The following is a 57,671-nucleotide window of genomic DNA, read 5'->3' as shown; positions in this document are numbered from 1 at the left end:
ATATCGGCGGCGTCCGTCTGCGCCATGCGCTCGAACGCCATGTTGTCGATCAGCGTCTGCGTTTGCAGCAAAGCACGCCAACTGCGGTTCAGCGCGGCTTCCTCGTCGGAGAAAGTGCTCATCCTGCCGATGCTGTTGCCGTTTTGCTGCATGAAATAGAAGGCGATGGCGCCGGTTCCCATGGGCATCAAGCCCAACAGCAACAGCATCAACATCAGCCAGGTGGCTATTTTCATATTTTTCAGCATAAGTCGTCTCCGTTGACAGTCACACCGGCGAGGGAAAATTCCCCGCCTGGTAGGGGCTATATCGGTACGAAACGACAACGGTTTAGGGCAAAAGCAAAATAATGCAATAATTCATTCAGTGAACTAATAACAAGCTAAATAAACATTCTTTTTATTGATTTTTAAGATAAAAAAAACCCCGGTCGTTTGACCGGGGTTCTCAGCACACAAGCGTGTGGGGGATGATTACATCATGCCGCCCATGCCGCCCATGCCACCCATGCCGCCTGCTGCGCCCAGATCCGGTGCGTCAGCCTTCGGCAGGTCGGTGACCATGCATTCGGTGGTGATCATCAGGCCAGCCACGGAAGCCGCGTACTGCAGAGCAGAACGGGTCACTTTGGTTGGATCCAGGATACCCATCGCGATCATGTCGCCGTATTCTTCAGAGTAAGCGTTGTAGCCGTAGCTGCCTTCGCCCGCTTTCACCTGGTTGGCGATAACGGAAGCTTCTTCACCGGCGTTGACCACGATCTGACGCAGAGGGGCTTCCATTGCGCGCAGCGCAACTTTGATACCCACGTTCTGGTCTTCGTTGTCGCCTTTCAGCGCGGCGATTTTGCCTGCAACGCGGATCAGCGCTACGCCACCGCCGGCCACCACGCCTTCTTCCACTGCAGCGCGGGTCGCGTGCAGGGCGTCTTCAACGCGGGCTTTCTTCTCTTTCATTTCAACTTCAGTGGCTGCGCCAACCTTGATAACGGCAACGCCGCCGGCCAGTTTCGCTACGCGCTCCTGCAGTTTTTCACGATCGTAGTCAGAGGTCGCTTCTTCGATCTGCTGACGAATTTGAGCAACGCGGCCCTGGATGGTCGCTTCGTCGCCCACGCCATCGATGATGATGGTGGTGTCTTTGTTGATCACAACGCGTTTTGCCTGGCCCAGGTCTTCCAGGGTGGCTTTTTCCAGCTCCAGACCGATCTCTTCAGAGATAACGGTACCGGCAGTCAGGGTCGCGATGTCCTGCAGCATGGCTTTACGGCGGTCGCCGAAGCCAGGCGCCTTAACGGCAGCCACTTTCACGATGCCGCGCATGGTGTTGACCACCAGGGTCGCCAGCGCTTCGCCTTCTACGTCTTCAGCGATGATCAGCAGCGGTTTGCCTGCTTTGGCAACGGCTTCCAGCACCGGCAGCATTTCGCGGATGTTGGAGATCTTTTTGTCAGCCAGCAGGATGAACGGGCTTTCCAGCTCAACAGAACCGGTTTCCGGCTTGTTGATGAAGTATGGGGACAGGTAACCGCGGTCGAACTGCATACCTTCAACCACGTCCAGCTCGTCTTGCAGGCCGGTGCCTTCTTCAACGGTGATAACGCCTTCTTTGCCCACTTTCTCCATCGCTTCCGCGATCAGTTTACCCACGGTTTCGTCGGAGTTGGCGGAGATGGTGCCTACCTGAGCGATAGCTTTGGAATCGGAGCAAGGTACGGACAGTTTTTTCAGTTCTTCAACCGCAGCGACAACCGCTTTGTCGATGCCGCGCTTCAGGTCCATCGGGTTCATGCCTGCAGCAACCGCTTTCAGGCCTTCGGTGATGATGGATTGCGCCAGCACGGTTGCCGTGGTGGTGCCGTCGCCCGCCGCGTCGTTCGCTTTGGAGGCCACTTCTTTCACCATCTGTGCACCCATGTTCTCGAACTTGTCTTCCAGTTCGATTTCACGCGCAACGGAAACGCCGTCTTTGGTGATGGTCGGTGCGCCGAAAGATTTATCCAGCACTACGTTGCGGCCTTTCGGGCCCAGAGTCACTTTTACTGCATCAGCGAGAACATTCACGCCGCGGAGCATTTTCACGCGAGCGTCATTGCCGAATTTTACGTCTTTAGCTGCCATTGGTATTTCCCTTCAACTCGTTCAGTTCAGAAGATAAAGCGCAATTACGCTTCAACAATTGCCAGAATGTCGCTTTCGGACATGATCAACACTTCTTCATTGTCGATCTTCTCTGCTTTCACGCCGTAGCCGTCGTTGAAAATCACGATATCGCCAACTTTCACATCCAGCGGTTGGATGTTGCCGCTTTCCAGCACACGCCCTTTACCCACTGCAACCACTTCACCGCGAGTGGATTTACCCGCCGCAGAGCCAGTCAGGACGATGCCGCCAGCAGATTTTGATTCAACTTCTTTGCGCTTGACGATAACGCGGTCATGCAATGGACGAATACTCATTGAACGCTCTCCTGTAAGAAGGTCTCTATCAGATTTAGGGTTGTACACCGGATGGTTGTTATTACCGGCCTCGTGGGATTTGAGATGGGGGCGTTCCAGCCCCCTTCAAGGGGGCTAGCGAAAAAAATTTCGCATTTTTGGTCGCGCGGGTGCTACAGAGATGAAAAACGCGGCCTGAGCCGCGTTTGCTTAACGATCGTGAGGCTTGCGCTCCTCGTCCGGGCGGTGTTCCAGCACCGGGCGTTCGTCGTCCTTGCGCTGGAATTCGCCGTCGAAGGTGTTGCCGTTGGCGGCGTCGCCGCCCGTCCAACCGCCGGGGCGATAAACCGACAGGTGCGGCATCAGCTTCAGCGTCAACGATTTTTGCACCGGCGGCAGCAGCAGCAACAGGCCGAGGAAGTCGGTAAAGAAGCCCGGAATCAGCAGCAGGAAGCCCGCCAGCACCAGCGAAACGCTTTTCACCATTTCCGCCGCCGGGCTTTCGCCGGCCGCCAGTTTTTGCTGCATCTGCACGAAGGTTTTCATGCCCTGATTGCGCACCAGCGAGATGCCGACGCAGGAGCTGAACACCACCAGCAGCAGGGTGACAGCCACGCCGAGCACGGCGGCGACTTTGATAAAGATGGATATTTCTATGTATGCCAGCAGAAATATCAGCAGTAGCGGTAACCAGCGCACCTGGTTCTCCTATCGGTAGGTAAAGCGCGGCCGCCACGGGGCGACGGCGCGAAAAAAGAGGCCGTAAACGGCCGACACCATTACAATGAGGGCATCACCCCACCATTTCAACCGAGAGCCGGTTTTTATTGCTAAAGTTCACAAACGTGAAAGAAGTCACAGAACCGGAAAAGGGCATATTCTTAAACACCATAAGGTGATCTGGATTCAGTCATTTCTTACCAACCAGCATATGATCTGGGCAGCAACGGGCGATTTGGTTAATCGTTTCACGCCCCAAGCCTTCGGCAATATTAATTTAGGCTGTGCCCTTACTAGCCTTGACCTGACAAATTATTAATTCGGCAGCAACACATAGAGAAGGTTCTCATGTCAAACAACATTCGTATCGAAGAAGACCTGTTAGGAACACGTGAAGTCCCCGCAGACGCTTACTACGGAGTTCACACTCTGCGTGCGATTGAAAACTTCTACATCAGCAACAGCAAAATCAGCGATGTCCCCGAGTTCGTTCGCGGCATGGTGATGGTGAAAAAGGCCGCGGCGATGGCCAACAAAGAACTCAAAACCATCCCGCGCAAAATCGCCGACGTGATCATCCAGGCCTGCGACGAGGTGCTGGATAAAGGCAAATGCATGGATCAGTTCCCGGTGGACGTGTTCCAGGGCGGCGCAGGCACCTCGCTGAACATGAACACCAACGAAGTGCTGGCGAACATCGGCCTGGAGCTGATGGGCCATCAAAAAGGCGAATACCAGTACCTGAACCCGAACGATCACCTCAATAAGTGCCAGTCCACCAACGACGCCTACCCGACCGGGTTCCGCATCGCGGTGTACGCCTCCAACCAGAAACTGATCGACGCCATCAACCAGCTGCGTGAAGGCTTCGACCGCAAGGCGAAAGAGTTCGAAACCATCCTGAAAATGGGCCGCACCCAGCTGCAAGACGCAGTGCCGATGACCCTCGGCCAGGAGTTCCACGCCTTCAGCGTGCTGCTGAACGAAGAGACCCGCAACCTGCACCGCACCGCGGAGCTGCTGCTGGAAGTGAACCTGGGCGCCACCGCCATCGGCACCGCACTCAACACCCCGGAAGGCTATCAGCCGCTGGCGGTGCAAAAACTGGCGGAAGTCAGCGGCCTGCCGGTAGTGCCGGCGGAAGACCTGATCGAGGCCACCTCCGACTGCGGCGCCTACGTGATGGTGCACAGCGCGCTCAAACGCCTGGCGGTGAAACTGTCCAAAATCTGCAACGACCTGCGCCTGCTCTCCTCCGGCCCGCGCGCCGGCCTGAACGAAATCAACCTGCCTGAGCTGCAGGCGGGATCGTCCATCATGCCGGCCAAAGTGAACCCGGTCGTGCCGGAAGTGGTCAATCAGGTGTGTTTCAAGGTGATTGGCAACGACACTTGCGTTACCATGGCGGCCGAAGCGGGCCAGCTGCAGTTGAACGTGATGGAGCCGGTGATCGGCCAGGCGATGTTCGAGTCGATCCACATCCTGACCAACGCCTGCTACAACCTGCTGGAAAAATGCATTAACGGCATCACCGCGAATAAAGAAGTCTGCGAACACTACGTCTTCAACTCGATCGGTATCGTCACCTATCTGAACCCGTTCATCGGCCACCATAACGGTGACATCGTCGGGAAGATCTGCGCCGAAACCGGCAAGAGCGTGCGTGAAGTGGTGCTGGAACGCGGCCTGCTGACCGAAGCCGAGCTGGATGACATCTTCTCCGTGGAGAACCTGATGCACCCGGCCTATAAAGCCAAACGCTATACGGATGAAAATGAACAATAACAGACCTACCCGGTAGCCCTGAAAGGCACGCTAAATCCTCTGGATAGCGTGCCTTTTTACTTTCCGGCGCCCACAAAATTTTAACGTTTGATTTTCAATTTCTCTCATTTTAAGGAGTAAACACTATGCTAGCCTTGGAATTGGTTATCGTTCTGCTGGCCATCTTTTTAGGGGCCAGGTTGGGCGGTATCGGTATCGGGTTCGCGGGGGGATTGGGCGTTCTGGTCCTGGCGCTGATCGGCGTCAAGCCGGGCAGCATTCCCTTCGACGTGATTTCCATCATCATGGCGGTGATCGCGGCGATCTCCGCGATGCAGGTCGCCGGGGGGATGGACTATTTGGTGCAGCAGACCGAAAAGCTGCTGCGCAAGAACCCCAAGCACATCACCATTCTCGCCCCTATCGTCACCTACTTCCTGACCATCTTCGCCGGCACCGGCAACATCTCGCTCTCGGCGCTGCCGGTGATCGCCGAAGTGGCGAAAGAACAGGGCATCAAGCCTTGCCGGCCGCTGTCCACCGCCGTGGTGTCCGCCCAGATCGCCATCACCGCCTCGCCGATCTCCGCCGCGGTGGTGTACATGTCTTCGGTGATGGAAGGCCACGGCGTCAGCTACCTGCACCTGCTGATGGTGGTGATCCCGTCCACCTTCTGCGCCGTGCTGGTGATGTCGCTGCTGGTGACCTGGCTGTTCGACTCCAAGCTGTCTAACGATCCGGTGTACCTGAAACGCCTGGAAGAAGGCCTGATCACCCTGCGCGGCAACAACGCTCTGGCGATCAAACCGCGCGCCAAAGCCTCGGTGCTGCTGTTCCTGCTGGGCGTGCTGTGCGTTGTCGCCTATGCCATCATCAACAGCCCGGGCCTGGGCCTGGTGGCCAAGCCGCTGATGAACACCACCAACGCCATCCTGATCATCATGCTGAGCGTCGCCACGCTGACCACCCTGCTGTGCCGCGTCGACACCGACATGGTGCTGAACTCCAGCACCTTCAAGGCCGGCATGAGCGCCTGTATTTGTATCCTCGGCGTCGCCTGGCTGGGCGATACCTTCGTGCAGGCCAACATCGACTGGATCAAAGAGACGGCCGGCAGCGTCATTCAGGCGCACCCGTGGCTGCTGGCGGTGATCTTCTTCTTCTGCTCGGCGCTGCTGTACTCGCAGGCCGCTACCGCCAAGGCGCTGATGCCGATGGCGCTGGCGCTGAACGTATCGCCGCTGACCGCCGTCGCCTCCTTCGCCGCCGTCTCCGGCCTGTTCATCCTGCCGACCTACCCAACGCTGGTCGCCGCGGTGCAGATGGACGATACCGGCACCACGCGCATCGGCCGCTTCGTGTTCAACCATCCGTTCTTCATTCCCGGCACCATGGGCGTGATCTTCGCCGTGGTATTCGGCTTCCTGCTCGGCAGCATCATGCTGTAACGCTCCGACCGGGGCTGCGGCCCCGGTTTTCCTTCTGGCGATAAACTCGCCTTCTAGCCAATCCGCCTTCAGGGTATAGTGCCCATTCGAACCGATGAGAGGGCTGAAGATGTCTGATTGCGAAGCTGTCGTCATACTCTGTACCGCACCCGATGAAGCCAGCGCCCAGGAACTGGCGGCGCGGGTCCTGGGCGATAAGCTGGCGGCCTGCGCCACGCTGCTGCCCGGCGCTACCTCGCTGTATTACTGGGAAGGGAAACTGGAACAGGAATACGAAGTGCAGATGCTGTTCAAAAGCGATCGCCGCCGTCAGCAGGCCCTGCTCGACACCCTGAAACAACATCACCCTTACCAGACGCCCGAGCTGCTGGTGCTGCCGGTGATGGCCGGAGATAAAGACTACCTGTTATGGATCAACGCTTCCTTAAACTGATTTTGCTGCTGTGCAGCCTGTTCTTCCTGCCGCAGGCGGCGCAGGCTTCGCTGTTCGCGCCGAAGGGCGGCAGCCAGTTCGTGCCTGTCGATCAGGCCTTTGCCTTCGATTTCAAACAGCAAGGCAGCCAGGTAACGCTGAACTGGCAGATCCGCCCCGGCTACTACCTGTATCGCCAGCAGATCAAACTGGTGCCACAGCAGGCGACGCTCGGCGCCTTTACCCTGCCCGAAGGGTTGAGCCACAAGGACGAGTTCTTCGGCGAAGTGGCGATTTTCAAACAGCAGCTGAATCTGCAGGTGCCGCTGCAACAGGCGGCGGCCAACGCCAGCCTCAGCGTCACCTATCAGGGTTGCGCCGAGGCCGGCTTCTGCTATCCGCCGGAAACCCGGATCATCCCGCTGGATGCCGTCAGCGCCGGCGCGGCCGCCCCGCTCCCGGCTGCCGCCACAGCGCCAACCGAACAGCCCGCTGCGCCGGCCAGCCTGCCGTTCTCGCCGCTGTGGGCACTGCTGATCGGCATCGGTATCGCCTTCACGCCGTGCGTGCTGCCGATGTACCCGCTGATCTCCGGCATCATTCTCGGCCGCGACCGGCCGCAAAGCAGCGGCCGCATTCTGGCGCTGGCGGTGGTTTACGTGCAGGGCATGGCGCTCACCTACACCCTGCTCGGGTTGGTGGTGGCCGCCGCCGGGCTGCAGTTCCAGGCGGCGCTGCAACATCCTTATGTCTTGATCGGCCTGTCGGTGCTGTTCATCGCCCTGGCGCTGTCGATGTTCGGCCTCTATTCCCTGCAGCTGCCCTCGGCGCTGCAAACCCGGCTGGCGAGCTGGAGCAACACCCAACGCGGCGGCTCGCTGGCCGGCGTGTTCCTGATGGGCGCCCTGGCCGGGCTGATTTGCTCGCCCTGCACCACCGCGCCGCTCAGCGCCATCCTGCTGTATATCGCCCAGAGCGGTAACCTGTGGGCCGGCGGCGGTACGCTGTACCTGTACGCACTGGGGATGGGCATTCCGCTGGTGATCGTCACCCTGTTCGGCAACCGCCTGCTGCCGCGCAGCGGCCCGTGGATGCAGTACGTGAAAGAGGCCTTCGGCTTCGTCATTCTGGCGCTGCCGGTGTTCCTGCTGGAGCGGGTGATCGGCGATCTGTGGGGCCTGCGCCTGTGGAGCCTGCTCGGCCTGGCGTTCTTCGGTTGGGCCTTCGCCCTGAGCCTGAGAAGCGCGCGCGGCTGGGCACGCGCCCTGCAGCTGCTTCTGCTGGCGGCGGCGGTGATCGCCGCGCGGCCGCTGCAGGACTGGGCCTTCGGCGCCGATCAGGCGCAGCAGGCGGCTCAACCGCACCTGACTTTTACCCGCATCAACAACGTCGAACAGCTCGATCTCGCGCTGCAACAGGCGCGGGGCAAGCCGGTGATGCTGGACCTGTACGCCGACTGGTGCGTGGCCTGTAAAGAGTTCGAGAAATACACCTTCAGCGATGCGGCGGTGCAAGCGAGCCTGGCCAACGCGGTGCTGCTGCAGGCGGACGTCACCGCCAACGGTGCGGAACAGGCGGCGCTGCTGAAGCATCTGCAGGTGCTGGGGTTGCCGACGATCCTGTTCTTCGATCCGGCCGGCCAGGAGCTGACGGCCCAGCGGGTCACCGGTTTTATGAAGGCGGAAGCCTTCAACGCGCATTTGCAGAAAGTGATGCGATAAATGACACTGAAGATCGGAAGCGAATGGGAGGAAGCACAAGTGCAACGTGAACACGTCCTTGATACCGCGCTGGGCCTGTTGGAACAACAGGGCCTGGCGACCGCCACATTAGAGATGCTGGCGGAAAAACTCGACGTTCAGCCCGGCGATCTCAAACGGTTCTGGCCGGATCGCGAAGCGCTGCTGTACGACTGCCTGCGCTACCACGGCCAACAGATTGACACCTGGCGCCGCCAGCTGCTGCTGGATGAAAACCTGAGCCCGCAGCAAAAGCTGCTGGCGCGCTATGACGTGCTGGCGGAATACGTGCAGCAAGACCGCTACCCCGGCTGCCTGTTTATCGCCGCCTGCAGCTTCTTCCCGGAAACGGATCACCCGATCCACCAGCTGGCGGAGCAGCAAAAGCTGACCTCGCTGGAGCTGACCCGCGAACTGCTGCGCGACATGGACGCCGACGACGCCGACATGGTGGCGCAGCAAATGGAATTGATTCAGGAAGGCTGCCTGAGCAAACTGCTGGTAAAACGCCAGCTCCAGGACGTATCGGTCGCCAAACGACTGGCAGAAGACATCTTGCAGGTGGCACAGTGCCGCCGCAACGGGGCGCTGAGCTGAGCGAGCCGCGCTTACGGCGCCGCCAGCCCAAGGCGATAGCCGGAACAGGCACATTTTTTGCGCCCTTTGCCTGAAAAGCCAGCAACCGGAGGCATTTTAACGCCTTTCACGCATAAAGCCGTTGACGGCCATCGGCCAATACGGTTTAATGCTGCCCGTTGCCCGGATAGCTCAGTCGGTAGAGCAGGGGATTGAAAATCCCCGTGTCCTTGGTTCGATTCCGAGTCCGGGCACCATATTTAGAGAACCCAGCCTATGGCTGGGTTTTTGCTTTTCAGGGACAGGACTCTCCATCGAACTACGTTCGATTATTCGGCCAAAGGCCTCACCCTGCGGGCCAGCGCTAAAGCGCCGTTCAACGCGGCGCCAGCGCCGGTTGTCCGAGTCCGGTCGCCCTATTTAGAGAACCCAGCCTATGGCTGGGTTTTTGCTTTTCAGGGACAGGACTCTCCATCGAACTACGTTCGATTATTCGGCCAAAGGCCTCACCCTGCGGGCCAGCGCTAAAGCGCTGTTCAACGCGGCGCAGGCGCCGGTTGTCCGAGTCCGGTCGCCCTATTTAGAGAACCCAGCCTATGGCTGGGTTTTTGCTTTTCAGGAACAGGACTCTCCATCGAACTGCGTTCGATTATTCGGCCAGAAGGCCTCACCCTACGGGCCAGCGCTAAAGCGCTGTTCAACCCGGCGCCAGCGCCGGTTGTCCGAGTCCGGTCGCCCTATTTAGAAGAACCCGCCTATGGCGGGTTTTTGCTTTTCAGGGCAAGGACTCGTCATCACGCGACTCCTGATGATTGCAATTAGCCCCACAGCCACCGTCGCATCGTTCTATCGACCATCTCTCCTTGTAGCGTTAAACGCCTTTTTCTCATACGTTTCGCATGCATAAAAAATGAAAACACACTCAGGCAAAACAGTAATATCGCCAGAAAAAATAAACTCACTGCACCTTCCTTTGGTAACGCTTATTGACGCGCTTTATTTCTAAAAAACCACCTAACCAGATACCGGATCGGTATTATTCCCTAGGGTTATCTTTAGAATTGAATCCATAGCCCTCTCCGACCAGGATCACAAAAAAAGCAGGGAGGCATCCCTGCTTGTTAATATGAGCAATGACTACTGGCAAATAGCGGCATACTTTTTCATAAAGGGTGAAGAACAAATGGACTTCAACGTCTCGCTTTTGTCTTTTTCTTTCGGTTTGGCGGCGCCGTTGCTTTCTCCTGCACACTGCCCCGCATTTTGGCCATTGCCGTTAATACATACGCCGACATTGCTGTTGCCGGCGCCGCTCCCTTCGTTCCCCGACACACCTTGGTTACCGTTGAAACCGGCGTGCGCGTAAGTCACCAGCATCGAGCAGGCGAGAATCAATGAAACAACTGTTTTCCCCATGAGCAGCTCCTGGAATATTATTAATGAATTAATAACAAAAAAACATTCACAAAATGAATTTTATTGTTTATGTGAACTTAAAAAAGATATAGCAAAAATAATAAACGGAACATCCCTCATCGCGGTTAGGAATATTCTCCCTCATGTGAGAGCAACCAATAGATAAACTCATGATTTCTACTTAGCATCAGTTTCTTCATAACCGAGCGTTTATGGCTGTGCACAGTCTTAACACTGATCCCCAATAATCTGGCTGTTTGAGATTGGTCAAACCCAAACCTCAGATATTTCAATATCTGTTGTTCACGACGAGTCAGTGCCTGACGCTCAAACAATCCTGTATCTTGCGAATTTGATAGCGTTTCGGTAAGCAACTCAAATAATTTTTCTGGGCTATCGGTACGGTACAGAACACGAGGTAGCTTATTACCGGCAGCAGTCTGCCGTTCTTTTATAGTGACCACAGGCACCGCCGCAGCGCAATAATAATTTCTGCGCCAACGTCGATCGCGGCGCCGTGATGAAGCGATAACCACATCAGGCTGTACCTCCGCCTCTGGCGTCATAACACGGATAGCTTTGCTATGGGCCCGGGCATACTCAATAATGCTATGCCGTAACCCGGCGGCAAAATAGTGGTTTTCATCATCAACGATGATGTTTAAATACTCCATCCAATCTCCTTTTAAGTAAAATTCAGGATGAACGCCGGGGAATAAATGAAAGCTAATAACATTAAAACCAAACGAAGAACTGGAACTTCACTATTATCTTTTTTGATGAGTGCGAGCCATACAAATCAGAAAACACAAACAAAATCGATTAGTTAACCTAAAACATACATCATCATACGTTTGAAAAATAAAAAAAGAGCAAAAGAAAAAACTAAGGCACCGATACAATAATGCTCTTCGAACCGCGAAATTCTCCAATACTGCCATCATAACCATTCAGCGTAGATGTCAATATCACTCTCGTTCCAGCCGGGGTTGCGTTAACCGCCACCCCACGCCCCAAATCAGCGCCGTTGACTTTCAGATCACTGCGAAATTGTCTGTTCGCATTAAAAAAAATACTACCTGAACGATCGGAAGACATGATCTGTACTTTGTAATCGAATGTACAAGCCACTGTTAACTCCACCTGCGTTGTATTTCCATTAACCAATTCAGCCGTAATTTTTCCGTGATCAAGCTCCAACTTTGGCGCATAAATATCACAAATACCCGGGGTTACCTCCGGTACATAACACTGTTGTGTACCACCAGGAAATGGCGCGTGACCGGAAGATTGCCCACCATTTACTTCGTATCTATAGGAGAAGAAAATACAGTGTTTAGAGCTTGGTGATAACTGCCTGCTTCTATATTCCTTATTTAGATACCCCTTATCAATAAAATGCTGCGCTAACTCCCCCACTGTCTTGCTGGTTCTGATCTCGGGAAAGTAGATAACGACATCAAATGGCGAAGAGTCATATGAAAAATGAATACTGCAACTGTAATTACTCAATCTACAACCATACATCGGATTAGGGGTATTATCCTGCGTGTCCCAGCGGGTTAACTTGGCATAATAGTACCCATAATATACGCTCACTGGATCAATTCTGACCGCCATATCCCATCCAGCCACTGCTTTGGCTGTAAAAAAAGCGAGTGATATAAAAGACGTTATCTTTATCAAAAAAGCCACCTCGAATAATTTATGTTAACAATAATAAGCGCTGACTAATCGAGTAAACGCAGCCTCTCTGACCATGGTGCAGTTGGCTCCGCTGTCATTCACCCCCTCTACAAATTATTCATATTCAAGGCCAAACGTCGCCACAGCATTAAAATCGCCGTGAACTAAACCTTTATTAGCTATAGCAGCAGGTTCTGCGCGCACATAAGCCCGCAGGTTAATAACTGTCGTACCGGCAGATAGCCATATCCGGGCACTAGCATTATTTATCGGCAATGCTTCGCCTGCCGTCGTTTCCAACCCGATCGCGATGCCGGAGGATTTGCTACCCGGCGCTAGCGCCAATAAGCCAGGTAGCGGCATACTTTCATGACCATTGAAGGTCGCGATTACGGTCTTCCCGAGGCTAAGATCGCATTCGGCCAGATTGATTTCAAACGGCATGCCCGGCGTACGCTGGTTGGTATAGAGGTATTTGTCGACAACGCTGCCGAAGTTCAGCTCGATACTCTCCTGGCCGGGCGGGATCACACAGGGTTCCGCCACCAGCGCGCCGCTAAAGCGCAGGTTGTCTACCGCACCGGCCAAAGTTGACAGGCAACACAACCCGAGCGCCAATCCTAAACGTCGTTTCATCACTACTCCCTTACTGATAGTTCACCTGCAGCGTCGCCGTCGCCACAAAGGCGCCTTCCTTCAATTGCGCCCCCGGTTTAGCTACCGGCACCGCCTCCAGCCGCGGGGGATTGGCAGGATTGATTTTCAGGCTGCCGTTGAGCGTAAACGGCGTATCGTTCTGATAGATGCGAATCCCAAGGTTGGCATTGTCGGTTTGTACCGCCGCCTTATCAAAGGCGGTGGCGTTGCCCTTCAGCGTCAGCCACATCTCCCACGGCAGCGCCCCCGGTGAGTCGCAGCTGATTCGGTAATCCACCGCCTGGCGGTAGTTAACGCCATCAACCTTGTTGATACCCACGCGCTGGCCGAAATCCACCGCAACCGTGCCGCCGTCACTGATGGTGCAAGGCGGCGGTGCGCGCAACGTGCCGCGAAAACGTAAATCGGCTTCGACCGCCGCCCAAGACTGCGCGCTGAATACTGCAACACCGCACAACGCAATTACGGCAGAGACAATCTTCAACATCTTCGCCCCTTTCATTGGTAATCCGCGCGCAACGTGGCGGAAGCCGAAAACTCACCGGTCGGCAACTCCACGCCGGCCTGCCTGACCGGTACCGCTTCAAGCACCGGCAAAGTGGTGGAATAAGTAAAGCTTTGCCAGCTGTTCAGCGGAATACGCGTTCCATTACGCAGCAGCGCAATCCCCAATCCATTGACGTTGGTTTGCAACAGCTGGCTGTTGAAGCTTGCTCCATTGCCCGCAATTTGCAGCTTCATCGCGTTTTTTCCCTGTCCGGAGCAACTCAGTGAGTAGGCTATCGGCATGCGGTAATTGCCACCGTCAATGCGCGTGGTCAGTACCTCATCGCCGAAATTCACTTCGATCGGTTTGTTGCCGTCAAACACGCAAGGCAACGGTGCCAGCACGGTGACACTTACCGTGATATTGGTCGCTGACCGTGCCGGCAATATCAGGCAACCTGCCAATGTCAGCGCCAAGAGCCGTTGTATCCCGATTCCTTTATTCACGCCGCTCCCCATCCCCTTTGTCGCTTTTCAGGTTCCTGCACATCCCGCGCAGTCAGTCATAGCTCAGGCTAAAATCCACCATGGCACGATAAGCACCGGCTCTGAGCGACGCGGCGGTGCGCTCCGTCACTACCGTATAGCTCAGCACGTCATTACCCGACGTCAGCCACAGCGGCGTACCGCGGCTGCCCAGGCGCACATCGTTGCCGCGTCCATCGAGCATCCGCAGCCCCAGGCCGCTCACGCCCTGCGCCTTCACCAGCTGCGGGTTATCGGCGTCAGCCGGGGCGTGGAAAGCCACCCGCACCGCCGGTTGGTCATGCGCCCAGCTTAGCGCGCCAGTACGTTCATCCCGGCTGACCGCCGGACTACGCAGGCAATCACGCAGCCGCAGTTCAAATGCCACCGGCACGCCGCGATCGCCCACCTGCGCCAGCCGCCCGGTCGACACGTCCCCCAGGCGAATATCCTGGCGCGCGCTGTCCATCTCCAGCCGGCAGGCGCTTTCGGTCAGCGCCCCTTCGATGTACAGCACGCCGTTGGCACCATCCACTTCCCAGTTGTCTACCGCCTGCGCCGCCGGCAACAGCCATAGCAGGGCCGCCAGGCTGAGCGGCGCCATCAGCACCAGCCCCGCCAACAGGGCGTAGTAACGCAGTTCGCCCAACAGATATTCCCACTCGCGCAGTTTGGCGTTGGTGTTTGCCATTGTTTTGCTCCTTACCCGCCCAGCCGGTTACGACGCCTTCTTCTCCGGCACCACCGTGCAACTGTTGCCGCTGCAGCTGAAGGTCAGTTGCGGCCGGCCGCCGTAGTCGTTGATGTAGGTCAGCACCGGGCTGCCGCCGACGCTCCCCGCGCTGACCGTCAACGGCAGGCTGCCCTTCGGCGGCACCATAAACGGTTCAAAGTTCTGCGGGCTCACCGCGTCTTTACGGCTGGCGGCATCCACAATGGTGACGTAGTACGGCGTTGGGTTGTTCACCACATACTTATCGCCCTGTTTGGTCAGCGTCAGTTGCTCCTGCCACGGCGCCGCGTTGCGCTCGGGGGCGATCGCCGCCGGGCGGTAGAACAGCTTGATGCGCGTCTGCAGGGCGATCTGCAGCGAGTTCGGCTTGTTGCTCTTCGGCGGGATCTCGCGCAGATTGAAGTAGTACAGCGATTCCCGGTCCTGCGGCAGCAGCTTCGCGGCAGGCAGCGCCTGGATCTTCACCTGGCTCGGCTTGCCCGGCTCGATGCGTTGCACCGGCGGCAATACCGTCAGCGGGCTCTGGATCTTGTTGCCCTGCTCGTCCTCCAGCCAGCCTTGCGCCAGGTATGGCAGCTGCTTGTTCTGGTTGCTGACGCTCAGGCTCACCGACTGCACGCTGCCGTCGAAAATCACGCGGGTGCGATCCAGCGCGATAGCGGCATTCGCTACCGGGCTCAACGCGCTGGCCAGCAGAGAGGTGGTGGCCAACAGACTGAAAACGTGACGTGTGTTCATCATAAATACTCCTCAATTCAGTGTTCGTTGCCGCCGTCGCCCGCGCTCAGCGCATGGCACGGCAGCAGTAAATTCGTACTCAGCATCTCTTGCGGCAATGGCGTCGGCATCTGTATCCGGCACTGCGCCGTGCCGCTCCAGTGCACAGTCATAGTCTCCCCGGCGTTGATGCCGCTCAGGTAGACGCTGCCGCCGTCGTTGACGATGCCGGTCTCTTGTTTACGCGCATTCAGCACCGTGGCGCCGAACGGCGGTTCGCCGCCGTCCGCCAGTTTGATCACCGCCATCGCCTTCTCCCCGGCGATCACCGCAAACTTGCGGTAGCCGATGGCGCCTTCGGTCAACGTCGCCTGCACCACCGATTTGGTGGCCTCGGCGTTATCGCCCAGCGCGTTCAGATCGATGCTCGCCTTGTTGCGGTAGTAGCTGTTGACGTCCGCCACCACCGCCTTGCCCCAGCGGTTGGTTGCCACGGTGCTGCCGTAGCCGCGCACCGGCACCCCAGCTACCCCTTCGGTATCCAACAGCAACCGGGTGCCGCCCGGCATGCCGATACGGTGCAGCGCTCCGCCTTCCGCCGTCAGCGTCATACCGCCCTGCGCGGAGAACCCCATCGCGCGGTAGCGATCCTGCTGATAGCTGGCGTTGGCGCTCACGCGCGCCGCGTCGCCGTCGCGGTTGTAATAGCCGCTCATATTGACCCCGCTACGCGCATTGCCGGTGCTGATCTGATAGTTGCTGCGTTCATCAATCCGGTCGTAGTACCCTACCCGGTTGGTGATGTCGTTGCGGTTCAGCGCCGCGTTATAGCTCAGGGTGCCGCCGCCCCAAGGCACCGACAGCGACAGGTACATGCCGTCGTCGTTCACGCCGTTGTAGCGGTTGCGATAGGCCGACAGCGACAGGCTAAGGCTTTTAAACCGGCCGATATCGAAATAGCGCGCCATCGTCAGGTTGTAGCGGTCGTTGGCCGGGCGATCCCAATAGGTCTGGTGGTTATAGTTGAGGTACGCACTCAGCCCCAGCTCGCGCAGCTGCTGGTTATAGCTGATGGTGTACATCTCTTTGCTGTTGCCAAAGCGCCGCCCATATTCGCGTGCATCCAGGTATTCGCTCATGCTCATAAAGTTCTGCTCCGAGAAGCGGTAACCGGCGAAGGTCACCTGGCTGTCCAGCTCATCGAAGGTCTTCGAGTAGCTGACGCGGTACGAACCGCCGCTCAACGCCTCATCCTCTTGCGGCAATTTGGCGCGCGACTGGGTCACGTCGAACGACAGCGCCCCCAGCAGCATCAGGTCGCGGCCGATGCCGAGCGCCAGCGCGTTATAGTCGCCGCCCAGCAGCGCACCGCCATACAGCGACCAGCCGTTGCTCACCCCCCAGGAAAACTCGCCGGTGCCGAACATCGGCCCGCGATAGCGATGATCCATATCCGAAGGCTGGCCGAGCGCCAGTTTGTAACGCACCGAGCCGGGCCGCGTCAGATAAGGAATGCTGGCGGTGTTCATCTTGAACGCCTGCACGCTACCGTCCTGCTCTTCCACTCGCACATCCAGTTCGCCGGACACCGCATCGTTAATGTCCTGAATGCGGAACGGGCCCGCCGCCACCTGGGTCTCGTACAGCACCCGGCCCTGCTGGCTGATGGTCACCTTGGCGTTACTCTTCGCGACGCCCACCACCTCCGGCGCATAGCCGCGCAGGTTAGGCGGCAGCATGTTGTCGTCGGAGCGCAGGCTCATACCGCCGAAACGGAAGCTGTCGAACAGCCCGGAGTCCAGATAGTCCTCGCCCAACGTCAATTTTGAGCGCAGCGCCGGCAGCGCCCGGTAGGCGTAGTAACGGCTCCAGTCCAGACGCTGCGTGGTGCTGCCCTGCCCACCGCCCGAGACGCGGTTCAACTGCCCCTGCCAGTCGGCGCGCAGACGCCAGGCGCCGAGGTTGCCACCCACCGTGCCGTTACCGCCGAGGCTGGCGCTGTTGCCGCCGCCCTGCAGGTTTTTTTGCGTCTGGCCGTTAACGCTGTAGTCCAGCAGCAGGCCGGGCACGCCTTCGTCCCAGCGCGACGGCGGATCCCAGTCCTCCGAGGTATACTCCAGATACGCCTGTGGAATACTGAGATACAACGATGACGTCGCCAGATCGCCACGCACCTCCATCCCCTTCAGGCTGGCTTCGTCCAGGCATTCATTCTGGTGCCACCAGGTCAGCTGCTTCATCAGCCCCTCCTTCAGCCCCAGCAAAGCCACCAGCGGCGGCGACAGGCAGGCACGGCTGCCGTTCGGATCGTCGTCCGGGGCGTAGAACGGCACCTGCTGCTCCGGCAGATCGTTCTTGTTCAGGTGCACCACCATGCTGTAACGGCCAGGCATGATGTAACCACCGCGGGAAAACTGGCTCAAATCGATATTTTTACGGTCGTTCACATCCAGCACGTCGGTGTTGAACTGAATTTCTTCCACCGCGCTGGCGTCGACCATCAGGCCGCCCAGCACCAAAGCCACGCAGGCGCTCAAAATATGCAAACGAAACGGCTTATCCGCAGGAAGAAACATCATATCCATAACCTTCTATCGATTAACTTTCCCTAAAACATCGTTCGCCTCAGTAATAATCCATTTTGAAACGTACCGATGAAAAATAACTTCCCGCCTTCAACACTTGTTTATTGCTTACCAGCATCATTGAAAAATTCAGCCGATAATTTCCCGGTAAAATATCCAGCGCCGGTAACGGCATGCCCGGGCGTGCGATATTTCCCGTCGAGTCAGTTATTCTTATCGCCAGACCGGAAACATCGCCATTAACGCTAAACATCCCCCCGTCATTGTGACCATCGAACGTCACCTGGAATTGCCGCCAATCCGGCAAATTGTTGTCCGCACGCTCCAGCACGCAATTAATTAGTTCAATACTGAAGGGCACCTCTTTTCCTCTTCCGTCCCGAACAATGTCCGCTACCGGGGTTATGCCCATCGCGATAATTTGCTCACGGCTCTCCGTCGCGATGGCGCAGGCAGTATCGATAATGGCCCCTTGCATATTGACGCGCCCCTGCCCTTGCACGGCAGAAATAGCCTTTCCCGCAAAGCAAATCAGCAACAGCAATAGGCAAATCGCCTTTATTCCTTTAACCCGAAACTCCATTTCCATCCCTTGATAAATAACGGTTTTCGGTAAATGGCATGCGGGTTGCCCCACATGCCCGATAATCACACGCAGTTCGTCAGATAACGATTACTGGTAAGCCAGGGTAAAGTCGGCAACGGACTGGAATTCGCCCGGGACGATTGCCGTGGTAGAGGCAGTGGCACCCTGCAGATAAGCGGCAAAGCTCAAGGTGTTGCTGCCGTTTTGCAGTTCACGCGCATTGGAAGGCTTGCCTAGCTCGATGTTGTTGCCCGCGCCATCGGTGATCGCGATGCCCGCACCCTTGGCTGTGCCGGTAATGCCCAGCAGTTTTGCATCCACTGCAGAGGCTGAACCGGAGAAGGTCAGAGCAACGGTGTTATTCTTGGTCTTGCCGTCTTTGGTTTCAGTGATCAGATCGCAGTTCTCCAGTTTGATCTGGAAGTTGCGCGGAGTTGATTTACCGCCTTCTTTCAGCGCCACGTTAGAGATAGCGCCCAGCTCAACGGTTTGGTCCAGAGATTCTGGGGCGATCGAGCATGGTGCATCGATAATAGAACCGCTGAAGGTCACTTTACCGTGGCCCTGATCTGCTGCGTGCGCCACAGAGGAAACACCCAGAGCCATCACTGCGGCCAGCATAATTTTATTCAGTTTCATAGAAATCCCTTACATTCCTTAGTAAGCAGTGGAGTCAATTAAATCCATAAGAGTCACGTAATCAATGCTCCAGATATATTCGCGAGCATGATTTACGTGGCTAATACGCCGCGTTTTTGCGCTCCGTATCAGTGGGAACAAAGTTACACCGCAAAACCAAAAAATAAAATGTTATGTCGTTAAAATACAAAAACACAGGATTTTTATAAAAAATATAGGATACAAATAGATTTTAATACTGATAAATACCTTTTAATTATCGATATTTATTTTTAAAAACTTAGCAAGTAACAGACTAAATACCTCATTAATAGCGATATAGAGAAAAATCCGATTTACAAGCATTGCGAAGGATTGAAAAAAGCCCTTTCAAGTCTCAGAATAATCTCTCGACAGGAAAGTTGCAGGTTATAAAAATGATTTTTATCATCAACAACAGTATCCTCTACAATGAGGAAGAAGGTACGCTGGCGCATATTGATAATGCCAACAATAAAGTAGCTTTACTTAAACCGACCAGCCGACTGCTATCGTTATTCATCAGAAATAATCATCAGCTTCTGCTACGTGAGCGGCTGATTAATGATGTTTGGGTCGAGCATGGGCTAAAAGCTTCAAGTAATAACCTGAATAATTATGTGTCCGGCTTACGTAAATCGCTGGCACAGTTCGGCATAGAAGAAATTATCGTTACCTATCCTCGACAGGGGTTTAAATTTAGCGCGTTGAGTATTCATAGAACTGATGGAGAGAAAGAGACTGATAATAAAGAGAGTAATATTGCAGAATCAGCGACGGTTGCATCGTCAAATAATACGGCCGTCAATCTTCGCCGCTTATTACAACGTCTGCTGATGATCGCCGCCGCCTGCCTGGTGCCTTTTGCGATCGTTATCCTTTACCAAAACAGCACGCGTATCAACGTCTACCCATTAGGCAGCTATGAGAATTGCCAGATATACAGTATGAGGCTGGGCAGCGGCAATGTGGATTATATTAAGCAGGTGATACGGCGCGCCGGGTTCAGCTGCCAAAAACGAGCGGATGTCTATTACTACGACAACATTCGCAATGAAGGTACCGAGAACACTGAACAGTGGCTCACGTTTTGCCCGCGTTCGGGTAACAGCCCGTGCATCAACAATTATATCGACAATAAACAGCCTTAATACTTTTGCCATTTATCCCCAGGGTCCGCAGATAAACGGCCCCCGGTGTCACCGGGGGCTATCCGCCAGATGCCGTGGCGCAGACGAACATCGGCCCGTAGTTGTTCACGAAAAGAAAGTGGTGCTTATCCACCTGTTCAATGTGCAGATGATATCGCCGCCCTTCCAGCGGCAGGCGCAGATTTAACTCAGGGGATTTCAGCGTGTCTTGCGGCATCCGGGTATTACTGACCACATTGAATATATAGTTGCCCCCCTGCCGGCGATAATCCAGCTCAAGCGCCCGATCGATGTTATACCTCACCTCGTTATCAAACAAACTGCCGTTGATTCGCACCACCGCGCGCCGCGCGCCGTCGGGCAGCACGCTGATCAGCAGAGCGCGCCGCAGCGTCTTGTCGCCCTGCTGGTTGCTCATCCACAACACCGCCCGGCATTCCGGCACCTGAGGCTTTAAAAACAGCAGGTAGACGGAGACACCGCAGCAAACCAACGCCAGAGCGGCCAACAGGCCGTAGCAATAGGTACGGAAAAAACTACAGCCCCGTGCTTTCATAGAAGTTCTCGCATTGCACTTCGCCCGTCGCCATTTTTCCCGACGGACAATAATAGAAATAAGAGGCTCTGACCTGCCCTGTCGTGTTTGGCGTTATTGACGGGGTGTCGTAATAGAAGATGGTCGCCGGCTCACTGCATTTGATATGATTTTTTTGATCCAACATCTGTTGCAGATGCGCTAAATCCACCTGATTAGGGCCGACCTTGTGGTAGGAAGTGATAAATTTCACCTCACACTGGCCAATTTTCCCCACCGTGGTGGTGCTAATTGCCGGATAGCCGGAATCTTGCCAGGCCCAAATGCTCCCAATCATCGCCACGATCAACAGCACACTCAATGCGAGAACTTTCAATCTGTTCCACCGCCCCGGCACAGCGGAAGATGATGCCACTGGGGCCGGGGCAGGCTGTTCTTCGCTTGTCGGCAACGCTGTTGCCAAACTGTCCGCCGTCTTCAGCTCGCGAGCGGTAAACATAAACCCCTGCCGCGGCAGGGTGACGATGATCTCTTCCTCGCCGAGCGAAGAGAACGCTTTGCGCAGAATCGAGATGGTGTTGTTGAGGTTGTTGCCGGAAGCGACCTGGCCATGCGCCTCCCACACCTGCATCAGCAGCGTTTCGCGGGAAAGCACCAGATTATTGTTGCGCACCAGGGCGGAAAGCAGGCGGTTCAGCGTGGCCGTCAGCACAATCGGCGGAATGTCGTCATGCAGCGAGATCAGCTCCGATCTATCTTCATGATATTTAATATTATTATTAATTATATATCTCATAATTCCCTGCGCGATAAACTGGTTAACGCCCATTAGCCCCTATCAAACGTGGCAATATTAGCATAGCGCAAATGATAAGAAAATTCTTAACAAAAAGAATAAAATACAATAAAAACAAATACATATTCAATCACGCCATACAATTCACAGAGTGAATTTTGCAGCCTTTTTCTAATTCAATGCACGCATAAAGTGGATTAACAAACTGAGCATAAATAAAAAAACCCGCCATAAGGCGGGCCTGATCAACGTCGGAAAATACTCAGCGCAGGCGGCGAATTTGCCGGTCTTGCCAGCCGGCGAACAGCAGCAAACCGCATAGCGCCCCGAGCAGCGCGCAGAACATGTCGGACTGGGTATCCCACGGATCGCCCTGGGTGCCGAGAAACTCGTCGGCACCCTGGCCCAGCGCCAGCGCCGCCCACCACTCGATCAGCTCGTAAACGGCGCTGATGGCCAGCGCGATGCAGCAAACCACAAAGCCCAGCATCTTGCGCCCCTGCACATAGCCGCCGCGCAGCAGGATCTCGCGCGCCACCAGCGCCGGCACCAGCCCCTGGAAAAAATGCCCCAGTTTGTCGTACGGGTTGCGGCCAAGATCCAGCCACTGCTGCACCTCAAACCCCAGCGGCACGCGGGCGTAACTGTACATGCCGCCGAAAATCAGGATCAGCGCATGGAAGAAAATCAGCGTATAGAGCAGCGGCGTCAGCGGATAACGGCGATGGGTCAGCCACAGCAGCGGCAAGGCGATCAATACCGGCGCCACCTCCATCAGCCAGGTGGTGCGATCGTAAGGGCGGATGCCGCTGTGGATCAGCGCGGCCAGCAGCAGCAGGGTGATAATGGACAACAACAGCGGGGTGCGCGAGGCGGGCATAACCAACGTTCCTTCGGGTTAACGGATCAATGCACACTTTATACCGCAGATCCTGGGGCGAAAAAAAACAGGCGGAGCGTCGCCGCTTCGCCTGTTCGGTGTGCGCTTACCCTGAGCGGGATTATTTCAGCGCTACGCGGATCACGTCGTCCGGCGCGGTGGCTTCTTTCTCGCGGCTGGAAGCCTGCTTGACGCTGACGTACAGCGTCTGGCCGTCCGGCGACAGCGCCAGGCTGTTCGGATGGGTCGGCGTCTTGATGGTGTTCAGCACCTTGTAGCTCTTGGCGTCGATTACGCTCACTTCGCCCGCCTGGCGATGGGTGACGTAAACTTCATTGCGCGCCGGGTTGAACAGCACCGCCAGCGATTCCGGCACATCGATCTTGCTCAGGATGTTGCCGTTGCGGGTATCCACCACCAGCACCTGCGGCTGCTTGGAATCGGTGATGAACGCACGATGGGTAGCGGTATCCAGACTGATGTTCAGGAAGAAGTGCTCTTTGGACTCATCCAGCTTCTTGCGCGACAGCACCTTGTTGGATTGGGTGTCGATGGTCACCAGCTCGCCGTCGGCGTTGGTGACGTACAGGCGCTTGGCGGCGGCGTCCAGCGCCAGGCCGGTGCCGTATTTGCCGGTGTCTGTCACGGTGGCGCGCAGGGTCAGATCCTTGCCGTCCACCACCCACACCACGCTGGATTCACCCAGCCCGGTGATGTACAGGGTATCGCTGTCGGCATCCGCCACCAGTTCGCGCGGCGCCAGCGGCTTGACGGTCTCGGAACGCTTGCGCGCGTCCAGCACCAGGCGGCCTTTCACGTCGCCGGTCTTGGCGTCGATGGCGGTCACCGAGTTATTGACGGTGTTGCCGAAGAACAGCGTGCCGGTCTTGGCGTTGACGGCGGCGCCGAACGGTTTGATGTCGTTATGGATAATTTGGGTCACGTCCAGCGTGGTCGGATCCAGACGGTAAACGATGCCGCCCTTGTCCAGCTTACGGCTCTGCGACGTCGCCAGGTAGAGCGCGTTCTCGCTCGGGCTGTAGGCCATTTCATAGGCGCCCTTGCCAACCGGCTTGCGCAGCACTTCCGGCGCGGTCTGCGCCAGCAACGAGTTAGAGAACAACAGCGTGGACAGCAGCATCAGCGGAAATGCCGCACGTTTTCCCTTGGTTATCAAAGTATTCATCGTAATCTCCTTATATCCTTCATACTTGCAGCTACATCGGCGTTGGCTGCGCTCGCTCGCCCCAGTCACTTACCGGAGTAAGCTCCTGGGAACTCACGTTCTTGCCGCCTTGATGCAACTGCAATTATTTTGGATATGGCTCAAAAGAGCGGCGTTTTATGTCAAACCAGACGGCCGCCGCATTATCGTTATTAAAATCAGACTTTCTCTTCGGAAAGCAGCGCCCACCAGCTATCGATGGTCGGGTTGCGCGCCAGCGCGATAAAGTCGATGTCGCCGCGGATCTTGCGCCAACGGGTCGCCAGCTCCATGATGCGCACCGAATCCAGGCCGTAATCGATCAGGTTCTCATCGTTGCCCATGTCTTCGCTGTCCTCATCAAGCAGCGGCAGGATCTGCTGACGCAGCGCATCGATGCTGGCGATACCGGCAGCCGGCAACAGAGACGCGGTGGTCACCACCCGGCCGCATCGGCCGGCGGTGTAACGCAGCGCCATCAGGTGTTCGTCGCGCGAGAAGTCCGCCAGGCCATCGGCCACCATGAACGGCTGGATATTGCGCATGAAGGCGTCGATGGCGGTGGTCAGGCAGCCGATGTGCGCATACACGCCACAGATGATCAGCTGATCGCGGCCGGAATCCTGCAGGATCTCCTGCAGCGGCGAGCGGTGGAAGGCGCTGTAGCGCCATTTCACCAGCACCGTGTCGTCTTCGTCCGGCGCCAGCGCGGCGGTCACCGCCTGCTGCTCAGGGTGTTTGTTCAGGCCCGGCCCCCACATGTCGTTCAACAGCGCGCGATCTTCATCGCTCTGCTGGTTCGGCTGCGCGGTATAGAACACCGGAATGCCCTGCTGTTTGCAGTAGCGGCGCAGGTTGGCGATGTTCTCCACCACCTGTTTAATCAGCGCGCTGTCTTCGCCCCAGAAATTGAGGAAATACTGCTGCATATCGTGGATCAGCAGCGCGGCGCGCTGCGGTTCTACCTGCCAGGTGACTTTATTTTGCGGCAGTTCGTCCGCCGTCGGCAGCGCGTAGTCATTAAGTTTTGGAATGGCCATCGATTAATCTCCCTGAGCCTGAGTCTGTAGTTGCGCGTCGAGCTGCTGGCGCAGCCGTTTTTTGTCCACTTTGCCGACCGGGGTCAGCGGCAGGCTGTCCACCTGAATAAAGCGATCCGGCAGTTTGAAGTCCGCCACGCCCTGCTCGCGCAGGTGGCGACGCAGCACCACCGGCTTCAGCGGCGCGTTGGCGATGATATAGGCGCAGCTCTTCTCCCCCATCAGCGCGTCCGGCATCGACACCAGCGCGGCGTTGATCACGTCCGGATGACGCAGCAGCAGGTTCTCGATCTCCTCGGCGGCGATCTTTTCCCCGCCGCGGTTGATCTGGTCTTTCTGCCGCCCCTGCACGGTGATGTAGCCGTCTTCGCTGATGCTGATCAGATCGCCGGAGCAGTAGAAACCGTCGGCATCGAAGGCGTCGGCGTTGTGCGCCGGGCTCTGGTAGTAACCGCGGAAGGTATAAGGCCCGCGCGTCATCAACCGCCCGACCTCGCCCGCCGGCAACGGATTGCCGTCGTCATCCGCCACCCATACTTCGTCGTCCGGCGACATCGGCCGCCCTTGCGTCGTCAGGATGTGGCGTTCGTCGTCGTCCAGCCGGGTGTAGTTCACCAGCCCTTCCGCCATGCCGAACACCTGCTGCAGTTGGCAGCCGATTTCGTTCTGAATGCGTGCCGCCAGCGTTTCGCCCAGCTTGGCGCCGCCCACCTGCAGCAGTTTCAGGCTGGCGAGCTGGGCATTGCCGCCCCACTCTTCGATCGCCTGCAGCCACAGCGTGACCGCCGGCGGTACCAGCGCCGTCACGTTGATTTGGTGCTGTTCGATCAGGCGGAAGCACTGCCCGGCGTCCGGATCGGCGGCGAACACCACCAGCCCGGCGCCATAAAACACGCCCAGCACGCCCGGCGAACTCATCGGGTAGTTGTGCGCCACCGGCAGCGCGCACAGATAGCGGGTCTGCGCGTCGAAACGGCAGATCTCCACGCTGCGGCGAATGCTGTAGTAGTAATCATTGTGGGTGCGCGGGATCAGCTTCGGCGTACCGGTGCTGCCGCCGGAAAGCTGGAAGAACGCCACCTGATCGGCCGCGGAAGGCTGCGCGACGAAACCGTCGCTCGCTTCGTCCAGCCAGGCGGCTAGCGCCAGTTCACCCTCGGGCTGGCTGCGCAGCGCCACAACCCGCAGCGAAGGATGCGCATCGCGGAAGGCGTTCAGGAATTGATCGTCGGCAAACAGCCCGTGCTGGCGATCGGCGATCAGCAGCGCCGGTTTGATCTGCTCGGCATAGGCGTTCAGCTCGCTGCGCTGATGGCTGAACAGCGCGTTGACCGGCGCCACGCCAATTTTCAGCAGCGCGAAGAACACGATATAAAACTCCGCCACGTTGCCCAGCTGGACCAACGCGGTGTCGCCGGATTTCACGCCGCGGCGCAGCAGAGCGGCCGCCAGGCGATCGGCGCGCTGCTGCAGCTCGCGGTAGGTCAGGCTGCCCTGGGCGTCGATAATCGCCGGGGCGTCGTTGTTGGCCTGGCGATCGAGGATCTCGGTCAGCGGCTTGTCAGTCCAGTAGCCGCGTTCGCGATAGCGGCTGGCGAACTCCGCCGGCCAGGGGGTAAAGGCAATGCTCATCTTGTCGTTATCCTTGATTCATACCAAAGGCACGCAGAATGGTGCTGAGTTTGGTGCCTGTTTCATGCCATTCAGATTCGGGTGAAGAGTCTTCCACGATGCCGGCGCCGGCGAACAGCCGCACCCGGTTGCCGTCAACGGTGCCACAGCGGATAGTCACTACCCACTCGCCGTTGCCTTCGTCGTCGCACCAGCCGACGATGCCGCCGAACAGGCCGCGATCGAACGGCTCCAGCTTGCCGATCAGGGCGTGCGCCTCGGCCGTCGGCATGCCGCACAGCGCCGGCGTCGGGTGCAGCAGGCAGGCCAGCGACAGGGCATTTTCGTCTGGAGACGCCGCCTCGCCGTCGATCGGCGTAGAGAGATGCCACAGCGTCGTGGTGGTCAACAATTCAGGGGTGTGCGGCACGTTCAGGTAACGGCAGCGGCCGGCCAGCACGTCACGCATGCTTTCGGTGACGATGCGATGCTCGTGGCGATCCTTCGCCGAGGCCATCAGCCGCTCTCCCACTTCGCGATCGCGCTGCGGATCGGCCTCGCGCCGGGCGGAACCGGCCAGCGGATTGGAATAGAAACGGCCGCCGTCCTGGCGCAGCAGCAGCTCCGGGCTGGCGCCCAACAGCGCGCCCTGCTCCAGCGGCACATGGAAATGGAAACCGTGCGGGTTCTGGGCAATCACGCGCGCCATCAGCGCATGGCGATCCACCGGCTGGCGCGTTTCGATCTCCAGCAGGCGCGACAGCACCACTTTATCCAGTTCGCCGGCCTTCATCGCGTCGACGGCGTCGCTGACCATCTTCATAAACGGCTGCTGCGGCGGCAGCTCCGTCACGCCGGCCAGTTCAGGGCCGTTCGCCGCGGGCCGAACGCCGGCCATAAAGGCGGCGCGATCGAACCAGCGGCTCTGCTGCGGAATAAACAGCGCCGAAGGCTGCCGGGTATCGAACGGGATGGCGCCGCACAGCAGCGGCTTTTTGATGCCGGCCTGACGGGCCTCGGCAAACGCCTGCCGCACGCTGCGCTGGAACTCGCCGTTCAGGTCGGCGCCGTCTGCGGCCGGCAGGCGAATGCGGCTGAAACAACCGGTGGTGGTCAAGCTGCGGAAAGGAGAGGTAAAGAAGAAGCCCGACGCCGGAGAAAAATCAGCGGCGAACCGGTGTTCTTCGCGCTCCTGCATTTCCTTTCGATTGATGTCGTTCACGGCAGTATCCATCGCTTCGCCCTCAAGGATTTGAAGTGATAACCAATATAATAATGATTATCATTTGAGTTAATTCCGCGCTAAATTACTCGCCGATATTTGCTATGTCAATAAACGTAAGCACTTCTTTCATTTCGAAATCATGACATAAACGCTGTGGGTTTTACGCATGCCGATGATAAGCATTGCTATTTGATCCCACAGCGTTGTCTTAACGCGTTCGACTACTTTTCTGTGGCGGGCTGCGGCTCCGGTTTGTGCAGCGTGACCTGGCGCAAACCGGTCATGGCGAACAGCAACAGGATGCCGAGCACCGCCGCGCCGAAGCCGAAACCGCTGGCGCTCATCGCCGGCAGCATGAAGGCGCCCATCGCCCCCAGCAATAATGCGCCCAGCGCATCGCCCACCACGTTCTGCGCCGTCCACAGGCCGTTGATGCGGCCGAGGAAGTTGTCCGGCGTCAGGCTCTGGATCAGGCCGTATTGCAGCAGCGAGTTCAGCGCGCTCAGGTAGCCGAACGCCACCAGGCACAGCAACGCCAGGCTGTACCACGGCATCAGGCCGAACAGGCCAATGGCGGCGAACGCCGCGATCGCCGTCAGCAGCATCACCCAGCCGGGGCGCGCCACGTGCGCCACGCGCCCGCTGGTGAACGCACCGATGGCCGCGCCGAGCGGCACGGCGGCGTACATATAGCCGAGGTGGGCAGCGTCGATGTGCCAGCTCTCCGCCATCGCCGGGTACAGCACGCGCACCGCGCTGGCCATGGTCAGCAGCGCGCCGATCAGCGCCACCATGCCGATCACCTTGTTCTGGAACAGGAAGGCGAAGCCGCCCGCCAACGCGCGCAGCGGGTGTTCACGCGGCTGCGGCGGCGGTATCAGCTGCGGCAGGCTCAGCAGCGGCAGCAGCGTCAACAGGGTGCCAAACGCCGCCAGGCCGTAGTTCCAGGCAATGCCCATATGGGCAATCACCAGGCCGCCAATCGCCGGGGAAAGAATCGAGCCGAAGCGCACCGTCAGCATGCTGATGGCGCCTGCCTGCACGATGTTTTCGCGGCCCACCAGCGCCGGCGTGGCCGCCAGCAGCGCCGTCACCCCCACCGCGCCGAAGAAGCCGTCCCACACCGCCAGCAGATAAATGGCCGCCAGCGAAGGCGACGGCAATAGGGCGTTGAGGCACAGGCCGACGAAGCCGACGCCGCAGGTGGAACGCGCGAACAGGATCAGCCGGCGCCGCTCATAGCGATCGGCCAATACGCCTCCCATCAGCAGCCCGGCGAACATGCCGCCGCCGGCCAGCGTCACCGCCAGCCCGACCTGCAGGGTGGAACCGGTCAGCGCCTGGATCTGCACCGGGATGGCGATCGCCATCAGCCCCAGCGCCACAATGGAGATAAAGCGCGCGCAGAATACCGCGCGGAAAGCCCGGTTGGTTTTCAGCAGGCTAAAATCAAGCAGGATGGAGGGTTTGCTACTCATCGGTTGTTCACCACATCTTTAAACGGGGATTCTGCAGTTGCGGGGCGCTATGCTAGCACAGATGGCGAAATCAATAATGATAATAAAACTCATTGATATTCAACTGTGAGCAACCGCAAGAAACGCCGCCACACGCGGGGTAATCCCCGTGCCTGGCGGCGAGATGACGGGCGCGATTACAGCGTGCGCAAGATCCGGTTCAGCAGCGGCCCCAGCACTTTGAACGACGCCGGCGAAACGATATCGACATGCGCGCAGTCCAGCTCGTGCGCCTGCAGCGCATCGACGTACTGCGACCAGGTCTGCTGCACGTCCATCCCTTCCTGCAACGTGCGTTTGGCGACGAACAGCGTCGCCTGGCCGCGGAAGCGGGCGGTGCGCGTGTGCGACAGCAACCGCACCGAATCGGCGTAGTTGGCTTCGATGTTGTCGAACATCGCCGTGCGCGTCTCGCCCAGCGCCGGATCGAGCGTATCCTGCGACACCGCCAGGAACTGCTCGCGCTCGCGCTGCACTTCCTTCAACACGTTGTCGTCCAGCATCACGTCCCAGTTTTGGGTCTCCGGCGGATAGGTATCCAGCAGGCCGAGGAACGCCACCTGCTCGCCGCGCGCCTGCAGCCGGGCGGCGATGCCCTGCGCCAGCGTGCCGCCCAGCGAGTAGCCGATGAAGTGGTACGGCCCGTGCGGCTGTACCTGCAACACCGTCTGCAGGTGGGCATCCACCACCTGATCCATATCTTCGCTCAGCGCCAGCGGGCCGTCCGGCCGCGGCGACTGGATACCGACCAGCGACCAGTGCTGATCGAGATAGCGCGGCAATACGCTGAACTGCCAGGAGAAACCGGACGCCGGGTGCAGACAGAACAGCGTCGGCCCCTCGGTGACGCGCAGCGGCAATACGCTGTCGAAGCCGCTGCGATCGGCCTCTTCCTGCGTGCGATCTTCCGCCAGCAAGGCGGCCAGCTGCTCAACGCGCGACGCCACCATCACCTGGCCGACGGACACCGCCTTGCCCAGATCGCGGCGCAGCTCCGCCGCCAGACGCATCGCCAGCAGCGAATGGCCGCCGAGCGCGAAGAAATCGTCGTCGGCGAACACCTGCTCGCGCTGCAGCAAACGGGCGAACACCGCCGCGATCTCGCTTTCCAGCCCGGCCTGCGGCGGCCGTCCTGCCTTGCGCTCACCGCCCTGCGGCTGCGGCAAGGCCTTGCGATCCAGCTTGCCGTTGGCGCTCAGCGGCAAATCACTCATTTCCACCAGCGCCACCGGCACCATGTGCGGTGGCAGACGGTCGGCCAGCGCCGCACGCAGGGCTTCCGCATCCCAGTTCGCGCCGGGCTGCATCACCAGATAACCCACCAGCTGGCGCGCATCGCCGCCGGCGTCCACCGGCGTGCCCTGCAGCACCAGCGCGTGCGTCACCGCCTGGCGCACGCCCGGCAGCGACAGCAAGGCGTGGTCGATTTCGCTCAGCTCGATACGCTGCCCGCGGATCTTCAGCTGGTCGTCGCTGCGGCCCAAATATTCCACCGTGCCGTCCGGCAGCCAGCGCGCCACGTCGCCGGTGCGGTACATGCGCCCGCCCTCGCCGAACGGATCGGCGACAAAGCGGCTGGCGGTCAGATCCGGCCGGCCAAGGTAGCCGTGCGCCAGCTGCACGCCGGTCAGATACAGATCGCCCGCCACGCCCGGCGGCACCGGCCGCAGGCGCGCGTCAAGAATACGCAGCCCGGTGTTCCATACCGGCAGACCGATCGGCACGTTGGCGCCGGTCACTTTCGCCAGAGCGTCGCCGTAAGCCGGATGCCAGGTCACGTCCACCGCCGCTTCGGTCGGGCCGTAGAGGTTGTGCAACGGCACCGCCGTGCGGCTTTGCCACAGGCGGCACAGCTCCGCCGGCAGCGCTTCGCCGCTGCAGAACACCTGGCGCAGCGCGGCGCAGCTCGCCACTGCCGCGTCGTCGTCCAGGGCGGCCACGAAAGCCGCCAGCATCGACGGCACGAAGTGCAGCGTGGTAATGCGATGTTGTGCGATCAGCTGTTGCAGCTGCTGCGGGTCGCGATGCGCCTCCGGTGGCGCCATCACCAGCCGGGCGCCCACCATCAGCGGCCAGAAGAATTCCCACACCGAGACGTCGAAACTGCACGGCGTTTTCTGCAGCACCGCGTCGTTCGCCCCCAGCGGGTACTGGTGTTGCATCCACAGCAGGCGGTTGACGATCGCCTGATGGCCGACCAGCACGCCTTTCGGACGCCCGGTGGAGCCGGAGGTAAAGATGATATAGGCCGCATGGTCCGGCGTCGGGCCCGCGATCGCCACCCCGGCGGCGTGATCGGCCGCCAGTGGCGCGTCATACAGCAAGATTTCGCCCTTGTCGGCGAAACGCGCCTGCTGCGCCGGGTTGGTGATGACCAGCCGCGGCGCGGCGTCTTCCAGCATCATCGCCAGCCGTTCGTCCGGATAACCGGTGTCCAGCGGCAGATAGGCGGCGCCCGCTTCCACGATCGCCATCAACGCCAGCGACAGGAACACCGAACGCGGCAACGCCACTGCCACGATGTCGCCCGGCCGCACGCCCTGCGCCACCAGCTCGCGCGCCAGCGCCGTGACCTGCTCGCGCGTTTCGCGGTAGGTAAAGCTGAAATGCGCATCCGCCAGCGCCGGCGCGTCTGGCGTGGTTTGCGCCTGCTGCGCCAGCAGCTGGCTCAGCGTGGTCGCCGGTACCGGGTGCGTCGTGTCGTTGACCCGCGCCAGCAGCGCGTGATCGTCGGCGGTCAGCATATCGGCTTCGCCGATCGGCAACGTTGCCTGCGCGGCGAACTGCGCCAGCAGCAGCGGCAGCCGCTGCAGGTGCGCCTGCAGTTCCTGGCGGCTGTATCGCTCGGCGTTGGCCAGCAGTTCCACCTTCAGGTGATGGTGCTCGTCGATAAACAGCGCAATCTCCAGATCGCGCACCGGCCCGGAGGCCAGATCGTGGGTGATGCCTTCGATACCGGCGAAGTCCAGCTGGTAATCGAACATTTTGAAGTTGAAGACCGTGCCGTACAGCGGTTCGCCGTCGCCGATGCGCCCCAGATCGCGCTGCACCTGTTCGGCGTCGTAGCGCTGATGGCGGCGCACCGTTTTCAGCTCGCGGCTGATGCGGGCGGCGGCCTCATACAGCGTGGCCTGCGGCTCGAGGTGCATCTCCATCGGCAGCACGTTGATCACCGGGCCGGCGGCGCACAGGGCGGCCGATCCGGTACGGCGCATGAAGATAAAACCGGCGCTGAAGCTCGGTTGGCCACTCAGGCGCGATACCCACAGCGCCACCAGCGCCACCGCCATATCGGCGGCGTTCAGCTTCTGCTGCGCGCCGCACTGCACCAGTTCGGCGAAGGCCTGCGGATCGCAGCGCTGTTCCAGCCGGTGGATGCGCGGCGTGGGGGTTTGCCCGGCCAGCGGCTGCGGGCAAAGGGTCGCCGGCGGCGGCAGCTGCCGCGCTTTTTCGAGCCAGAAATCGGCGTCGCGCTGCCAGGCCGGCGCCTCCCGGTAAGCCTGGTATTCCGCCACCACGTCGCTGAACGCCGTGAAAGGCGTCGGTTCCAGCGCGTCGCCGCGGCAAAGATGGGTGTAAATCGCCGCCACGCGGCGAGCGATGGCGGTGAAGCTGAAACCGTCCACCAGCAGATGGTGATAGCGCTGATACCAGAACCAGCGGTCATCCGCGAGGCGCATCACCACATGGCGATACAGCGGCGCGCCGCTGCCGGCGCGCAGATCGCTCGCCAGATCGATATCCATCAGCGCGCGCGCGGCGGCTTCGGGGTCCGGCGACGTCGTCAGATCGACGAGTTCCGGCTCGTGCACCGCCAGCGCGTCGTCCAGCCATTGCACCGGCACGCCGTCGCGTTCCGCAAAACGCAGGCGCAGCATATCCACCTCGCCCAGGCCCTGGGTAATGGCCTGCAGCAGAGGCTCTACGGCAATGGGGCCGTTGAGTTCGATGGCGTGGGCCACCGCGTAGGCATTGCGATGCGGGGAAATTTGATCGGCGACCCAGATGCCGGGTTGCGCCGCGACCAGCGGCCATTCGCCCGCAAGCGCCGGGCCGCTGAGAGAGTTAGGGGTGTGTGACACTGCTTATTGCTCCCGTGATTACCTGGCGCCGGTCACGCCTCGCGTGCTGCGACCGGCAGAATGTCTTGCCAATGCTGTTCCAGCCATTCGGCGCACGCAGTGCGCGCCGCCGGGCCGAAGACGATCGTCCACTCGGACGGAATGGCGCGGAAATCCGGCCACAAACTGTATTGTTGTTGTACGTTGCGCAGCACCAGGCTGCGCTGCTGTTGATCATCGAACGGATTCAGGCTTTCCATCATGTGTTCCTCGAGCCGTTGCCGTCGCCGATGCCGGATAAGCGGTGGCGAAAGCGGAAGCCCAGACCGCCTGCAGCCCGTCGGTCAGGCCGCTGCGCCAGCACAGCGCGTCGTGCCCGCCCTCCACCACCCGGTAGTGCACCCGATGGCCGGCGTCGCTCAGGCGCGCCGCCATTTCGCCGCTGACCCGGTGCACCAGCTTTTCCTGCGAACCGGCTTCCATAAATACCTTCAGCGCGCCGTGGTTGCCCAGGCCGTGTCGTTCCACCTGCTGCATCAGCCAGCAGGCATCGTCGGGAATGCTCGGCAACTGCAGCATGTCGCGCCGCGGCCACCAGTAGGAACCAGACTGAGTGATCACCGCGCCGAAGCGCTGCGGCCAGCGCAGGCCGGCATACAGGGAAGCCAGGCCGCCAAAGCTTTGCCCCGCCACCACCGTATCGGCCGGTTTGTCGCTGTGCGGCGCCCAGTCGGCCAGCTGCGGCATCAGTTCTTCCTGCACCGCCAGCCAGAAATCGTCCTTGCAGGTCAGTTCGCGCGACCGGTGCGGCAGATCGATAATGTCGATCAGCACATACACCGCTTCCGGCAATGCCCCTTCACGGGTCAGCTGCATCAGCGGCTCCCAAACCGGCATCTGCTTTGCCCAGAACTGGCCGTCGAGCAGAATAGCCAACGGACGCTCGGCCGGCTTGCTGTCACCGGTGGTGTAGATCCAGACGTCGCGGCTGTTGCCCAGGCGCTCGCTTTGCCAGGTATGGCGCTGCAAACGCGCCGGCAGCGGTGGCGTACAGCGCCCGCTGGCGATCTCGTACTCGTCGAACGAGCGCCATACCGGCTGCGGCGGCGCATCCGGCATGTGCAGGCCGGAGACGCTGTGGCCGCTGGCGCTTTGCCAGGAGCGATACGGGTTGAGCAGATCGGGGGTGGCGCTGGCGAACACCTGGTGCCACCAGTGGCGCAGGTTGTGCATGTTGGTGTGCGCATCGTCGCCGCTGAACGCCGGCGGCCGCTCGTCAAAGCAGGGGATAAAGCAGTAGCTGCCGCGCCAGGCGCCGCTCAGCTCGGTCTGCCAGTACCACACGTCGGTGCCGGCCAAACGCTGCAGGCTTTGCGGCGGATTCGGCTGATGATGGTCGGTCAGGCAGTTGATGTTGATCCACACGCGACGGTAGGCGGAGGTCAATTCGCATCCCTGAGGATCGCGCCAGAAAAAGGTGGTTCGCCAACGGCCGTTACCCGCCGGTTCTACCCATGGCGTACCGCGTCGTGCCACCGTCAACCACCACCCTGGACTGCCCGCATTGCTGCTGGCCAATAATCTGCTGCTTTCTGACTGTAGTTCTGTATTCACAACGCCTACCCATTTTGTAGTTGGCGGCACCGGGAACATCGACTTTTCCCTATCGCCGGCCACCGCCCGAACGCACTGTACGCCAAATACTATTGATAATAATTTGCATTTGCAATAGTGTGTAAGGCTTGGAGATCGTGCTGGTATTGCGCGCAACGGACAGGGATCGGGGATACATCAATGGCATCCCTTGCCGCAGCCGATTTTCTATTTCCGACTACACAAAAACTACAACCGCCCTTCCCCCCGTTCGGCGAGGGATGGCAGCAAGGTAGGACACTCAGATGAAAAGCAAGCTATCACGTTATTCTTTAGCCACTCTTATCGGCTTGGGATTGGGCGCGTCCGCGTTCGCCAACGCCGCGCAGCAGACCGACACCACCACCACGGAAGAAAACAGCGGCACCACGGATAAAAAGCCGCGCGGCGAAGACACCATCGTCGTGACCGCCGCCCGGCAGAACCTGCAGGCGCCGGGGGTGTCCACCATCACCGCCGAAGAGATCAAAAAACGCCCGCCGGCGCGCGACATCAGCGAACTGATCCGCACCATGCCAGGGGTTAACCTGACCGGCAACTCCACCAGCGGCCAGCGCGGCAACAATCGCCAGATCGATATCCGCGGCATGGGCCCGGAAAACACCCTGATTCTGATCGACGGCAAACCGGCCTCCAGCCGCAACTCGGTGCGTCAGGGCTGGCGCGGCGAGCGCGACTCGCGCGGCGATACCGCCTGGGTGCCGCCGGAAATGATCGAACGCATCGAAGTGCTGCGCGGCCCGGCCGCCGCGCGCTACGGCAACGGCGCCGCGGGCGGCGTGGTCAACATCATCACCAAGAAGGCCGGCGATGCGCTGCACGGCTCGCTGAACGGCTACTTCAACGTGCCGCAGCACAAGCAGGAGGGCGCCACCAAGCGCACCGACTTCAGTCTGTCCGGCCCGCTGAGCGATTCCCTGAGCTTCCGCCTGTTCGGCGGCTACAGCAAAACGCAGGCCGACGCCTGGGACATTAACGAATCGCATAAATCCGAACGCGTAGGCGCCTACGCCAACAGCCTGCCCGCCGGGCGCGAAGGGGTGGTCGATAAAAACATCGACGCCCTGCTGCATTGGGACTTCGCCCATCTGCAGTCATTGGAATTCGAGTATGCCTACGGCCGTCAGGGCAACCTGTATTCCGGCGATACCCAGAACACCAATACCAATGCCCTGGTGCAGAGCAACTACGGCAAAGAGACTAACCGCATCTACCGTGAAACCTTCGGCCTGACCCACCGCGGCGCCTGGGACAACGGCGTGAGCACCAACAACTACGTGCAGTTCGAGCGCACCCGCAATACCCGCCTGAACGAAGGCCTGGCCGGCGGCACCGAAGGCATCTTCGACACCAAAAATACCGGTTTCGGCACCACCAAGCTGGACGACTTCCTGGCGCACAGCGAAGTCAGCGTGCCGTTTGAGCTGGGCGTTTCACAGACCGCCACCCTGGGTACCGAGTGGACCCAACAGCGGATGAAAGACGGCACCTCCACCAGCCAAACGCTGATGGGCGGCACTATTCCCGGCATGGGCAACGGCACGCGCAGCCCTTACGCTTCCGCGCATATCTTCTCGCTGTTCGCCGAAGACAACATTGAGCTGACCGACACCACCATGCTGACACCGGGTCTACGTTACGATCTGCATTCAGAATCCGGCAACAACTGGAGCCCGGCGCTGAACCTGTCGCAGGAACTGGGCGACTACTTCACGCTGAAAATGGGCATCGCCCGTTCTTACAAGGCACCGACCCTGTACCAGACCAACGGCAACTACCTGCTGTACAGCAAAGGTCAAGGGTGTGCGGGCAGCGATGTCAGAAACGGCTGCTACCTGCTCGGTAACGACGATCTGAAGGCGGAAACCAGCGTCAACAAAGAGATCGGGCTGGAGTTCCATAACGAAGGCTGGCTGGCCGGCGTGACCTACTTCCGCAACGATTACCACAACAAAATTGAAGCGGGTAACTCGCGCATCGCCACCAGCAGCACCGGCACGGCGGTCTACCAGTGGGAGAACGTACCGAAAGCGGTGGTGCAGGGGCTGGAAGGCTCGTTGAACGTGCCGGTCAGCGAGACCGTCACCTGGAGCAACAACGCCACCTACATGATCGAGAACAAGAACAAGACCACCGGCGATTACCTGTCGGTGATCCCGAAGTTCACCGTCAACTCGACCCTCAGCTGGCAGGCTACGCAGGATCTGTCGATGCAGTCCACCCTGACCTGGTACGGCCGTCAGAAGCCGAAGAAGTACAACTACCAGGGTAAACCGGCCACCGGCGGCGAAACCCGCGAGGTCAGCCCTTATGCCGTCGTCGGCGCCAGCGCGACCTATGACCTGACCAAAAACGTCAGCGTCACCGCCGGCATCGACAACCTGTTCGACAAACGCCAGTTCCGCGCCGGTAACGCGCAGAACGTGGGCGACCCGATTACCGGCGCGATCAACATCGCCGGCGCGGGCGCGGCCACCTACAACGAACCGGGCCGTACCTACTACATGAGCATCAACACCCACTTCTGATGACATGACCCAACGACAAAGGGCGCCGAGGCGCCCTTTTTTTATCTTTCCATTCCGTTACTTGGTATGCAGCTGAATGCGCACCACGCTTTCCGGCTTGCCGGCCTTGGTGGAAGCGCCGTCGTTTTTCACCGTCACGAACAGCGCGTCGCCTTTCGGATCCAACGCCAGGCTGTTAGGGTGCGGCGGCAGGTCTACGGTTTGCAGGCGCTTGAGCGTTTTGGCGTCGAACACCGTCAGCGTGCCGGCGCCATGATCCACGCGCACGCCTTTGCGGTTGGCGACATACAGCCGCTGGCTGCGCTCGTCGAGCAGCAGGCCGATCGGCACCTCATCCGTCAGCTCGCTGGCCAGCACCTTGCCGCTGTCCGCATCCAGCGCAAACACCCGATGGCCGCTGCTGCGCTTCACGTAGTCGTGCCCCAGATGATGGTTGCGGTAGTCGTCGCGATCGATGCCCTGATCGACGCCCAACAGGCGATTGCTTGCCGGGTCATACACCAGGTTCAGCAGCTGATCGGCCTGCACTTCATGCGTGGCGGTGATCGCCAGCGTGTCGGCGTTCAAGGTGATCACCTGCCCCTGCATGTTGGAGACGAACACCCGGCGGCCCTTCTCATCCAGCGTGATACCCACCGCGTTGTAGCCGAAGCCCGGGATCACTTTCTCCAGCTTGCCGGCCTTGGTATCGACCACGTACAGCACGCTGTCGACGCCGAAGCCCAGGCCCGGCAGGAACAGGCGGCCGCTTTGCGCGTCATACTTGAGCTCGCGGAGGCGGTACAGGTAGTCCTCGGTGATTTTAAACTTCTTCAGCTCCGCCAACAGGAAATCCAGACGCTTGCCGCTGATGCCCGCCTGCTTGTAAGCCTGCTCCAGCACCGCTTTGTCCAGCAGCTTGATGCTGCCCAGCGCGTGGTTGGTGGTGGTGTCCACCACCCCGACTTCGCCGTTGAAAGCCTGCGTCAGGTACAGGCGATTGCCCGCATCGTTCAGCGCCACGCCGAAGCCTTTCACCTGCAGCGGGATCTCCGCCTTGATCGCCAGGGTGTTGGGATCCAGCCGCAGCACGCGGGAGCGCGCCTCTTCCTTCCAGTCCGGCGCGCTGACGAACAGCGCCTGTTGCGAGGTGCTGTAGGCCATCTCCACCACCGTCGACGACAGCGCCTCGCGCTTGATGTCCTGCGGTTTGATGCCGACATCGTCCGCCTGCGCGGCGCCGGCGACCACCAGAGAGGCCGCCACCAGCAGCGACAGTAACGCGCGCGGGGTTGCTAGGGTTCCAGACATCCTTTTATCTCCTTGAAAATCATGCTTTCGGTTAGAGTGAAACAACGTCATGCCTGCGGCCCGGGCGGCAGCGCCGCCAGAGCGATATCGCCAGCGATGTGCTGCGCAAACTGGGTAAAGACGTGCTGAACGCCGTCGGCGATCAGATTGGCCTGCTCCCGGCTGTAGTGGTCCTGGCGGTAGGTCATCATCACCCGCAGGGATTTCTTCCCGGCCAAATCGTCTTCCATCACCTCAAACTGCAGGCCGAGCAGCGATTCGGCTTTCTCCGGCTCCACCTGACGGTAGGCGATCGCGCTGCCGTCCTGCAGCCGGAACTCGCCGTTCAGCTTGATGCGGCTGTGGATCTGGATAAACACTTCAAACATGTGGTTCTTGCGGTCGGCATCCACGCCGAACAGCCCTTCCTCCACCAGATCGATCGGAATATCGGTGTACGGCAGCGAGCCATTGATGGTGTTTTTCACCTGGCTGACCAACCCGGCCACCGTCAGCCCCTCGTCGAAGCGCACTCGGTGCACCACTACGGTGGTGAAGTAGCCGACGGTATCGAAGAACTCGGCGTCGTTACGGCCGGAGGTCGAGGTGCCCACCAGCAGATCCGCCGGGCCGCCGAGCAGGCGCAGCGCCGAGGTAATCCCGGCATACACCACGTTGAACAGCGAAGCGTTGTTGCGGCGGGCGAGCTGATACAGGCCTTCCGCCACGGCAGGATCGACCTCGAACTCCAGCCAGCCGCCGTTGACGTCCGCCGGTGCCGGCACCGCCGGATGGGTGGACGCTTCTTGCCGGAAGATCGGCTGGCCGACCGGCGCACCGCGCAGCGCGTCGAGCCAGTAGTCCAGATGCTGCTGCTGCACCCCGGAGGCCCGCTGCTGCCGGGCGAAGGTGTGGAACTGCGGCGGTTGCCCGCTCCACTGCGGCGCCTGGCCGACGACGCGATGGCGATAGGCGACGCCCAGCTCATCCATCATCAGGTTGAGCGACCATTCATCCAGCACCACATGGTGGAACAGCAGCGACAGCAGCTGTTGGCCGTTGTCCGCATCGCGCAGCAGCGTGACGCGCAGCGGCAGCTCGGCGGCCAGATCGAACCGGTGCTGGCCTGCATCGGCCAACAGGGCGGCGGCGTTGCCCGCCGGCGTCTCGTGGGAGAAGCGGAACCACGAGTAGTCCGCAAGTTCGGCAGTCGGCACCACCACCTGCACCACCTCGCCCTGCTGCTCGACGAAGCGTGAACGCAGCACGGTATGGCGAGTCATGACGTCGATAAACGCCTGACGCAGCGCCGTTTCATCCACCGCATCGAAGAAGCGCAGAGAGAACGGCAGGTTGAAAATCTCGTCATGGCCGAAGGCTTCATACACCTTCCACAGCGATTCCTGCGCCAGCGACAGCGGCGCCTGCGCGCGATCATGATCGTCGGCGGTGGCCACCGCGGCATTCGGCTGCGCGACGTTCAGGCGTTTGGCGTAGCCCGCCAACCCGCGCGCCGTCGGATGGCTGAACAGATCGTTAATGTTGATTTCGATCTGATGCAGGCTGAGCAAACGGCCGATCACCCGGGTGGCGACCAGCGAATGGCCGCCGCGATCGAAGAAGTCTTCATCCAGGGTCATTTCCGGCGCCACCAGCGCCTCACGGAACTCCTGCAAAATCAGCGGTGCAACGCTTTCGTCCGCGTCGCCGTTCGTCGCCGGCGCGGCCATCGACGGGGAAGCGGCCTCAGCCGCCGGCAAGGCGACGGCAATCCGCTGCCCGGCCAGGAACGCGCTGAACTGCTCCAGCAGGAAAGGCGCCACATGGGGAGACAGGCGCGGGTCGGTGACCAGCTCCAGCGTCAGCGTTTCTGCCTCCGGCAACCCCAGCAGCAGCGCCAGTTCAAACGGCGTATGCAGCGGCGGCAGCAACAGGCGTTCGGCGTGAACGCCTTCCAGCCGCCACTCTGCGGCCAGATCGTCGCGCCAGGCCACCAGCAGCTGCGCCCGTTGCGAGTCCGGCTGTTCAGCCACGGCCTGCGCCAGCAGCTGCTGCCCGATGTCGCCCTCGCCATGCTGCACGGTCAGGCGCATCAGCGGCGCCGCCGTCAGGCCAAGCTCCAGGCCGACGAACTCCGCCGTTTCTGCGGCCGGCACGCACAGCTGCACCGCTTGGCCGCCGGCCTGCGCGGCGACGAACTCGGCAAACCGTGCCGCCACCGCCGCCAGCAAGGCCCGCGGCGTGTCGTTGGCGGGCAACAGCGAGCGATCAATGCGCGTGACCACGCGCGAGCCCACCGGCGGCAACGCTTCAGCGCGCTGCGCCGGGCTGCGGTAATCCTGCAGCGAGACGGCCTGGCGCACCCACGGCAGCTGCGGCTCCGGGGTTTCCGCCAGCTCGACCGGCGCCACCGCGAAAGGCAGAGGCATCACATCCCCGTTATAACGGGCGGACAGCATCGCCGGCAGGTGGCGCCACGGCAGCGTTTCCGCCAGGATGTCATGCAAGACCACGCCCAAAATCACGTCATCGCCCGGCATGAGCAACAGCAGGCAGCGCAGCGGCGCTTCGTTTTCCAGTTCAAACGGCACCGCCTGCGCCTGCAGCAGGCAACCCATGGCGTGTTGTTCGTCCGCCACCTGACGAAGGCTCACCGGCAACGGCGCCGAGCCGGCGGGGCGTTTCACCAGACCGTTTTCGTCATCAAAAACGTAGCGCACGTCCACGCCAGGCGTTTCCCGCACCAGCGCCTGCAGCGCCGCCGTCACCCGGGCGATATCCACGTCCCCCGTCAGGCGCCAGGCCAACGCCCGCTGCCCGCGTGCGTCACCCTGCTGCAGATGGGCGAACCACGCCCGCTCTTCGGCTTCGCTTACCGGCCGTTCGCCGTCCGCCGACGCCGCGCCCAGCGCCTGAAACGCGCTCTCCAGCCGCTGGGCCTCTTCATCGCTCAGAATGCTGTCAAAATCACCGATCACTGCGTTATCTCCTTTGCCCGGCCGTGCCGGGATAGCGCATAAAAAGGGGGACATTCGTCCCCCGTCATCGCGATAGCGTTAGAAATTCAGCTCAACTGCTGCGCCGACCAAGCGGCCTCGCTGAAGAGTCGCCGTGTAGATGTCGTTGCTTCTGACCATCTCGCGGCGGTCTGAATCAAACAGGTTTTTCGCATACAGCGTGGCGCGACCGTAGTCGAAGGTGTAAGCCAGCTGGGCGTTGGCCGTCCAATAGGAGCCGATGCGCCCGCGCGAGTCGTTGTCGTATTGCGAATAGTAGGAGTCGGTAAATGCCACGTTGCTACTCAGCTCCCACCCTTTCAGGAACTGATATTTAGCACCCATGTTGGCGGTGTAAGCCGGTGCGCGCGCCAGCTCATGCCCTTCCACGCCGCTGCCCGAGAACTTCTTGATGTCGGTTTTCAGCAGGCCGAGGTTGCCGAACAGCTCGAAGTCCCAACGCGGCTGCCAGGTGGCACCGATTTCCGCGCCGTAGGTTTCCACCTTGTCGGCGTTACGGATCACGCTGGAGTTCTCACCCAACGAATAAGGCAGCTGCATATCCTTGTAATCGTTGTAGAAGATGTTACCCGTCAGCACCACGTTGGCGTCTTTCAGGTGATGGCGGGTGTACAGCTCGTAGTTCCAGACATACTCGGAACCATAGGTATAGCTGACCACCGGCGTACCGATCGTGATGCCGCCGCCGCCGGCGTTATAGCCGCGGGCGATCTTGGCGCCGTAGGTTTGGGTATCCGTCGGTTTCCAGGCCACGTCCAGCTTCGGCAAGAACACCGTGTAGGTTTCGTCGAAGTCGATGCGCACCGCCTGGCTGCCGCCGTCGCGGCGACGGTGTTCGCGTTCCAGACGGCTGGCGGCGGTCACGTCCACCTGCGGCGTCAGCGCATAGGTCAGCTCGGCGAACGCCGAATGGGTATCGGTTTTATCTTTGAAGGTCGATCCGCCGAAGATGTTGACGAACTCATCCTGCGTGCCGTGGAAATAACGCAGCCCCGCCAGCCCGTGCAGGCGGCTGTCCGCGCCGCCGAAGCGCACCACCGGTTCTACGTGAACTTCCTGGCCGTCGATCTCGGCGTATTGGATGTTGTAAGCGGTCGGCCGATTGATATTGAAATCGGTATAGATAACGCGGTTTTCAAACGTCAGCGCATCGGAGGCCTCCCAGGCCAGATCCCAGATGGTGCTGTTCATGTTGCTTTTGAACACAGCGCGGCGCGGATCGTGACGCGGATTGGTCGGGTGCGGCTGCGGGTTGAGGCTTTCGTTCTGTGGCGCGGTGCTGCCAAAGTGGTTAAAGGTCAGCTTGGTGGTCAGATCGCGCAGGCCGGCCGGATTGAACAACAGCTTGGCACGGGCAGTGGTGGCTTCCACTTCGCGCGGGTCGCCCACTGGCGCATAGGCCGGCAGATCGGCCTCGCTGCGGCGGCGCTGGCGATCGACGCTGACGCGGAACGCCAGTTGATCTTCCACCAGCGGGCCAGACGCCATGGCCGCCAGCTGTGAAGAGTGCTGGTTACCGGCCCCACCCTTGAAGGCGCTTTCCCACTCGAAGGTCGGATCTTTACTGGCCATGACGATGGCGCCGGCGATGGCGTTGCGCCCCTGGATGTAGCTTTGCGGGCCGAGGAACACTTCGACGCGATCCAGATCCCACAGCGACTGCGGGCCGAACGCCTGTTCGTTATAGGTCAGCGAACGGCCGTCCAACGACAGATTGAGGCGCGGGCGGGTGCCGCTGAGGAAGGCGTTGGCGCCGACGTTCGGGCCGGAGCCGTCGATGCCGCGCACGGTCGGCAGTTCGTTGCCGATGCCCAGATCCACCACGTTGGGGGTCATGCGCAGCAGATCGGGGATCTGCACCGCGTCGGGCATCGAGGCGATGCGGTTGCTGTCGAACACCTGCACGCTGGAACCGGTGTCGAAAATGGAACGTTTGATCTTCTCACCGGTGACCAGCAGCGTTTCCGCGTCCTGGTAGGTTTCGTTGCTCTTGGTTTCCGCCGCGTTGACGTTACCGATCGCCAGTGAACATACCCCTAAAAATACGGAGGAAAACGCCCCAATGGCTTTCAACCCCGCTTTTTCCCCGTTTCCTACGCTTTCATGCCGTTGAGCCGCAAAATGCTTGCCCATAGATGTCTTCTCCTTTCATCCCAGAGGTGCACAAAATTTGATTTTTTTTTACACAACCTACATCGACACTCACACAGACCATGACGCTACGGCCTTCCCGGCCTTTCTGTTGCTTATCCCTGCGGCAAACCCATGCCTTGCGCGGCCGAACGGGCGCGGCCCCGTCCACGGCCAAGCCGCCGGCGGAGCGGCCGGCGGCTTGTATAAAAACGTAAAATAATGTTAAGAATGATAATATTTTGCATTTTCTAATGCAAATCATTATCAACAAAGGTGTGAGGAAAGCCGCGATAACAGACAGAAAACCTTATACTTTCGCAGGTAAAACAGGCGCTGCAATAACAAGCAATCATTACAATGCTAAGAATAATATAGATAAATTATTCACACCCAACGATACGCCCGTCCGCCCTCGCTAAAACCCCTTATAGATAGCACCCTCGCGTCAAATGGATTAAATAATAATAATTTTCATTCCTATTAACATTTGGATATATTCTTGCAGTCTCGTTGGCTGAATCAAAATGGATACCCGATGAAAGCTTTGACCACGATGCAGGCCGCCTATTGGGTAGGCCGACAGTCCGCTCCTCCCCTCGGCGGCATGGCCGCCCACCTGTATGCGGAATTCGACGGCGGCGAGCTGGATCTCGCCCGACTGCGCCAGGCCGTCGATGCGCTGTACCTGCGTCATCCGCTGTTACGCCTGCGCATTACCGATGATGGCCGGCAGACGATCGCGCCTCCCGGCCCCCGGCACACCTTGCATCTCGACGACTGGCGGCACGCCGATACAGCGACGCTGGCAGCCGCGCTCGCCGCCAAACGCCAGGCAAAAAGTACCCAGCTGCTGCCGCTGGAACAGGGCGTGCCCTGCGATATCAGCCTGAGCCTGTTGCCGGAAGGGCGCAGCCGCCTGCATGTCGATCTCGATATGATCGCCGGCGATGCCATGAGCTTTCGCCTGTTGATGGAAGATCTGACGGCGTTTTATCACCAGTGCCCACCGGTACCCTCCCATGACGCGCCGCCGGCCTACTTCGATCACCTCGCACAACGTGACGCCGACGAGGCGCTGCGCCAGCGGCGCGAACGCGGCCAGCGTTGGTGGCGTGAGCGCCTGGCGCAGGTGCCACCGGCGCCGCGCCTGCTGCGCACGCCGGACCGCTGCCGCAGCGATCGCCTGGCCATACAGCTGGACGCAGAGGAAAGCCGCGCGCTGGAGAACGTCGCCAAACGGCACCACACCTCGCTCTCGACGCTGTTTCTCGCACTGTTCGCCCTGGCCGTCGGCCAGGGGTGGAACATGACGCGCTTCCGGCTCAACGTGCCGCTGTTCCACCGCGAGAGCGAACGGGAGGACGCGCATCGCCTCATCGGCGATTTCTCTAACCTGGTGCTGCTCGGCGTGGAGCTGAACCCGACGGAAAACCTGAGCGCCTTCTGCCGGCGCCTGATGACCCAGCTGGCGGAGCTGATCGAGCATGCGGATTACCCCGGCGTGAGCGTGATGCGCGATCTGTCGCGCCTGCACGGCAGCCTGCAGCCTTCGCCGGTGGTGTTTACCGCCGGTTTCGGCATCCGCGGCAAGACGCTGTTTTCCGAACGGGTCACTGACACCTTCGGCCGTCTCGGCTGGGTCATCTCTCAGGGGCCGCAGGTGGCGCTGGATGCACAGGTCGCCCACGTCGACGACGGCATTCTGATCAACTGGGACGTGCGGCTCGACGCGTTCCCCGAGCAGGTGCTGCCACGCCTGCTGGCCTGTTACCGGGCGCTGCTGCACCTGGCCGCGCGGCAAACGGCGGCGTTCGATCGCCCGCTGTCGCAGCTGCTGGCGCAATGCACGCCCGACGCGCTGGCGCAGCAGGCGCCGGTGCGCCAGGTGCTGCATCGGCTGCTGGCGCGGGTGGCCCCCGAGGCCGGCTTGCGCGACCACGACGATATCCGCCGCTTGGCCTTGCCGGATGCCGGGGTGAACGCGCTGCTGACGGTGCTCAACAAGTATCTGGCGGCGGGGCTGACGGCGCAGGATCTGGCGGCGCATTCCTCCCCTGCGGCGCTGGCGGCATTGATCTGCCAACGCTCGCCCGAGGCAGGAAGGCATGCGAAAACGCTGCTCGCCGCGCTGGCGCCGCAGCACTGAGATCGGTTTCCGGGCGCGCGGCGCCCGGCTCGTTTTAATCGGTTAGCGACTATAGGGAAGTACCATGGAGACACCATTAACCGCACTGCAGCAGGCCTATCTTCTGGGCCGCAGCGATCGATGGCCGCTGGGCGGCGTGGCGATGCACGACTTTCGCGAATACCGCGCCCGGCAGCTGGACGTACCGCGCCTTGAAGCGCGCCTGACCGAGCTGGTACAGCATTACCCGGCGTTGCGCACCTGCATCGATGTGCAGCGCGGCACGCAGCACGTACGCCCGGAGGTGACGCTGCATCTGGATCGCCACGATCTGCGCGCCCTTGATGGCGAAGCGGCGCAGCGCCAGGTTGAACAGCTGCGCGCGCGTTACTCCCACCAGCGCCACGATCCGAGCCAACCGCTGTGGCGCATCGCCGTGATCCAACTTGCCGAACAGCAGGATCCGACGGGATCGCCGTACGATACGCTGATCCTCACCAGCTTCGATGCGTTGATCCTCGACGGCCAGGGGATCTCCACCGTGATCGCGCGCCTGTTTGACGATCGCCCTCTGGCGCCGACCGCCGCTGCGCTGCCGCCCCCTGCTGCACCTGCGGCGCAGCGCCAGGCCGATGCCGCCTACTGGCGCGACAAGCTGCAGGATGTCACCACCCCGTCAGCGTTACCGTGGCGCGCCCCGCTCGCCAATCTCACTTCGTCGCGCTATCGCCGCGCCACCCTGACGCTGCCGCGCGATACGATAAAACAGCTCGGCCGCCTGGGATCGCCACATGCGCTGCTGCGTAACAGCCTGCTGTCGGCGCTGATCCTCGATACGCTGGCCCACTGGACCACCGACGGCGAGCTGTGCGTCGGCGTGCCGGTGGCATTCCCCGCCGCCGACGGTGCACTGGGCAACGCCTCCAGCTTCGTAGCGGTACGCTATTCGCGCCACGGCGAAGATTTTATCCAGCGCGCACAAGCCTTGCAGGACGACGTGCTCGGCGCACTCGACCACCTGACGTTTTCCGGCGTCGATCTGGCGCGGCAGTTGCTCGGCCAAAGCCAGGGCGGCCCGGCGCTGCCGGTGATCCTGACCAACTGTCTGGGCTGGGAGACGCTGCCGGCCGAGGCGCCGGTGCGCTTCCACGACGGCCTGACCCAAACGCCGCAGGTCGCCATCGACATTCGCCTGACGCTGGACAGCGAAAAAAACCTGCAGCTGTGCGTGGACTACGCCGAGCAGGCGCTGCACGGTGAACAGGTAGAAGCCATGCTGGCGGCATTGCAGCGACGCATCCTGCACAGCTGCCAACGGGCCGACCTGGCGATCGCGCCGCGGGACTTCATCGATCTGGCGCATTATCGCCACAACGACAGCGAAGCGAATTACGCACCTTATCCTTATCTGGCACAGCTGGCCGAGCGGCTGTTCGGCGCGCAAGGCGGCGGCAACGCGCTGATCTGCGGCGAACAGACGCTGACCTACCGCGAGCTGGGCCAGCGGATCGCCACGGCGATCGCCAATCTGCAGAGCCGCGGCGTGCAGCCGGGCAACGTGGTCGCGCTGTATCTGCCGCGCAGCCCGGAACAGATCATCTTCAGCCTCGCCTGCGCCCTGCAGGGCGTGATCTGGGTGCCTGTCGATATCAACTCGCCGCCGGAACGCACCGCCTATCTGCTGGAGAACTGCCGACCGACGCTGGTGGTGCACGGCGGCGATCTGGAGACGCCGATCGGCGTGACGCCGGCGACCCTGCTGGCGCCGACGGATCGCGCGCCTGCGCTGCCGAATGAGCAGACGCTGGTTGAACGCAGCGCCAGCCAGGCCGCGAGCTACTACCTGTATACCTCCGGCACCACCGGTAAGCCCAAATGCGTGGTGCTCAACAACCGCGCCACCGCCAACGTCGTCCACCAGACCCAGCAGCGCTGGGCGGTCACCGCCGACGACGTCTTCATTTCCGTCACGCCGCCGCACCATGACATGTCAATGTTCGATCTGTTCGGTTCGCTGTGCGCCGGCGCCACGCTGGTGCTGCCGGCGCCGCATCAGGAAAAGGACGCCATCAGCTGGAACCAGCTGGTGGAAAAGCACCGGGTTAGTCTGTGGTGTTCGGTGCCCGCGATTCTGGAGATGCTGCTCACCTGCAAAACGGCCGACAGCCTGCGTTCGCTGCGCCTGGTGGCGCAAGGCGGCGACTACATCAAGCCGGCGACGGTACAAACCCTGCGTACCCTGCGCCCGGATCTCGCGCTGTTCTCGCTCGGCGGGCCAACCGAAACCACCATCTGGAGCATCTGGCACCCGATCGCCCCGCAGGAAAACGGCACCGTGCCTTACGGCCGCCCGCTGCCGGCCAACCGCTACTTCATCTGCCATGACGACGGCAGCCACTGCCCGGCCGGCGTGGTCGGCCGCATCCATACCGCCGGGATCAACCTGGCGTTGGGCTACCTGGAGCAGGGGGAGCTGAAGCAGCACGATTTCGTTACCCTCGAAGGGCCGGATGGGCAACCGCTGCGCGCTTTTCGCACCGGCGATCAGGGCTACTACCGGGCGGACGGCAACATCATGTTCGCCACCCGGGTGAACGGCTATGTGAAGATCCGCGGCGTGCGCGTCTCGTTGCCGGAAATCGAAGACGTGCTGCGCCGCCATCCGGCGATCCAGGACATGGTGGTGGTGGATTACCCCAGCGGAGAGAACAACGAGGCGGCGCTCGGTGCCCTGTATCTGACCCGCGACGGCAAACCGCTGCCGCTGTCCGAGATCCGCGCCTTCGCCACCGGCTATCTGCCCTGTACCCATATTCCGACACGCTTTATCCATGCCGAGGCGCTGCCGCTGTCCGCCAACGGCAAAACCGACCGCCATCGCATCCGTGCCGACCTGAGCCACCAGCAAACCGCGCCGGCGCTGAACGCCTGTGCGGCCCCGCCGCCGAACGCGCCTTTGGCGCGCAGCGCAGAGATCCTGACCATTTACTGGCAGGCGATCGGCGTGGCACCGCGCCCGGAATGGGGAGAAGAGACGGCATTTATCGCCATGGGGCTGAAGCTGCCGCATATCAAACAGGTGGCGGAACGCCTCAATGACGCTTTCGGTACCCGGCTGGTGAGCAGTTCGCTCCTGCCGTGCAAGAACGCGCGCGAAGTGGCGGCGTTGTTGGCCAACTGAAACCACACCACTCGGGCGGGGACATCCCCCGCCCGCATTTTATCAGACGGGCAACGCCGTCAGGGCCGCCAGCGGCTGCTCCCAGGCTTCCCGCTGCAGCGCGCGCAACAGGAATTCCTGCAGCGCCTCGCCATAGTCCAGCGCATCCTCCGTCGGGAACTGCTCCAGATAAATATCGATATCCACCTGCAGATCGCGGGCGTCGGTGCGGCCGCGATAAGTCAGGTTAAAACCGTCGCCCGAGCCGCCGGCCAATACGCGGCGGGTGCCGCTACAGCCGACAAAACGAGGCGCATCGAAGGGTTGCACGTTGATGAAGGGGGAAATAAAGAAGCGCGAGTCAGGATCCACACCGCGATCGGCGGCCAGTTGGCGCAGGCGGTAGCCGGCGTGGCTGCGCAGCTCGCGCAGCTGCTGCGTCAGAGTGGTGAGAAAGCCCCCCAGCGTCTCCGCTTGCGGCGGTGACACCAGCAGCGGCAGGGTGTTGACCGCCAACGAAGGCACGTTGGTGGCGGCCTGCCCTCGGCGATTCATCGCCGGCATCCACATCGGCAACGCCTCGCCCTGCCGGGTGTCGCGGGGCATCACCTGAAATAGCCAGGCCGCCGACAGCGCCACCAGCAAGTCGGGCCAATTGATGCCGCTGCGCTCCGCCAGCTGCGCCAGTCGTTGCGATACCGCCGCCGGCAGCCGGTGGTGGGTGCTCAGACGCCGCACGCCATAGGCCTCACCGCCCTTGCGCACCGTCGGCAGCGCCTGCGACGGCGGCAGATAGCTCTGCCAAAAGCGCCGATCGCGCTCGCATCGCTCAGAACCCGCGTAGGCCAGCTCAGCCTGTTGAAAGGCGTCGAAGGCGCCCAGAGGCATGCCCGCGCTACCTTCACCCAGATAGTGTGCATACAACGCGGCGCAGCGGTGTTCAATTAGCGCCATACCGAAACCATCAACCAGAATATGGTGCGCACGTACGTACCAGAGGTAGCGCTCCGGCCCCAGCTTGATCAGCCAGGCGGCGGCTAACGGCTCGCAGTGCAGCGCCCGGCGCTGCGCGATATCTTCGCGCATCAGGTTTTGCGCCGCCTGCCAGGGATCGCCGTGCGTTTGCAGATCGATGCGTTGCAATGGCGGTATACGCTGTGGATCGTGCCGTAACGGCGGAGGAGAGTCGCCATGCCGCTCGCCAAAGCGCAGGGCAAACGCCTGCGTCTCGGCGAGGGTGGCGGCGATCGCCCGGCAGAGCGTCTCTTCCTCTACCGCGCCGCACAGTTCGGTGCAGTGTGCGACGGTGGACAGGGTCTGCCCGGGGTGCAAGGTGTGTTCTTCCCAGAAATCAAGCTGCGCTGGCGCCAGCGGCAACCATTCAGAGGCCAAAGCGGTGTCCGACATGTTACCTACCTTTGATAAGCCCGAATAAAGACGCCGAACGGGCGTAACCCGCCGTTCAACGGCTTTTGCGTGTCTCCATACATCATCAAATGAAAATGATAATAACATCTATTATCATTTCTATTAATTTGGTAACACTTTAGATTCTGTTAAGCGGGGATGCAAGTCGCGCAGTGGGGACGGAGAAAAGAAAGTGGCGGAGAGAAGACGGCTAAAAACAAAACGCCCCGGCACAGCTGCCCGGGGCGTTTTTAACGTCGGCGACGCTCGGTGATTAGGCCTGATTGGCCGGCTTCACCTTCTGCGCCAGAAACTCCGTTTCGTAGGCCAGCGCCTTCTTGCGATCGAACTGGTGCTCCCACTTGGCGATCACCAGCACCGCCAGCGCGTTACCCACGACGTTCAGCGCGGTGCGCGCCATATCCAGGATACGGTCCACGCCGGCGATGAACGCCAGGCCTTCCAACGGAATACCGACGCTGCCCAGCGTGGCCAGCAGCACCACGAACGAGACGCCCGGCACGCCGGCGATCCCTTTCGAGGTGACCATCAGCGTCAGCACCAGCACGATCTCCTGCCCCAACGACAGCTCGATGCCGTACAGCTGGGCGATAAAGATAGCGGCAATGCTCTGGTACAGCGTCGAGCCATCCAGGTTAAAGGAGTAGCCGGTCGGCACCACGAAGCTGGTGATCGACTTGGGCGCGCCGTAGGCCTCCATCTTTTCGATGATGCGCGGCAGCACCGTTTCCGAGCTGGCGGTGGAATAAGCCAGGATCAGTTCGTCTTTCAGGATACGGATCAACGTCCAGATGCGCAGGTTGCACAGCCGGGCGACAGCCCCCAGCACCACCAGGGCGAAGAACGCGATGGCGAAGTACACCAGCACCACCAGCTTGGCCAGCGGCAGCAGCGAGGCGAAACCGAAGTTGGCTACCGTGACCGCAATCAGGCCAAACACCCCGATCGGCGCATAGCGCATGATCATGTGGGTGACTTTGAACATGCTCTCGGACACCGCCTTGAACACCTTCAGCAGCGGCTCTTTGGTCTCTTTCGGCAACGACGACAGCCCCAGACCGAACAGCACCGAGAAGAAGATAATCGGCAGCATGTCGCCCTTGGCCATCGACGAGAAGACGTTCGACGGGATCAGCGACAGAATGGTCGCCACCAGACTGTGCGAACCGCTTTGCACCTGTTCGGTGGTTTTCTCATACTGCGAAATGTCCACCGTGGTCAGCGTCGACATATCGATGCCGTGGCCGGGTTGGAATACGTTGGCCAGCGTCAACCCCACCACGATGGCAACGGTGGTGATCACTTCGAAGTAAATAATGGTTTTCAATCCGATGCGGCCCAGCTTTTTCGCATCGCCCACGCCGGCAATACCGACGATCAGCGTGGAAATAACGATCGGTACCACAATCATCTTGATCAGGCGAATAAAGATATCACCCGCCGGGCTGAGAATATTGCTGACCAGCCACTCACGAGATTCTGTCTGGTTGTGCAATACCGCGCCAACAATAATACCCAGCACCAACGCGATCAGGATTTGCCAAGCCAGGCTAATTTTTACACTTTTCATACCCAAAAAGTCCTCAAAGACTCTTTTCGCCGTACAAAGTCGCAACACGGAGAAAAGAATACTTAATCATTTATTACAGGCTTATGTTAATTCAGTGGAAGCGTTCACCTGCCCTGGGTGCGACGCAGTATAAATCTGTATCATCCGGGCGGCATGCTCTGCAAGCCTTGATTTGTCAGGGTTGAGCGCTGAATCGAATAACAAAAATTTCGCGTTACTATTTCAAATGGCATAATTGCTTGTTATTAAAAACATAATTTCTCATGCAATGAAGCACATAACCGCGCCGACGACGTTTTTTTGAACGCCATTAAAATGCGTTATTTTTCGCCCATTCTGCATATTTAATCCGCATCAAATGTTTATATTTTGTTACGTAAAAGTCAAATAAATGAGAATTGACCGAGTGACATTTTCGACCATAAATGCAGCACCGCTTTATATTTAGCTTAAAAATCGAGCGATGGCGCAGAGTGAATCCCCTAGGATATCACCCGACCTTTCATCAGGAATTAAAGGTTAATAAAACGTTATTTCACGGCGTGCCGTCCATCGTTATATCGCGTTAATATCAACTTCGAATATTAATAGCGAAAAATAATCCAAAAAGATTTATAGCGTGAAATAACGCAGGCCTTTCCCACGCGATTAATCACGAGGCAAACAGTCTCGTCTTTTTTTATTCTTTTTTGTTCTTTAGATAAGTGTTTTTGGCTAAAAACGCGGGTTTATGATGAATTAAACGCCAAAGAGATAGATACGTCCTGCAAATGCGACAGAACTATTACAAATCAATATCTTTGTTGCGTGATCTGCCGCGCAAAAAAGAAACAAAGAATCGTAGCAAACTATACTTAACCTTCAGTTGACATATCATTAACAACTTCAAGGAGAAAAGCTATGAGCCAACTGCATAAACACGCTATTCCTTCTGCAATTGCAGAGCGCGCCCTGATTAATCCGGCACAATACCAACAGTATTATCAACAGTCGGTTCAAGACCCAGAGGCTTTCTGGGGTGAGCATGGCAAAATCCTGGACTGGATCAAACCCTATACCAAAGTTAAAAACACGTCGTTCGATCCCGGCCACGTCAGCATTCGTTGGTTTGAAGACGGCACGCTGAACCTGTCTGCCAACTGTCTGGACCGCCATCTGGCTGAGCGCGGCGACCAGACCGCCATTATCTGGGAAGGCGATGACCCGACCCAATCCAAGAACGTGACTTACAAACAGCTGCACCATGACGTCTGCCAGTTCGCCAACGTGCTGAAAAAGCTCGGCGTGAAAAAAGGCGACGTGGTGGCTATCTATATGCCGATGGTGCCGGAAGCGGCGGTCGCGATGCTGGCCTGTGCGCGCATCGGCGCCGTACATTCGGTGATCTTCGGCGGCTTCTCGCCGGAAGCGGTCGCCGGACGCATTATCGACTCCAACGCCAAACTGGTCATTACCGCCGATGAAGGCCTGCGCGCCGGCCGCGCCGTGCCGCTGAAAAAGAACGTCGACGATGCGCTGAAAAATCCCGGCGTGGTCAGCGTGGACAACGTGGTGGTATTCCAACGCACCGGCAAACCGGGTTACTGGCAGGAAGGGCGCGATCTGTGGTGGCATGAACTTACCCAGGGCGTCTCCGCCGACTGCCCGCCGGAAGAAGTGAACGCCGAGGACCCGCTGTTTATCCTGTATACCTCCGGCTCGACCGGCAAGCCGAAAGGCGTGCTGCACACCACCGGCGGCTACCTGGTGTACGCTGCGATGACCTTTAAGTATGTGTTCGACTACCACGACGGCGACATTTATTGGTGCACCGCCGACGTGGGCTGGGTCACCGGCCACAGCTATCTGCTGTACGGCCCGCTGGCCTGCGGCGCCACCACGCTGATGTTCGAAGGCGTGCCTAACTATCCAGGCGTCAATCGCCTGTCGCAGGTGATCGACAAACACCAGGTCAACATTCTGTATACCGCGCCGACCGCCATTCGCGCCCTGATGGCCGAAGGCGACAAGGCGATCGAGGGCACCCGACGCGATTCGCTGCGCATCATGGGCTCGGTCGGCGAGCCGATCAACCCGGAAGCCTGGGAGTGGTATTACAACAAGATAGGCAACGCAAAGTGCCCGATCGTCGATACCTGGTGGCAAACCGAAACCGGCGGCTTCATGATTACCCCGCTGCCGGGCGCTACCGAGCTGAAGGCCGGTTCCGCCACGCGGCCTTTCTTCGGCGTACAGCCGGCGCTGGTCGATAACGTCGGCACACCGCAGGAAGGCGCCTGCGAAGGCAACCTGGTGATCGTCGACTCCTGGCCGGGCCAGGCGCGTACCCTGTTTGGCGATCATGACCGCTTCGAGCAAACCTACTTCTCGACCTTCAAAGGCATGTACTTCAGCGGTGACGGCGCCCGCCGCGACGAGGACGGTTACTACTGGATCACCGGCCGCGTCGACGACGTGCTGAACGTCTCCGGCCACCGTCTGGGCACCGCCGAGATCGAGTCTGCGCTGGTATCGCACCCGAAAATCGCCGAAGCGGCGGTGGTCGGCATTCCTCACAACATCAAAGGCCAGGCGATCTACGCCTACATCACGCTGAATCACGGCGAAGAACCGACGCCGGAGCTCTATACCGAAGTGCGCAACTGGGTGCGTAAAGAGATAGGGCCGATCGCCACGCCGGACGTGCTGCACTGGACAGATTCGCTGCCCAAAACGCGCTCCGGCAAGATCATGCGGCGTATCCTGCGCAAAATTGCCGCCGGCGACACCAGCAACCTGGGGGATACCTCCACGCTGGCGGATCCGGCCGTAGTCGACAAGCTGTTGGAAGAAAAACAATCAATGAAAGTGCCGTCATAATTTACGCCGCTTCAGGCCGCTCATTCGGATAACGCGCCGTTGAGCGGCCCTGGCGCGGCGTACTCTATCAATACCTACTGGAGACACTCTGATGAATGACACCATTTATCAAGGGATTGAAGAAAACCCGCGCTTTAAAGAGCTGGTGAGAAAACGCGGCCGGTTCGCCTGGCTGCTTTCGCTGATTACGCTGGCGCTGTACGTCGGCTTTATTCTGTTGATCGCCTTCGATCCGCAATGGCTCGGCACGCCGATCGCCGCCGGATCGACCATCACCCGCGGGATCCCGGTCGGCGTCGGGCTGATCGTGATCTCTTTCGTCTTGACCGGGATCTACGTGTTTCGCGCCAACGGCGAGTTCGATCGCCTCACCGCAGAAATCCTGCGTGAGGTGAAACAATGAAGCGTTTATGCTCCGCCCTTTCCGCCGCCGCGTTGCTGTTGCTGCCCGGTCTGGCTCATGCCGACGCCATCGGCGGCGAAGTGCATCGTCAACCGCTGAACATCCAGGCGATCGTGATGTTTATCCTGTTTGTCGGCGCCACCCTGTACATCACCTACTGGGCGTCCAAACGCACCCGTTCCCGCCAGGACTACTACACCGCGGGTGGGCGCATCACCGGCCTGCAAAACGGCCTGGCGATCGCCGGCGACTTCATGTCCGCCGCCTCGTTCCTCGGCATCTCCGCCCTGGTTTACACCTCGGGTTATGATGGCCTGATCTATTCCATCGGCTTCCTCATCGGCTGGCCGATCATTCTGTTCCTGATCGCGGAGCGCCTGCGCAACCTCGGCCGTTATACCTTTGCCGATGTTGCCTCTTACCGTCTGCAGCAGAAACCGATCCGCACCCTGTCGGCCTGCGGCTCATTGGTGGTAGTCGCGCTGTATCTGATCGCGCAGATGGTCGGCGCCGGCAAGCTGATCCAGCTGCTGTTCGGGCTCAACTACCACGTGGCGGTGATCCTGGTCGGTATCCTGATGGTGTTGTACGTGCTGTTCGGCGGCATGCTGGCCACCACCTGGGTGCAAATCATCAAGGCGGTGCTGCTGCTGGCCGGCGCCAGCTTTATGGCGCTGATGGTGATGAAGTCGGTCAACTTCGACTTCAATACCCTGTTCGCCGAAGCGGTGAAGGTGCATCCGAAAGGCATCGCCATCATGAGCCCTGGCGGCCTGGTCTCCGATCCGATTTCTGCGCTGTCGCTCGGCCTGGCGCTGATGTTCGGCACCGCCGGTCTGCCGCACATCCTGATGCGCTTCTTCACCGTGAGTGACGCCAAAGAAGCGCGCAAGAGCGTGTTCTACGCCACCGGTTTTATCGGTTACTTCTATATCCTGACCTTTATCATCGGCTTCGGCGCCATCTTGCTGGTCAGCGCCAATCCGGCGTTCAAAGACGCCACCGGCGCGCTGCTGGGCGGCACCAACATGGCGGCGGTGCACCTGGCCAATGCCGTTGGCGGCAACTTCTTCCTCGGCTTTATCTCGGCGGTGGCCTTCGCCACCATTCTGGCGGTCGTTGCAGGCCTGACGCTGGCCGGCGCCTCGGCCGTTTCCCACGACCTGTACGCCAGCGTGATGAAAAACGGCAAGGCGACCGAGCGCGATGAGCTGAAGGTCTCCAAGATCACCGTCGTGGTGCTCGGCCTGGTCGCTATCGCGCTGGGGATTTTGTTCGAGAAGCAGAACATCGCCTTTATGGTCGGATTGGCGTTCTCGATCGCCGCCAGCTGTAACTTCCCTATCATCATCCTGTCGATGTACTGGTCGCGTTTGACCACTCGCGGCGCAATGATTGGCGGCTGGCTGGGCCTGCTGACGGCGGTGATTCTGATGATCCTCGGCCCGACGATCTGGGTGCAGATCCTCGGCCATGAAAAGCCGATTTACCCGTATGAATATCCGGCGCTGTTCTCGATGATCGTGGCCTTTGTCGGTACCTGGCTATTCTCGATCACCGACGGCTCGCTGGCCGGGCAGCAGGAGCGGGAACGCTTCCGGGCTCAGTTTGTCCGTTCGCAAACCGGGCTGGGCATCTCTCAAGGCAGCTCGCATTAACCGAATAATAAGTGAAAAAAGCAAACACACCCTAATCAAAGGCCCTTCGGGGCCTTTTCTCTGGCTGTTTATCGGAGAGAAGCAGGGAAAAGCAGCGCAGCGTAGCTGCGCTTTTTTGCATTTTACGCATAGCAAAAAGCCCTGAACGTCAGTTCAGGGCTTTCGGCTTGGTTTGATGCCTGGCAGTTTATGGCGGGCGTCCTGCCCGCCCCCCTTCGGGCCGTTGCTTCGCAACGTTCAAATCCGCTCCCGGCGGATTTGTCCTACACAATTCGTCTCATCCTGAGACTCTCCCCTCCGGGGCCGCCGCACGCGGCGTTAAGGCCCGTTCCCGACGGGCCTTTCGCATGCCCATGCTCGTGCAGAACGCCAGATAACAGACAAAACAAAAAGCCCCATGCTTTCGCATGAGGCTTGTTGTTTTATTTGATGCCTGGCAGTGTCCTACTCTCGCATGGGGAGACCCCACACTACCATCGGCGCTACGGCGTTTCACTTCTGAGTTCGGCATGGGGTCAGGTGGGACCACCGCGCTATTGCCGCCAGGCAAATTCGTTTTATTCCAACCGCGCCACTCTCGTGTCGCCATCAGAACCAATCTCGGAACTTCGCTGAAAATCTCTCTAAAAACACCTTCGGTGTTGTAAGGTTAAGCCTCACGGATCATTAGTACTGGTTAGCTCAATGCATCGCTGCACTTACAC

Annotated in this window: 43 protein-coding genes, 1 tRNA gene and 1 rRNA gene (1 of these 45 running past the window's edge); 13 read left to right on the top strand and 32 right to left on the bottom strand. The window is 60.0% G+C overall.

All coding sequences use genetic code 11. The features are described 5' to 3' along the window. The 4 genes from AWX27_RS23230 to AWX27_RS23215 all read right to left on the bottom strand — a co-directional run. On the bottom strand, window positions 1-248 hold the beginning of the coding sequence (locus AWX27_RS23230; RefSeq protein ID WP_060425233.1) for a methyl-accepting chemotaxis protein. 1,378 nt of this gene lie to the left of the window's left edge; only the first 248 of its 1,626 coding nucleotides appear in the window; its start codon is at window positions 246-248; the stop codon falls past the left edge of the window. Window positions 249-473: 225 nt separating this feature from the next. Continuing rightward, window positions 474-2,120 (bottom strand): chaperonin GroEL, encoded by a 1,647-nt coding sequence (gene groL / locus AWX27_RS23225; RefSeq protein WP_004929662.1) that lies wholly within the window; start codon window positions 2,118-2,120, stop codon window positions 474-476. A 44-nt stretch (window positions 2,121-2,164) separates the two neighbouring features. Continuing rightward, on the bottom strand, window positions 2,165-2,458 hold the full coding sequence (locus AWX27_RS23220) for a co-chaperone GroES (protein WP_004952634.1): 294 nt from the start codon (window positions 2,456-2,458) through the stop codon (window positions 2,165-2,167). 189 nt (window positions 2,459-2,647) lie between these two features. Next, complete coding sequence (locus AWX27_RS23215) at window positions 2,648-3,136, bottom strand: FxsA family protein (protein WP_019453406.1); 489 nt, start codon at window positions 3,134-3,136, stop codon at window positions 2,648-2,650. 369 nt (window positions 3,137-3,505) lie between these two features. Here AWX27_RS23215 and aspA point away from each other — a divergent pair, with 369 nt between their 5' ends. The 6 genes from aspA to AWX27_RS23185 all read left to right on the top strand — a co-directional run bounded on the left by aspA (window position 3,506) and on the right by AWX27_RS23185 (window position 9,353). Beyond that, a complete protein-coding gene (aspA, locus tag AWX27_RS23210) occupies window positions 3,506-4,942 on the top strand; it encodes an aspartate ammonia-lyase (RefSeq protein WP_004929659.1) in 1,437 nt (478 codons plus the stop codon). A 125-nt stretch (window positions 4,943-5,067) separates the two neighbouring features. After that, a complete protein-coding gene (locus AWX27_RS23205; RefSeq protein ID WP_038879248.1) occupies window positions 5,068-6,369 on the top strand; it encodes an anaerobic C4-dicarboxylate transporter in 1,302 nt (433 codons plus the stop codon). A gap of 109 nt (window positions 6,370-6,478) precedes the next feature. Then, entirely contained in the window at window positions 6,479-6,802 is a 324-nt protein-coding gene (gene cutA, locus AWX27_RS23200; protein ID WP_004929657.1) for a divalent cation tolerance protein CutA, read from the top strand. Beyond that, window positions 6,778-8,502: a protein-disulfide reductase DsbD gene (locus AWX27_RS23195; protein ID WP_060425231.1), complete on the top strand. Its 1,725-nt coding sequence runs from the start codon at window positions 6,778-6,780 to the stop codon at window positions 8,500-8,502. Before cutA ends, AWX27_RS23195 begins: the two co-directional genes overlap by 25 nt. A 39-nt stretch (window positions 8,503-8,541) precedes the next feature. Next, window positions 8,542-9,117 carry a division control transcriptional repressor DicD gene (locus tag AWX27_RS23190; protein WP_015376374.1) on the top strand — a complete coding sequence of 192 codons (576 nt, stop codon included), beginning with the start codon at window positions 8,542-8,544 and terminating at the stop codon, window positions 9,115-9,117. A gap of 160 nt (window positions 9,118-9,277) precedes the next feature. Next, window positions 9,278-9,353: transfer RNA gene (locus tag AWX27_RS23185), tRNA-Phe, on the top strand. Between the two features lie 880 nt (window positions 9,354-10,233). On the opposite strand, the gene AWX27_RS23180 is transcribed toward AWX27_RS23185, so the two are convergent. The 11 genes from AWX27_RS23180 to AWX27_RS23135 all read right to left on the bottom strand — a co-directional run bounded on the left by AWX27_RS23180 (window position 10,234) and on the right by AWX27_RS23135 (window position 19,126). Beyond that, entirely contained in the window at window positions 10,234-10,512 is a 279-nt protein-coding gene (locus AWX27_RS23180; protein ID WP_142109162.1) for a hypothetical protein, read from the bottom strand. Between the two features lie 125 nt (window positions 10,513-10,637). Further along, window positions 10,638-11,186 (bottom strand): response regulator transcription factor, encoded by a 549-nt coding sequence (locus AWX27_RS23175; protein WP_060425227.1) that lies wholly within the window; start codon window positions 11,184-11,186, stop codon window positions 10,638-10,640. A 211-nt stretch (window positions 11,187-11,397) separates the two neighbouring features. Then, complete coding sequence (locus AWX27_RS25205) at window positions 11,398-12,198, bottom strand: MrpH family fimbial adhesin (protein ID WP_154618207.1); 801 nt, start codon at window positions 12,196-12,198, stop codon at window positions 11,398-11,400. A gap of 114 nt (window positions 12,199-12,312) precedes the next feature. Continuing rightward, window positions 12,313-12,834, bottom strand: a complete 522-nt coding sequence (locus AWX27_RS23170; RefSeq protein WP_060425225.1) for a fimbrial protein — start codon at window positions 12,832-12,834, stop codon at window positions 12,313-12,315. A gap of 10 nt (window positions 12,835-12,844) precedes the next feature. Beyond that, the gene (locus AWX27_RS23165; protein WP_230200996.1) at window positions 12,845-13,342 is read right to left on the bottom strand and encodes a fimbrial protein; all 498 of its coding nucleotides are present in this window, start codon (window positions 13,340-13,342) and stop codon (window positions 12,845-12,847) included. An 11-nt stretch (window positions 13,343-13,353) separates the two neighbouring features. Beyond that, entirely contained in the window at window positions 13,354-13,848 is a 495-nt protein-coding gene (locus AWX27_RS23160) for a fimbrial protein (protein ID WP_230200997.1), read from the bottom strand. A 52-nt stretch (window positions 13,849-13,900) separates the two neighbouring features. Beyond that, window positions 13,901-14,557, bottom strand: coding sequence for a fimbrial protein (locus AWX27_RS23155; protein ID WP_060425222.1), 657 nt, complete (start codon window positions 14,555-14,557; stop codon window positions 13,901-13,903). Between the two features lie 27 nt (window positions 14,558-14,584). Continuing rightward, window positions 14,585-15,337 (bottom strand): fimbria/pilus periplasmic chaperone, encoded by a 753-nt coding sequence (locus tag AWX27_RS23150; RefSeq protein ID WP_060425245.1) that lies wholly within the window; start codon window positions 15,335-15,337, stop codon window positions 14,585-14,587. Between the two features lie 17 nt (window positions 15,338-15,354). Then, window positions 15,355-17,895, bottom strand: coding sequence for an outer membrane usher protein (locus tag AWX27_RS23145; protein ID WP_060425243.1), 2,541 nt, complete (start codon window positions 17,893-17,895; stop codon window positions 15,355-15,357). 46 nt (window positions 17,896-17,941) lie between these two features. Continuing rightward, the gene (locus tag AWX27_RS23140) at window positions 17,942-18,484 is read right to left on the bottom strand and encodes a fimbrial protein (RefSeq protein WP_060425220.1); all 543 of its coding nucleotides are present in this window, start codon (window positions 18,482-18,484) and stop codon (window positions 17,942-17,944) included. Between the two features lie 90 nt (window positions 18,485-18,574). Then, window positions 18,575-19,126, bottom strand: a complete 552-nt coding sequence (locus AWX27_RS23135) for a fimbrial protein (RefSeq protein ID WP_060425219.1) — start codon at window positions 19,124-19,126, stop codon at window positions 18,575-18,577. Window positions 19,127-19,542: 416 nt separating this feature from the next. Between AWX27_RS23135 and AWX27_RS23130 the strand changes: the two genes are divergently transcribed. Continuing rightward, complete coding sequence (locus AWX27_RS23130; RefSeq protein ID WP_060425217.1) at window positions 19,543-20,295, top strand: winged helix-turn-helix domain-containing protein; 753 nt, start codon at window positions 19,543-19,545, stop codon at window positions 20,293-20,295. A gap of 58 nt (window positions 20,296-20,353) precedes the next feature. Here AWX27_RS23130 and AWX27_RS23125 read toward each other — a convergent pair whose 3' ends face one another. The 11 genes from AWX27_RS23125 to fes all read right to left on the bottom strand — a co-directional run bounded on the left by AWX27_RS23125 (window position 20,354) and on the right by fes (window position 34,778). Beyond that, complete coding sequence (locus AWX27_RS23125; RefSeq protein ID WP_060425214.1) at window positions 20,354-20,851, bottom strand: hypothetical protein; 498 nt, start codon at window positions 20,849-20,851, stop codon at window positions 20,354-20,356. Beyond that, complete coding sequence (locus AWX27_RS23120; protein WP_230200998.1) at window positions 20,832-21,659, bottom strand: transcriptional regulator; 828 nt, start codon at window positions 21,657-21,659, stop codon at window positions 20,832-20,834. The genes AWX27_RS23125 and AWX27_RS23120 overlap by 20 nt, the downstream gene beginning before the upstream one ends. A 229-nt stretch (window positions 21,660-21,888) precedes the next feature. Next, complete coding sequence (locus AWX27_RS23115) at window positions 21,889-22,506, bottom strand: DUF2238 domain-containing protein (protein ID WP_060425212.1); 618 nt, start codon at window positions 22,504-22,506, stop codon at window positions 21,889-21,891. Between the two features lie 121 nt (window positions 22,507-22,627). After that, complete coding sequence (locus tag AWX27_RS23110; protein WP_060425210.1) at window positions 22,628-23,692, bottom strand: 7-bladed beta-propeller protein YncE; 1,065 nt, start codon at window positions 23,690-23,692, stop codon at window positions 22,628-22,630. Between the two features lie 197 nt (window positions 23,693-23,889). After that, the gene (locus tag AWX27_RS23105) at window positions 23,890-24,750 is read right to left on the bottom strand and encodes an isochorismatase (protein WP_060425208.1); all 861 of its coding nucleotides are present in this window, start codon (window positions 24,748-24,750) and stop codon (window positions 23,890-23,892) included. A gap of 3 nt (window positions 24,751-24,753) precedes the next feature. Beyond that, a complete protein-coding gene (locus AWX27_RS23100; protein WP_060425206.1) occupies window positions 24,754-26,382 on the bottom strand; it encodes a (2,3-dihydroxybenzoyl)adenylate synthase in 1,629 nt (542 codons plus the stop codon). Between the two features lie 7 nt (window positions 26,383-26,389). Next, entirely contained in the window at window positions 26,390-27,595 is a 1,206-nt protein-coding gene (locus AWX27_RS23095; protein ID WP_060425204.1) for an isochorismate synthase, read from the bottom strand. A 212-nt stretch (window positions 27,596-27,807) separates the two neighbouring features. Further along, window positions 27,808-29,064 (bottom strand): enterobactin transporter EntS, encoded by a 1,257-nt coding sequence (gene entS, locus AWX27_RS23090; RefSeq protein ID WP_060425202.1) that lies wholly within the window; start codon window positions 29,062-29,064, stop codon window positions 27,808-27,810. Between the two features lie 176 nt (window positions 29,065-29,240). After that, a complete protein-coding gene (locus AWX27_RS23085; protein ID WP_060425200.1) occupies window positions 29,241-33,185 on the bottom strand; it encodes an enterobactin synthase subunit F in 3,945 nt (1,314 codons plus the stop codon). Between the two features lie 32 nt (window positions 33,186-33,217). Beyond that, a complete protein-coding gene (locus tag AWX27_RS23080; protein ID WP_048325765.1) occupies window positions 33,218-33,424 on the bottom strand; it encodes an MbtH family protein in 207 nt (68 codons plus the stop codon). After that, a complete protein-coding gene (fes, locus tag AWX27_RS23075; protein ID WP_195892974.1) occupies window positions 33,399-34,778 on the bottom strand; it encodes an enterochelin esterase in 1,380 nt (459 codons plus the stop codon). The genes AWX27_RS23080 and fes overlap by 26 nt, the downstream gene beginning before the upstream one ends. Before the next feature lie 284 nt (window positions 34,779-35,062). On the opposite strand from fes, the gene AWX27_RS23070 reads away from it, so the two are divergent. Beyond that, window positions 35,063-37,345, top strand: coding sequence for a TonB-dependent siderophore receptor (locus AWX27_RS23070; RefSeq protein ID WP_060425198.1), 2,283 nt, complete (start codon window positions 35,063-35,065; stop codon window positions 37,343-37,345). A 57-nt stretch (window positions 37,346-37,402) separates the two neighbouring features. Here AWX27_RS23070 and AWX27_RS23065 read toward each other — a convergent pair whose 3' ends face one another. The 3 genes from AWX27_RS23065 to AWX27_RS23055 form a co-directional block, all read right to left on the bottom strand. Continuing rightward, the gene (locus tag AWX27_RS23065; RefSeq protein ID WP_049204090.1) at window positions 37,403-38,635 is read right to left on the bottom strand and encodes a YncE family protein; all 1,233 of its coding nucleotides are present in this window, start codon (window positions 38,633-38,635) and stop codon (window positions 37,403-37,405) included. 47 nt (window positions 38,636-38,682) lie between these two features. Next, window positions 38,683-41,592, bottom strand: a complete 2,910-nt coding sequence (locus AWX27_RS23060; protein ID WP_060425196.1) for a condensation domain-containing protein — start codon at window positions 41,590-41,592, stop codon at window positions 38,683-38,685. A gap of 78 nt (window positions 41,593-41,670) precedes the next feature. Continuing rightward, complete coding sequence (locus AWX27_RS23055) at window positions 41,671-43,764, bottom strand: TonB-dependent receptor (RefSeq protein ID WP_025304960.1); 2,094 nt, start codon at window positions 43,762-43,764, stop codon at window positions 41,671-41,673. Between the two features lie 535 nt (window positions 43,765-44,299). On the opposite strand from AWX27_RS23055, the gene AWX27_RS23050 reads away from it, so the two are divergent. Then, entirely contained in the window at window positions 44,300-45,910 is a 1,611-nt protein-coding gene (locus AWX27_RS23050) for a condensation domain-containing protein (protein WP_060425194.1), read from the top strand. A gap of 64 nt (window positions 45,911-45,974) precedes the next feature. Beyond that, complete coding sequence (locus AWX27_RS23045) at window positions 45,975-49,070, top strand: amino acid adenylation domain-containing protein (RefSeq protein ID WP_060425192.1); 3,096 nt, start codon at window positions 45,975-45,977, stop codon at window positions 49,068-49,070. 42 nt (window positions 49,071-49,112) lie between these two features. Here AWX27_RS23045 and AWX27_RS23040 read toward each other — a convergent pair whose 3' ends face one another. Together AWX27_RS23040 and gltP are read right to left on the bottom strand one after the other, a co-directional pair. Next, complete coding sequence (locus AWX27_RS23040) at window positions 49,113-50,456, bottom strand: condensation domain-containing protein (protein WP_060425190.1); 1,344 nt, start codon at window positions 50,454-50,456, stop codon at window positions 49,113-49,115. A 274-nt stretch (window positions 50,457-50,730) separates the two neighbouring features. After that, window positions 50,731-52,047 carry a glutamate/aspartate:proton symporter GltP gene (gene gltP / locus AWX27_RS23035; RefSeq protein ID WP_015376334.1) on the bottom strand — a complete coding sequence of 439 codons (1,317 nt, stop codon included), beginning with the start codon at window positions 52,045-52,047 and terminating at the stop codon, window positions 50,731-50,733. A gap of 900 nt (window positions 52,048-52,947) precedes the next feature. On the opposite strand from gltP, the gene acs reads away from it, so the two are divergent. The 3 genes from acs (at window position 52,948) to actP (ending at window position 56,967) form a co-directional block, all read left to right on the top strand. Next, window positions 52,948-54,906: an acetate--CoA ligase gene (gene acs, locus AWX27_RS23030; RefSeq protein WP_060425188.1), complete on the top strand. Its 1,959-nt coding sequence runs from the start codon at window positions 52,948-52,950 to the stop codon at window positions 54,904-54,906. Window positions 54,907-54,997: 91 nt separating this feature from the next. Beyond that, the gene (locus AWX27_RS23025) at window positions 54,998-55,309 is read left to right on the top strand and encodes a DUF485 domain-containing protein (protein WP_004930047.1); all 312 of its coding nucleotides are present in this window, start codon (window positions 54,998-55,000) and stop codon (window positions 55,307-55,309) included. Beyond that, window positions 55,306-56,967 carry a cation/acetate symporter ActP gene (gene actP / locus AWX27_RS23020; protein ID WP_060425186.1) on the top strand — a complete coding sequence of 554 codons (1,662 nt, stop codon included), beginning with the start codon at window positions 55,306-55,308 and terminating at the stop codon, window positions 56,965-56,967. Before AWX27_RS23025 ends, actP begins: the two co-directional genes overlap by 4 nt. 431 nt (window positions 56,968-57,398) lie before the next feature. On the opposite strand, the gene rrf is transcribed toward actP, so the two are convergent. Further along, a 5S ribosomal RNA gene (gene rrf / locus AWX27_RS23015) occupies window positions 57,399-57,514 on the bottom strand. Window positions 57,515-57,671: the final 157 nt, after the last annotated feature.

The sequence above is a fragment of the Serratia sp. 2880STDY5682894 genome, from assembly GCF_001537385.1.
Classification (GTDB): Bacteria; Pseudomonadota; Gammaproteobacteria; order Enterobacterales; family Enterobacteriaceae; genus Serratia; species Serratia nevei.
The sequence above is the reverse complement of the archived record's forward strand: the minus strand, read 5'-3'. Positions and strand labels throughout refer to the sequence as shown.

What these genes read in the sequence shown, in the direction of transcription:
- groL (WP_004929662.1), bottom strand. Translation starts at nt 2,120, where the DNA reads ATGGCAGCTAAAGACGTAAAATTCGGCAATGACGCTCGCGTGAAAATG.
- AWX27_RS23220 (WP_004952634.1), bottom strand. Translation starts at nt 2,458, where the DNA reads ATGAGTATTCGTCCATTGCATGACCGCGTTATCGTCAAGCGCAAAGAA.
- aspA (WP_004929659.1), top strand. Translation starts at nt 3,506, where the DNA reads ATGTCAAACAACATTCGTATCGAAGAAGACCTGTTAGGAACACGTGAA.
- AWX27_RS23205 (WP_038879248.1), top strand. Translation starts at nt 5,068, where the DNA reads ATGCTAGCCTTGGAATTGGTTATCGTTCTGCTGGCCATCTTTTTAGGG.
- cutA (WP_004929657.1), top strand. Translation starts at nt 6,479, where the DNA reads ATGTCTGATTGCGAAGCTGTCGTCATACTCTGTACCGCACCCGATGAA.
- AWX27_RS23195 (WP_060425231.1), top strand. Translation starts at nt 6,778, where the DNA reads ATGGATCAACGCTTCCTTAAACTGATTTTGCTGCTGTGCAGCCTGTTC.
- AWX27_RS23180 (WP_142109162.1), bottom strand. Translation starts at nt 10,512, where the DNA reads ATGGGGAAAACAGTTGTTTCATTGATTCTCGCCTGCTCGATGCTGGTG.
- AWX27_RS23175 (WP_060425227.1), bottom strand. Translation starts at nt 11,186, where the DNA reads ATGGAGTATTTAAACATCATCGTTGATGATGAAAACCACTATTTTGCC.
- AWX27_RS23170 (WP_060425225.1), bottom strand. Translation starts at nt 12,834, where the DNA reads ATGAAACGACGTTTAGGATTGGCGCTCGGGTTGTGTTGCCTGTCAACT.
- AWX27_RS23165 (WP_230200996.1), bottom strand. Translation starts at nt 13,342, where the DNA reads ATGTTGAAGATTGTCTCTGCCGTAATTGCGTTGTGCGGTGTTGCAGTA.
- AWX27_RS23155 (WP_060425222.1), bottom strand. Translation starts at nt 14,557, where the DNA reads ATGGCAAACACCAACGCCAAACTGCGCGAGTGGGAATATCTGTTGGGC.
- AWX27_RS23150 (WP_060425245.1), bottom strand. Translation starts at nt 15,337, where the DNA reads ATGAACACACGTCACGTTTTCAGTCTGTTGGCCACCACCTCTCTGCTG.
- AWX27_RS23145 (WP_060425243.1), bottom strand. Translation starts at nt 17,895, where the DNA reads ATGATGTTTCTTCCTGCGGATAAGCCGTTTCGTTTGCATATTTTGAGC.
- AWX27_RS23140 (WP_060425220.1), bottom strand. Translation starts at nt 18,484, where the DNA reads ATGGAGTTTCGGGTTAAAGGAATAAAGGCGATTTGCCTATTGCTGTTG.
- AWX27_RS23135 (WP_060425219.1), bottom strand. Translation starts at nt 19,126, where the DNA reads ATGAAACTGAATAAAATTATGCTGGCCGCAGTGATGGCTCTGGGTGTT.
- AWX27_RS23130 (WP_060425217.1), top strand. Translation starts at nt 19,543, where the DNA reads ATGATTTTTATCATCAACAACAGTATCCTCTACAATGAGGAAGAAGGT.
- AWX27_RS23125 (WP_060425214.1), bottom strand. Translation starts at nt 20,851, where the DNA reads ATGAAAGCACGGGGCTGTAGTTTTTTCCGTACCTATTGCTACGGCCTG.
- AWX27_RS23120 (WP_230200998.1), bottom strand. Translation starts at nt 21,659, where the DNA reads ATGGGCGTTAACCAGTTTATCGCGCAGGGAATTATGAGATATATAATT.
- AWX27_RS23115 (WP_060425212.1), bottom strand. Translation starts at nt 22,506, where the DNA reads ATGCCCGCCTCGCGCACCCCGCTGTTGTTGTCCATTATCACCCTGCTG.
- AWX27_RS23110 (WP_060425210.1), bottom strand. Translation starts at nt 23,692, where the DNA reads ATGAATACTTTGATAACCAAGGGAAAACGTGCGGCATTTCCGCTGATG.
- AWX27_RS23105 (WP_060425208.1), bottom strand. Translation starts at nt 24,750, where the DNA reads ATGGCCATTCCAAAACTTAATGACTACGCGCTGCCGACGGCGGACGAA.
- AWX27_RS23100 (WP_060425206.1), bottom strand. Translation starts at nt 26,382, where the DNA reads ATGAGCATTGCCTTTACCCCCTGGCCGGCGGAGTTCGCCAGCCGCTAT.
- AWX27_RS23095 (WP_060425204.1), bottom strand. Translation starts at nt 27,595, where the DNA reads ATGGATACTGCCGTGAACGACATCAATCGAAAGGAAATGCAGGAGCGC.
- entS (WP_060425202.1), bottom strand. Translation starts at nt 29,064, where the DNA reads ATGAGTAGCAAACCCTCCATCCTGCTTGATTTTAGCCTGCTGAAAACC.
- AWX27_RS23080 (WP_048325765.1), bottom strand. Translation starts at nt 33,424, where the DNA reads ATGGAAAGCCTGAATCCGTTCGATGATCAACAGCAGCGCAGCCTGGTG.
- AWX27_RS23070 (WP_060425198.1), top strand. Translation starts at nt 35,063, where the DNA reads ATGAAAAGCAAGCTATCACGTTATTCTTTAGCCACTCTTATCGGCTTG.
- AWX27_RS23065 (WP_049204090.1), bottom strand. Translation starts at nt 38,635, where the DNA reads ATGTCTGGAACCCTAGCAACCCCGCGCGCGTTACTGTCGCTGCTGGTG.
- AWX27_RS23055 (WP_025304960.1), bottom strand. Translation starts at nt 43,764, where the DNA reads ATGGGCAAGCATTTTGCGGCTCAACGGCATGAAAGCGTAGGAAACGGG.
- AWX27_RS23050 (WP_060425194.1), top strand. Translation starts at nt 44,300, where the DNA reads ATGAAAGCTTTGACCACGATGCAGGCCGCCTATTGGGTAGGCCGACAG.
- AWX27_RS23045 (WP_060425192.1), top strand. Translation starts at nt 45,975, where the DNA reads ATGGAGACACCATTAACCGCACTGCAGCAGGCCTATCTTCTGGGCCGC.
- AWX27_RS23040 (WP_060425190.1), bottom strand. Translation starts at nt 50,456, where the DNA reads ATGTCGGACACCGCTTTGGCCTCTGAATGGTTGCCGCTGGCGCCAGCG.
- gltP (WP_015376334.1), bottom strand. Translation starts at nt 52,047, where the DNA reads ATGAAAAGTGTAAAAATTAGCCTGGCTTGGCAAATCCTGATCGCGTTG.
- acs (WP_060425188.1), top strand. Translation starts at nt 52,948, where the DNA reads ATGAGCCAACTGCATAAACACGCTATTCCTTCTGCAATTGCAGAGCGC.
- AWX27_RS23025 (WP_004930047.1), top strand. Translation starts at nt 54,998, where the DNA reads ATGAATGACACCATTTATCAAGGGATTGAAGAAAACCCGCGCTTTAAA.
- actP (WP_060425186.1), top strand. Translation starts at nt 55,306, where the DNA reads ATGAAGCGTTTATGCTCCGCCCTTTCCGCCGCCGCGTTGCTGTTGCTG.